This window comes from uncultured Vibrio sp., from assembly GCF_947488985.1.
Lineage (GTDB): Bacteria > Pseudomonadota > Gammaproteobacteria > Enterobacterales > Vibrionaceae > Vibrio.
On sequence record NZ_CANLBV010000002.1, the window covers coordinates 1 to 57,671 of the forward strand.

The 57,671-nt window shown below is 43.1% G+C and carries 56 protein-coding genes and 1 pseudogene (1 of these 57 running past the window's edge); 23 read left to right on the forward strand and 34 right to left on the reverse strand.

Annotated elements, in window-relative coordinates; genetic code table 11:
- Nucleotides 1–188: 188 nt before the first annotated feature.
- Together Q1A70_RS00545 and Q1A70_RS00550 are read right to left on the reverse strand one after the other, a co-directional pair.
- Nucleotides 189–797, reverse strand: a pseudogene (locus tag Q1A70_RS00545) (Arm DNA-binding domain-containing protein); the annotation flags it as partial.
- Nucleotides 798–998: 201 nt separating this feature from the next.
- Nucleotides 999–1,865, reverse strand: a complete 867-nt coding sequence (locus tag Q1A70_RS00550) for a YicC/YloC family endoribonuclease (RefSeq protein ID WP_299685830.1) — start codon at nt 1,863–1,865, stop codon at nt 999–1,001.
- Between the two features lie 281 nt (nt 1,866–2,146).
- Here Q1A70_RS00550 and rph point away from each other — a divergent pair, with 281 nt between their 5' ends.
- Both rph and pyrE read left to right on the forward strand, forming a co-directional pair.
- A complete protein-coding gene (gene rph, locus Q1A70_RS00555; RefSeq protein ID WP_019826449.1) occupies nt 2,147–2,863 on the forward strand; it encodes a ribonuclease PH in 717 nt (238 codons plus the stop codon).
- Between the two features lie 156 nt (nt 2,864–3,019).
- Nucleotides 3,020–3,661 (forward strand): orotate phosphoribosyltransferase, encoded by a 642-nt coding sequence (gene pyrE / locus Q1A70_RS00560; protein ID WP_026084102.1) that lies wholly within the window; start codon nt 3,020–3,022, stop codon nt 3,659–3,661.
- A 95-nt stretch (nt 3,662–3,756) separates the two neighbouring features.
- Here the strand turns inward: pyrE and lpxL are convergent, their stop codons facing one another.
- From lpxL to coaBC, 3 genes are all read right to left on the reverse strand, one after another.
- Nucleotides 3,757–4,740: an LpxL/LpxP family Kdo(2)-lipid IV(A) lauroyl/palmitoleoyl acyltransferase gene (lpxL, locus tag Q1A70_RS00565; RefSeq protein WP_299686078.1), complete on the reverse strand. Its 984-nt coding sequence runs from the start codon at nt 4,738–4,740 to the stop codon at nt 3,757–3,759.
- A 17-nt stretch (nt 4,741–4,757) separates the two neighbouring features.
- On the reverse strand, nt 4,758–5,348 hold the full coding sequence (gene slmA, locus Q1A70_RS00570; protein ID WP_299685843.1) for a nucleoid occlusion factor SlmA: 591 nt from the start codon (nt 5,346–5,348) through the stop codon (nt 4,758–4,760).
- Between the two features lie 138 nt (nt 5,349–5,486).
- Nucleotides 5,487–6,746, reverse strand: coding sequence for a bifunctional phosphopantothenoylcysteine decarboxylase/phosphopantothenate--cysteine ligase CoaBC (gene coaBC / locus Q1A70_RS00575; protein ID WP_299685846.1), 1,260 nt, complete (start codon nt 6,744–6,746; stop codon nt 5,487–5,489).
- A gap of 224 nt (nt 6,747–6,970) precedes the next feature.
- Between coaBC and radC the strand changes: the two genes are divergently transcribed.
- The 5 genes from radC to mutM all read left to right on the forward strand — a co-directional run bounded on the left by radC (nt 6,971) and on the right by mutM (nt 9,965).
- Entirely contained in the window at nt 6,971–7,645 is a 675-nt protein-coding gene (gene radC, locus Q1A70_RS00580) for a DNA repair protein RadC (protein WP_299685849.1), read from the forward strand.
- A 291-nt stretch (nt 7,646–7,936) separates the two neighbouring features.
- Nucleotides 7,937–8,173 (forward strand): 50S ribosomal protein L28, encoded by a 237-nt coding sequence (gene rpmB / locus Q1A70_RS00585; protein WP_004728407.1) that lies wholly within the window; start codon nt 7,937–7,939, stop codon nt 8,171–8,173.
- A 13-nt stretch (nt 8,174–8,186) separates the two neighbouring features.
- Nucleotides 8,187–8,354: a 50S ribosomal protein L33 gene (gene rpmG / locus Q1A70_RS00590; RefSeq protein WP_002535344.1), complete on the forward strand. Its 168-nt coding sequence runs from the start codon at nt 8,187–8,189 to the stop codon at nt 8,352–8,354.
- Nucleotides 8,355–8,537: 183 nt separating this feature from the next.
- Nucleotides 8,538–9,152 (forward strand): hypothetical protein, encoded by a 615-nt coding sequence (locus Q1A70_RS00595; protein WP_299685854.1) that lies wholly within the window; start codon nt 8,538–8,540, stop codon nt 9,150–9,152.
- Nucleotides 9,153–9,155: 3 nt separating this feature from the next.
- Nucleotides 9,156–9,965: a bifunctional DNA-formamidopyrimidine glycosylase/DNA-(apurinic or apyrimidinic site) lyase gene (gene mutM / locus Q1A70_RS00600; protein ID WP_299685857.1), complete on the forward strand. Its 810-nt coding sequence runs from the start codon at nt 9,156–9,158 to the stop codon at nt 9,963–9,965.
- 93 nt (nt 9,966–10,058) lie between these two features.
- Here mutM and Q1A70_RS00605 read toward each other — a convergent pair whose 3' ends face one another.
- From Q1A70_RS00605 to Q1A70_RS00625, 5 genes are read right to left on the reverse strand one after another with little or no spacing between them, the layout of a single operon-like run.
- Nucleotides 10,059–11,015, reverse strand: coding sequence for a glycosyl transferase family 90 (locus tag Q1A70_RS00605; protein WP_299685860.1), 957 nt, complete (start codon nt 11,013–11,015; stop codon nt 10,059–10,061).
- On the reverse strand, nt 11,002–11,493 hold the full coding sequence (gene coaD / locus Q1A70_RS00610; protein ID WP_299685863.1) for a pantetheine-phosphate adenylyltransferase: 492 nt from the start codon (nt 11,491–11,493) through the stop codon (nt 11,002–11,004). Before coaD ends, Q1A70_RS00605 begins: the two co-directional genes overlap by 14 nt.
- A complete protein-coding gene (locus Q1A70_RS00615) occupies nt 11,486–12,283 on the reverse strand; it encodes a glycosyltransferase family 2 protein (RefSeq protein ID WP_299685866.1) in 798 nt (265 codons plus the stop codon). The genes coaD and Q1A70_RS00615 overlap by 8 nt, the downstream gene beginning before the upstream one ends.
- Nucleotides 12,280–13,047: a glycosyltransferase family 2 protein gene (locus tag Q1A70_RS00620; RefSeq protein WP_299685869.1), complete on the reverse strand. Its 768-nt coding sequence runs from the start codon at nt 13,045–13,047 to the stop codon at nt 12,280–12,282. The genes Q1A70_RS00615 and Q1A70_RS00620 overlap by 4 nt, the downstream gene beginning before the upstream one ends.
- Nucleotides 13,048–13,100: 53 nt before the next feature.
- Nucleotides 13,101–14,156 carry a glycosyltransferase family 9 protein gene (locus Q1A70_RS00625; RefSeq protein ID WP_299686081.1) on the reverse strand — a complete coding sequence of 352 codons (1,056 nt, stop codon included), beginning with the start codon at nt 14,154–14,156 and terminating at the stop codon, nt 13,101–13,103.
- A gap of 97 nt (nt 14,157–14,253) precedes the next feature.
- Between Q1A70_RS00625 and Q1A70_RS00630 the strand changes: the two genes are divergently transcribed.
- Nucleotides 14,254–14,946, forward strand: a complete 693-nt coding sequence (locus Q1A70_RS00630; protein ID WP_299685872.1) for a 3-deoxy-D-manno-octulosonic acid kinase — start codon at nt 14,254–14,256, stop codon at nt 14,944–14,946.
- Here Q1A70_RS00630 and Q1A70_RS00635 read toward each other — a convergent pair.
- From Q1A70_RS00635 to rfaD, 7 genes are all read right to left on the reverse strand, one after another.
- Nucleotides 14,943–15,338 carry an adenylyltransferase/cytidyltransferase family protein gene (locus Q1A70_RS00635; RefSeq protein WP_299685875.1) on the reverse strand — a complete coding sequence of 132 codons (396 nt, stop codon included), beginning with the start codon at nt 15,336–15,338 and terminating at the stop codon, nt 14,943–14,945. The genes Q1A70_RS00630 and Q1A70_RS00635 overlap by 4 nt on opposite strands.
- The gene (locus Q1A70_RS00640) at nt 15,331–16,131 is read right to left on the reverse strand and encodes a LicD family protein (protein WP_299685878.1); all 801 of its coding nucleotides are present in this window, start codon (nt 16,129–16,131) and stop codon (nt 15,331–15,333) included. Before Q1A70_RS00640 ends, Q1A70_RS00635 begins: the two co-directional genes overlap by 8 nt.
- Nucleotides 16,131–17,396, reverse strand: coding sequence for a lipid IV(A) 3-deoxy-D-manno-octulosonic acid transferase (gene waaA / locus Q1A70_RS00645; RefSeq protein ID WP_299685881.1), 1,266 nt, complete (start codon nt 17,394–17,396; stop codon nt 16,131–16,133). Before waaA ends, Q1A70_RS00640 begins: the two co-directional genes overlap by 1 nt.
- On the reverse strand, nt 17,390–18,445 hold the full coding sequence (gene waaF, locus Q1A70_RS00650) for a lipopolysaccharide heptosyltransferase II (protein WP_299685884.1): 1,056 nt from the start codon (nt 18,443–18,445) through the stop codon (nt 17,390–17,392). Before waaF ends, waaA begins: the two co-directional genes overlap by 7 nt.
- On the reverse strand, nt 18,442–19,677 hold the full coding sequence (locus Q1A70_RS00655) for an O-antigen ligase (RefSeq protein WP_299696375.1): 1,236 nt from the start codon (nt 19,675–19,677) through the stop codon (nt 18,442–18,444). Before Q1A70_RS00655 ends, waaF begins: the two co-directional genes overlap by 4 nt.
- Nucleotides 19,678–19,699: 22 nt before the next feature.
- A complete protein-coding gene (gene lpxM / locus Q1A70_RS00660; protein WP_299685887.1) occupies nt 19,700–20,707 on the reverse strand; it encodes a lauroyl-Kdo(2)-lipid IV(A) myristoyltransferase in 1,008 nt (335 codons plus the stop codon).
- A gap of 330 nt (nt 20,708–21,037) precedes the next feature.
- Nucleotides 21,038–21,979 (reverse strand): ADP-glyceromanno-heptose 6-epimerase, encoded by a 942-nt coding sequence (rfaD, locus tag Q1A70_RS00665; RefSeq protein WP_299685890.1) that lies wholly within the window; start codon nt 21,977–21,979, stop codon nt 21,038–21,040.
- 230 nt (nt 21,980–22,209) lie between these two features.
- On the opposite strand from rfaD, the gene Q1A70_RS00670 reads away from it, so the two are divergent.
- A complete protein-coding gene (locus Q1A70_RS00670; RefSeq protein ID WP_299685893.1) occupies nt 22,210–22,848 on the forward strand; it encodes a TetR/AcrR family transcriptional regulator in 639 nt (212 codons plus the stop codon).
- Nucleotides 22,849–23,020: 172 nt separating this feature from the next.
- On the opposite strand, the gene Q1A70_RS00675 is transcribed toward Q1A70_RS00670, so the two are convergent.
- From Q1A70_RS00675 to Q1A70_RS00740, 14 genes are all read right to left on the reverse strand, one after another.
- Nucleotides 23,021–24,172, reverse strand: a complete 1,152-nt coding sequence (locus tag Q1A70_RS00675) for a peptidoglycan DD-metalloendopeptidase family protein (protein ID WP_299685896.1) — start codon at nt 24,170–24,172, stop codon at nt 23,021–23,023.
- Nucleotides 24,173–24,296: 124 nt separating this feature from the next.
- Complete coding sequence (gene cysE, locus Q1A70_RS00680; RefSeq protein ID WP_299685899.1) at nt 24,297–25,118, reverse strand: serine O-acetyltransferase; 822 nt, start codon at nt 25,116–25,118, stop codon at nt 24,297–24,299.
- Nucleotides 25,119–25,219: 101 nt separating this feature from the next.
- A complete protein-coding gene (gene gpsA, locus Q1A70_RS00685) occupies nt 25,220–26,302 on the reverse strand; it encodes an NAD(P)H-dependent glycerol-3-phosphate dehydrogenase (RefSeq protein ID WP_299685902.1) in 1,083 nt (360 codons plus the stop codon).
- A 216-nt stretch (nt 26,303–26,518) separates the two neighbouring features.
- The gene (secB, locus tag Q1A70_RS00690; protein WP_299685905.1) at nt 26,519–26,986 is read right to left on the reverse strand and encodes a protein-export chaperone SecB; all 468 of its coding nucleotides are present in this window, start codon (nt 26,984–26,986) and stop codon (nt 26,519–26,521) included.
- 116 nt (nt 26,987–27,102) lie between these two features.
- Nucleotides 27,103–27,537: a rhodanese-like domain-containing protein gene (locus Q1A70_RS00695; protein WP_299685908.1), complete on the reverse strand. Its 435-nt coding sequence runs from the start codon at nt 27,535–27,537 to the stop codon at nt 27,103–27,105.
- A gap of 150 nt (nt 27,538–27,687) precedes the next feature.
- Nucleotides 27,688–28,821, reverse strand: coding sequence for a glycosyltransferase family 4 protein (locus tag Q1A70_RS00700; protein ID WP_299685911.1), 1,134 nt, complete (start codon nt 28,819–28,821; stop codon nt 27,688–27,690).
- 3 nt (nt 28,822–28,824) lie between these two features.
- Nucleotides 28,825–30,801, reverse strand: coding sequence for a hypothetical protein (locus Q1A70_RS00705; RefSeq protein ID WP_299685914.1), 1,977 nt, complete (start codon nt 30,799–30,801; stop codon nt 28,825–28,827).
- Nucleotides 30,801–32,018: a glycosyltransferase gene (locus tag Q1A70_RS00710; RefSeq protein WP_299685917.1), complete on the reverse strand. Its 1,218-nt coding sequence runs from the start codon at nt 32,016–32,018 to the stop codon at nt 30,801–30,803. The genes Q1A70_RS00705 and Q1A70_RS00710 overlap by 1 nt, the downstream gene beginning before the upstream one ends.
- A gap of 19 nt (nt 32,019–32,037) precedes the next feature.
- The gene (locus tag Q1A70_RS00715) at nt 32,038–33,252 is read right to left on the reverse strand and encodes a glycosyltransferase (RefSeq protein ID WP_299685919.1); all 1,215 of its coding nucleotides are present in this window, start codon (nt 33,250–33,252) and stop codon (nt 32,038–32,040) included.
- Entirely contained in the window at nt 33,249–35,198 is a 1,950-nt protein-coding gene (locus Q1A70_RS00720; protein ID WP_299685921.1) for an HAD hydrolase-like protein, read from the reverse strand. The genes Q1A70_RS00715 and Q1A70_RS00720 overlap by 4 nt, the downstream gene beginning before the upstream one ends.
- Before the next feature lie 8 nt (nt 35,199–35,206).
- Complete coding sequence (locus tag Q1A70_RS00725) at nt 35,207–36,223, reverse strand: class I SAM-dependent methyltransferase (protein WP_299685924.1); 1,017 nt, start codon at nt 36,221–36,223, stop codon at nt 35,207–35,209.
- Nucleotides 36,223–37,425, reverse strand: a complete 1,203-nt coding sequence (locus tag Q1A70_RS00730) for an ABC transporter ATP-binding protein (protein WP_299685927.1) — start codon at nt 37,423–37,425, stop codon at nt 36,223–36,225. Before Q1A70_RS00730 ends, Q1A70_RS00725 begins: the two co-directional genes overlap by 1 nt.
- Complete coding sequence (locus Q1A70_RS00735) at nt 37,415–38,194, reverse strand: ABC transporter permease (protein WP_299685930.1); 780 nt, start codon at nt 38,192–38,194, stop codon at nt 37,415–37,417. Before Q1A70_RS00735 ends, Q1A70_RS00730 begins: the two co-directional genes overlap by 11 nt.
- A gap of 137 nt (nt 38,195–38,331) precedes the next feature.
- Nucleotides 38,332–40,248 carry a nucleoside-diphosphate sugar epimerase/dehydratase gene (locus Q1A70_RS00740; protein WP_299685933.1) on the reverse strand — a complete coding sequence of 639 codons (1,917 nt, stop codon included), beginning with the start codon at nt 40,246–40,248 and terminating at the stop codon, nt 38,332–38,334.
- Nucleotides 40,249–40,436: 188 nt separating this feature from the next.
- Here Q1A70_RS00740 and Q1A70_RS00745 point away from each other — a divergent pair, with 188 nt between their 5' ends.
- From Q1A70_RS00745 to Q1A70_RS00785, 9 genes are all read left to right on the forward strand, one after another.
- Entirely contained in the window at nt 40,437–41,456 is a 1,020-nt protein-coding gene (locus Q1A70_RS00745) for an SDR family oxidoreductase (RefSeq protein WP_299685936.1), read from the forward strand.
- 213 nt (nt 41,457–41,669) lie between these two features.
- On the forward strand, nt 41,670–42,215 hold the full coding sequence (locus tag Q1A70_RS00750; protein WP_299685939.1) for a sugar transferase: 546 nt from the start codon (nt 41,670–41,672) through the stop codon (nt 42,213–42,215).
- A gap of 354 nt (nt 42,216–42,569) precedes the next feature.
- Entirely contained in the window at nt 42,570–42,734 is a 165-nt protein-coding gene (locus Q1A70_RS00755) for a hypothetical protein (RefSeq protein WP_299685941.1), read from the forward strand.
- Between the two features lie 114 nt (nt 42,735–42,848).
- Nucleotides 42,849–43,553 (forward strand): YjbF family lipoprotein, encoded by a 705-nt coding sequence (locus Q1A70_RS00760; RefSeq protein WP_299685944.1) that lies wholly within the window; start codon nt 42,849–42,851, stop codon nt 43,551–43,553.
- Nucleotides 43,554–43,574: 21 nt separating this feature from the next.
- Nucleotides 43,575–44,534, forward strand: coding sequence for a capsule biosynthesis GfcC family protein (locus Q1A70_RS00765; protein WP_299685947.1), 960 nt, complete (start codon nt 43,575–43,577; stop codon nt 44,532–44,534).
- Nucleotides 44,534–46,861, forward strand: coding sequence for a YjbH domain-containing protein (locus Q1A70_RS00770; protein ID WP_299685950.1), 2,328 nt, complete (start codon nt 44,534–44,536; stop codon nt 46,859–46,861). Before Q1A70_RS00765 ends, Q1A70_RS00770 begins: the two co-directional genes overlap by 1 nt.
- 449 nt (nt 46,862–47,310) lie before the next feature.
- The gene (locus Q1A70_RS00775; RefSeq protein WP_299685952.1) at nt 47,311–48,444 is read left to right on the forward strand and encodes a polysaccharide export protein; all 1,134 of its coding nucleotides are present in this window, start codon (nt 47,311–47,313) and stop codon (nt 48,442–48,444) included.
- Between the two features lie 197 nt (nt 48,445–48,641).
- Nucleotides 48,642–49,082 (forward strand): low molecular weight protein-tyrosine-phosphatase, encoded by a 441-nt coding sequence (locus Q1A70_RS00780; RefSeq protein ID WP_299685955.1) that lies wholly within the window; start codon nt 48,642–48,644, stop codon nt 49,080–49,082.
- A gap of 166 nt (nt 49,083–49,248) precedes the next feature.
- The gene (locus tag Q1A70_RS00785) at nt 49,249–51,414 is read left to right on the forward strand and encodes a polysaccharide biosynthesis tyrosine autokinase (RefSeq protein WP_299685958.1); all 2,166 of its coding nucleotides are present in this window, start codon (nt 49,249–49,251) and stop codon (nt 51,412–51,414) included.
- 178 nt (nt 51,415–51,592) lie between these two features.
- Here the strand turns inward: Q1A70_RS00785 and Q1A70_RS00790 are convergent, their stop codons facing one another.
- From Q1A70_RS00790 to Q1A70_RS00800, 3 genes are all read right to left on the reverse strand, one after another.
- Nucleotides 51,593–51,928, reverse strand: a complete 336-nt coding sequence (locus tag Q1A70_RS00790) for a hypothetical protein (protein ID WP_016784030.1) — start codon at nt 51,926–51,928, stop codon at nt 51,593–51,595.
- Between the two features lie 162 nt (nt 51,929–52,090).
- Nucleotides 52,091–52,708 (reverse strand): N-acetylmuramoyl-L-alanine amidase, encoded by a 618-nt coding sequence (locus Q1A70_RS00795; RefSeq protein ID WP_299686087.1) that lies wholly within the window; start codon nt 52,706–52,708, stop codon nt 52,091–52,093.
- An 11-nt stretch (nt 52,709–52,719) separates the two neighbouring features.
- Nucleotides 52,720–53,223 carry a hypothetical protein gene (locus Q1A70_RS00800; RefSeq protein ID WP_299685966.1) on the reverse strand — a complete coding sequence of 168 codons (504 nt, stop codon included), beginning with the start codon at nt 53,221–53,223 and terminating at the stop codon, nt 52,720–52,722.
- Between the two features lie 318 nt (nt 53,224–53,541).
- Here Q1A70_RS00800 and Q1A70_RS00805 point away from each other — a divergent pair, with 318 nt between their 5' ends.
- The 5 genes from Q1A70_RS00805 to rfbD form a co-directional block, all read left to right on the forward strand.
- Nucleotides 53,542–54,765: a helix-turn-helix domain-containing protein gene (locus Q1A70_RS00805; protein WP_299685969.1), complete on the forward strand. Its 1,224-nt coding sequence runs from the start codon at nt 53,542–53,544 to the stop codon at nt 54,763–54,765.
- A 66-nt stretch (nt 54,766–54,831) separates the two neighbouring features.
- Nucleotides 54,832–55,152: a hypothetical protein gene (locus Q1A70_RS00810; protein ID WP_299685972.1), complete on the forward strand. Its 321-nt coding sequence runs from the start codon at nt 54,832–54,834 to the stop codon at nt 55,150–55,152.
- A 448-nt stretch (nt 55,153–55,600) separates the two neighbouring features.
- On the forward strand, nt 55,601–56,698 hold the full coding sequence (gene rfbB, locus Q1A70_RS00815) for a dTDP-glucose 4,6-dehydratase (protein ID WP_299685975.1): 1,098 nt from the start codon (nt 55,601–55,603) through the stop codon (nt 56,696–56,698).
- Entirely contained in the window at nt 56,698–57,585 is an 888-nt protein-coding gene (rfbA, locus tag Q1A70_RS00820; RefSeq protein ID WP_299685978.1) for a glucose-1-phosphate thymidylyltransferase RfbA, read from the forward strand. Before rfbB ends, rfbA begins: the two co-directional genes overlap by 1 nt.
- A protein-coding gene (gene rfbD / locus Q1A70_RS00825; RefSeq protein WP_299686090.1) for a dTDP-4-dehydrorhamnose reductase crosses the window boundary here: on the forward strand, nt 57,585–57,671 show its 5' portion. The gene runs 798 nt beyond the window's last position; 87 of the gene's 885 nt are visible here — the first part of the coding sequence; its start codon is at nt 57,585–57,587; its stop codon lies beyond the right edge, outside the window. The genes rfbA and rfbD overlap by 1 nt, the downstream gene beginning before the upstream one ends.

Below are 57,671 nucleotides of genomic sequence, written 5' to 3' on the forward strand. Positions count from 1 at the left end.
TTGGATGAAGATTGTGCTCTAAACAAAACTGAGCGGCAGACTGCTCACTATTGTAATACTTCTGCACAAGGCGTAGCCATTCTTGTTGAGATCTATGCTGAGACATTTTCGAGTACCTTTAACGATCAAAGTTAAAGGTTACGACGTTTATTGAAAGGATTGAATGAGTCGATTTAAAGACGCTTACAGCGATCTTTACTTTTCTCTATGCCGCCAGCGTCTCTCACGGTAAATGCAGAGGCTGGGTTACCTTGCAGAAGGTCCAACTTCATTCCGTGGTTAAAAAGCTGCTTACAGTGTCCTAGTGCGTCATTGGCGATGGTCGGGCGGCCGGAATCATTAATCGCTGTGATTGCAGTGCGAATATCACGGGCAGTAATTCTATCGAGAGGGATGTCACCGATGTGTGGGGCGATATCTTTGGTGTAAACACGTTTGGGGATATTAGGGTGTTTAAGACGTTTAACTAAGGTTGGGTACCAATCTTCAAATAAGTCATTAACGGTTTTAATGCTTTCTTGTTCGGCACGCTTGCGTTGTAAGAGGGGATCAAAGCCTTCACGGACTTGCTTCATTTTAGTTGCGGCTTCGAGGCGGGCATTTGATAAGGAGAGATCTTTAACCTTACCAAGCGTCATTTCACGGCGCTTTTTATTGGAGGTAAAACGTAACATCCAACTTGCGGTGCCGGACGCTGGAACCACTAGGTATAAGCCCTCACCATCAGCATGGCGTTGTGTTTTCTCACCACCAGCCTTAATGAGCGCTTCTACTTTCTTAACTGACAACTTAGCCATAACCCACCTCTAATAGTGCATGATCTTGGTGGATATTGTTTTACCCACCACTTACCTTTGTGGTAAGTCTATCATACCCACCGCATTAACCACCAGTTAGTGGTGGTTAATGGCGTATTAAATAATACGGTAATGGAAAGTTTTACAGTTTAAGTTGTTGTATTTTAATTGTTTGAATGCGGGTTAATACAGTTATAACCATTATTCAATATTCTGGATCTGCTCACGCATCTGTTCGATCAGCACCTTAAGCTCTACGCCTGATGCGGTGATGTCGGTGCTGATAGACTTAGACGCTAGCGTGTTTGACTCACGGTTGAATTCTTGCATCATGAAGTCTAGTTTACGGCCACAAGCGCCACCTTTCTTCAGTACTGCATTGGCTTCTTTCACATGAGAGTCTAGGCGGTCTAGCTCTTCTGCGACGTCTGATTTTTGTGCTAGCAGGATAAGCTCTTGCTCAACACGAGAACCTTCCAGTTCAATTTTCGCATCTTCAAATTTGTTCAGTAGACGCTCACGTTGCCACTCTAGGATCTCAGGCATGCGTGCACGCACTTTCACGACTTCGTCAGTAATCGCATTTAAACGCTGTACGATGAGCGCCTTCATGTTTTCGCCTTCACTTGCACGCGCCTCAATGAACTCTGCGATGGCATCGTTGAACGCTTCCAGTAGGTCTTTGTTGATGGCATCCATGTCTTGCTCCGGTGTTTCCATCACGCCAGGCCAGTTCATCACTTGGAATGGGTTCAAACGGCTCTTTTCGCCAGTCATCGTCATCACTTGGTTAGCCGCGTTGATCACTTGCTGAGCCAAACCTTCGTTGATGCTCAGTTCGCCTTTTGCAGCAGGGTTTGCTTCAAAACGTAGGTTACATTCCACCTTACCGCGCGCTAGACGCTTACGAAAACGCTCACGCAGGATTGGCTCTAAACCACGGAACTGCTCTGGCATACGGAAGTACGTTTCTAGGTAACGTTGGTTTACACTGCGGATTTCCCATACAGCTGTGCCCCAATCGCCTTTAACTTCTTTGCGCGCGTACGCGGTCATACTATAAATCATCGAATTTTCCTGTCTTTTATCATTCTGAAAATAACGCGCACGCATAGTATCACGTTACGGAGTGCACCCGAAGCCCATCGCTTTTTACGACAATCGCCTTTGACGATAGTTTGTCCTTTCAAAGAAGGCGCTTTGAATGGTCAACAGATTTGAATGGCAAATAGATTTGCACGATAAACTGCTATATAATCTTGCCCCAATCAAAACTGTCTCACCCCTTTCTTAGGTGATGCACTCTTTCGATAGTTAATCACTTCAGACTGTTAATAAGGTAGATACCAATGCGTCCAAATGACCGCGCTGTAGATCAAATTCGTCCAATTAAAATCACTCGTAACTACACAGCTTATGCTGAAGGTTCGGTATTAGTTGAGTTCGGCAACACTAAAGTTCTATGTAATGCGACGGTAGAAGAAAACGTACCGCGTTGGTTAAAAGGCCAAGGAAAGGGTTGGGTAACTGCTGAATATGGCATGTTGCCACGTGCAACGCACACGCGTAACCGTCGTGAAGCAGCGAGCGGTAAGCAGGGTGGTCGTACGATGGAAATCCAACGTCTGATCGCGCGAAGCCTACGTGCTGTCGTTGACCTAAAAGTCATGGGTGAAATCATGATCACGGTTGATTGTGATGTTATTCAAGCAGATGGCGGTACTCGTACGGCTTCTATCTCAGGTGCAAGCGTTGCCATGGCGGATGCGATCAACAGCTTACTCGCGAGCGGTAAACTGAAAAAGAACCCAATGAAAGGCCACGTCGCGGCAGTATCAGTGGGCATCGTTGGTGCACAAGCACTGTGTGATCTTGAGTACGTTGAAGACTCAGCAGCCGATACCGATATGAACGTTGTAATGACGGAAGACGGTAAGATGATCGAGATCCAAGGCACCGCAGAAGGCGAACCGTTCAGCCACGAAGAGCTGATGCAGCTTCTAGCCCTTGCAAATAAGGGTATTGCCGATATTGTTGAAGCGCAGAAGTCAGCGTTAGCAGAATAGTTTTTAATAGCTCCCATTTGGGGGCTATTTTTTTATTTTCGTCATAGATAACTCTACACCTGTGTTAGAGCTATCTATTTAGAAAATACATCATCGTTAGCTTTCGAAGTGATCGAAAGTTAGGAATTGGAAAGTAAATTAATTTAGAGGATGAGCATGAAAGCATATCAACGTGAATTTATTGAATTTGCACTAGAGAAAGAAGTACTTAAATTTGGTGAGTTTACTTTAAAGTCTGGCCGTAAGAGCCCTTACTTCTTCAATGCTGGATTGTTTAATACAGGTCGTGACCTAGCGCGTTTAGGTCGCTTCTACGCAGCGGCATTGGCTGATTCAGGTATTGAATTCGATGTACTATTTGGCCCTGCATACAAAGGTATCCCAATCGCGACGACAACAGCTGTAGCACTGGCCGATCACCACGATGTGGACACGCCTTACTGCTTTAACCGTAAAGAAGCGAAAGACCACGGTGAAGGTGGCAACCTAGTTGGTAGCGCTCTTGAAGGCCGTATCATGCTAGTGGACGACGTGATCACTGCGGGTACCGCTATTCGTGAGTCGATGGAAATCATCCAAGCAAACGGCGCAGACTTAGCGGGCGTTCTGGTTGCGATTGACCGTCAAGAGAAAGGCAAAGGCGAGCTGTCTGCGATTCAAGAAGTAGAGCGTGACTTCGGTTGTGCGATTATCTCTATCGTGAGCCTGACTGATCTGGTGACTTTCCTAGAAGAGAAAGGTACAGACGCAGCACATCTAGACGCAGTAAAAGCGTACCGCGCTCAATACGGAATCTAATACTACTCGTAATTAGACTATAGAATGCACAAGGGGCTGATGATTCATCAGCCCCTTTTCTTTTGGTTCAGAAGTCTTTACTTGTAGTGGCGACTCTATTTATAACGAATGCCGCGCTCCACTTCTGGGTCTTCCATAGTCTTAAAGCGTTTGTGTAGCCACATCCACTGTTCTGGTGCTCTTAAAATGATTTTCTCAACGTAGCGGTTCATGTAGGCAGCAGCGGCTTTCTCATCTTTCTGCGGATAGTTTTCTTCGATTGACTCATCGGCCATGATCTCATATTTACCATCGGCATTTCTAAAGCCAGAGCCCGGAACAATGGCACATCGACTGGTGTAAGCCAGCAGACTGGTTCCGGTGGTTGTACACGCATCTGGTACGGCAAAGAAAGGCACAAATACCGATTTGTTACGACCGTAATCATGATCCGGCAAATAGAAAAGGGCTTCTCCCTGACGCAATATGCGGATCATACGCTTCACATCTTTACGGTGAATCAGGCGATTGCCATTTTGAGTTCGGCCACGGTATTGAATGAACTCATACGCTTGGTTGTTGTGTGGGCGATAAACACCTAAGCCCGAAACGCCAAGCACGGCCATTGCTCGCGCGGTGATCTCTAAGTTTAGCGCATGCACACAGCACAGCAGAATGCCTTTGCCGTTGGCTTTGTGAGTGCGTAGAGCTTGGATATCTTTATCGATTAGGATGCGCTTGAAGCGCCATGTTGGCCAAAACCAGGTAATGCCAGTTTCAATCAGCGCCATCCCGGTATTCTTAAAGTTCTCACTGACCATGGCAGCCACTTCATCAGCAGGCATGTCTGGGAAGGCGAGTTCCAAGTTACGGCTGGCAACAGCCACGCGCTTTTTGCCAAAGCGAGCGCCTAACGAGCCTAATGAGCGCCCGAGCAATAATAAGATTCGGTAAGGCAAAACGTTAACGATAAGCGCCAGCAACCCAAAGCCGAACCACACCCCCCAATACTTGGGATGGAGTAACGCCAGAGTAAAAGGCGGTTTAGTAATAACGTGTTGCGTTGTGCTGCTTGCTGAAGATGTTGTCGTCATAACCATCACTTAAGATTTGATTGCTACTTAATCTGAGCGCTGAGCAGTGCCCAATAAGCATCAAAATTTTCTGTCGGTTGATATTTGAAGTCCGAACGAACGAATCGATTCAGGCTGCCTTCAACCTGGCCGAGCAGCTGTGCGGCTAAGATCCTTTCATCAACCGGGAATGATTTGCCTTCACGCAGTTTTCTTTCACGCAGGATCTGGCGAAGTTGCGTCTCTATGCGTTCGAAAAGCTGATTGATGCGTTCACGCAGGCGCTCATTCTCAAACATTAGGGCATGACCTGACAAAATACGAGTTAATCCAGGGTTGCGCTCAGAAAAGACCAAAATAAGCTGCATGACTAAGCGTATGCGCTCTAGCGTGTCTTTCTCTTCGTCGAGAATGCGGTTGATTCGAGACATCAAGGCGTCCTCAATAAACTCGATTAAGCCTTCAAACATACGCGCTTTACTTGGGAAGTGGCGGTATAACGCGGCTTCAGATACCCCGACTTGCTTAGCCAACTTTACCGTTGTGATACGAGAAGCCCCTTCGGTCGATTCCAACATTTGTGCGAGCGCCTGCAGGATTTCTTCACGACGGTTTGATTTTCGGGTACCAGCCATCTATTTACTTCCTTTCCTAAATATGAGGATTGAGTGAAGAAGGATTATAAACACCATTCAATTCTGTTCCTAGTTCTGTAAGCCCTAGGTCAACAGAATCGAGAGGTGTCAGCAGATTGTCAGAGCAAATTTGCGTGTTTATGCATCAATAAGCTGTTGGATCTGATCGAGGATCTGAAAACCGAGCGCGCCTTTGCTATCCAGTGGTAGTGATTTATCGCCGCCTTTCCAATAAAGGTGCAGCTCATTGCTACTGCTATTGAAGCCTTGGCCTTCGACAGACACATCATTAGCGCAGATCATGTCGAGATTTTTTCTTTCCAATTTGCCGCGCGCGTACTTCTCAACATCTTGAGTTTCGGCAGCAAAGCCGACGGTGAATGGACGACCTTCGGTCATTGAGGCAACAGAAGCGACAATGTCTGGGTTCTTAACCATTTTAATGGTCATGTCATCTTTACCATCCACTTTTTTAAGCTTCTGGTCTGCAATGGTCTCAGGGCGGTAATCGGCAACCGCAGCGCAGCTGATGAAAATGTCGTGTTGAGCCGCGTTTGCGGTCACCGCATCAAACATCTGTTGTGCACTGTCGACATCAATGCGAGTCACCTTGTTTGGCGTAGGGAGTGATACTGGGCCACTGACTAATGTCACACTCGCGCCTTGTTTAGCCGCCGCTTCCGCCAACGCATAGCCCATTTTGCCGGAACTGTGGTTAGTAATGTAACGCACAGGATCGATGGCTTCACGAGTTGGGCCTGCGGTGATTAACATAGAGCGGGCAGCAAGCGGCTTAGGCTGGAAGAAGTCTTCACAACGGTGTACCAGCTGCATCGGCTCTAACATGCGGCCCATACCGACATCACCACACGCTTGCTCACCAGCTGCAGGGCCCCAAATTTCACAGCCACGACGTTTTAGTGTCGCGATATTCTCTTGAGTCGCCGGGTGGCTATACATTTGTTGGTTCATGGCCGGAGATACCGCAACTGGCGCATCGGTTGCCAACACTAAGGTGGTCAGGAGATCGTTACCCATACCCGCAGTCATACGAGCGATAAGGTCAGCGGTTGCAGGCGCTAATAATACTAAGTCTGCCCACTTGGCTAGCTCAATGTGACCCATTGAAGCCTCAGCCGCAGGATCAAGCAAACTATCAGACACCGGCCTGCCAGAGACGGCTTGCATGGTGAGCGGAGTGATGAACTCCTTGGCAGCATTCGTCATCACGACTTGTACCTGCGCGCCTCGCTCAATTAAGCGTCGAGTCAGCTCGGCACATTTGTACGCCGCGATACCGCCGCTAATGCCAAGAAGAATTTTTTTCCCTGCTAAGGTTTTTTTTCCAACTAAGCCTTGTTGGTCAGCGCTGCTCTGTTGATTAACCTGTGTTTGCATGATTCTGTTCCTTAATTTTTCTGCGACTTACGATATCAGAACAAAGGATGAGTGCCTAGAAGCAGAGTGAGACCATATTTGACGCTCATCAAGTTGGCGTTATCAAACTTATCAATTACATGTTTTTGTTAGCGACTCGCTGCCTTTTGCCTTTATCAAAGGATCTCTCTTAATAAGCTCATTAAGCTGATACGTTGTGTTTTTGACTAACGAATTAGCGTTATATGCCTATAAGTAAAATACCGGCTGAATCTATGCCGAGAGAAAAGTTACTTAATAGAGGCCCGGATTCTTTGACGGATGCAGAGTTGCTCGCGATATTCCTTCGAACGGGCACACAAGGAATGAATGTTCTAGAGCTATCTGACAAGTTGCTCAAAGAGTTTGGCTCGCTGCGTCATCTTTTTTCTGCGACCGAGGCTGAGTTCTGTGTACATAAAGGCATGGGGCAGGCGAAGTATGTGCAACTGCAGGCCGTATTAGAGATGACGCAGCGCTACCTTGCGGAGACTCTGTCGCGTGGGGATGCGCTAACCAGCCCAAGCCATACCAAGCTCTATCTATCGAGTATGTTGCGTGATCGCCAGCGAGAAGCCTTCTATATACTGTTCCTCGATAACCAAAATCGGGTCATCAAAGATGAAGTGATGTTTGAAGGCACTCTTGATGCCGCATCGGTTTATCCGAGAGAAGTCGTTAAACGGGCACTTCATCATAATGCGGCGGCATTAATCTTAGCGCATAACCACCCTTCAGGTGTCGCAGAGCCGAGCCAAGCGGATAGGCGGATCACCCGCCGATTAAGCGATGCATTAGCGCTGGTGGATATCCGAGTTCTCGACCATTTTGTGGTTGGAGATGGCGAAGTTGTCTCTTTTGCGGAGCGCGGATGGATTTGAATCACATTTTAGGTTGTTAGTTGCGTTAAATCTGCTATCATTCCGCCCACATTTTTAGACCTAAAATCAGCTCTGATTACTCAAGCAAGCTGCGCTGCACAAAAAAAGATCACGAAATCCGTAAAAAGGATCTGTTCGGGTCTTGAGCAATGCGTGTCAAGTTAGTATAATGCGCGACCTTTGATAGCCTTGTATGGATTTTCCATAACGGTTTTTACCTTCTATTTTTTACTGATAGAGAGGTTCGGCCACAAGGTTGATATCGAGCTGAAACGATTGGAGAAGACATTCATGTCCCGAGTATGCCAAGTAACTGGTAAGCGTCCAGTAACGGGTAACAACCGTTCACACGCACGCAATGCTACTAAGCGCCGTTTTCTGCCGAACCTACAAACTCATCGTTTCTGGGTAGAGAGCGAAAAACGTTTTGTTAAACTACGTCTAACTGCTAAAGGCATGCGTATTATTGATAAGAAAGGCATCGATGCTGTTCTTGTTGATATCCGTGCACGCGGCGAAAACGTTTAAGAGGAATTAAGCAATGGCTAAAGGCATTCGTGAGAAAATTCGTCTAGTATCTTCTGCAGGTACTGGTCACTTCTACACAACTGACAAGAACAAGCGTAACATGCCTGGCAAATTTGAGATCAAAAAGTTTGATCCTGTAGTTCGCCAACACGTTATGTACAAAGAAGCGAAAATCAAGTAATTGATGCTTTTTTGGCTGTTCTTCAGTAGAAGACAGAATTGAAAAACCCAGCTTAATCGCTGGGTTTTTTTATATCTAAAATTTGAGTAACTCTATTGTTTAGGTAGAAAAATGAGCAGCATAGAAAGTATGGCCACTTTCACGATATACTGATTACTCAATAGGTTAGATGAGTAGGATCGGATGAGATATCGTGGACGCCGCTGGAACAACATCTTGATGTTAAGCGTGATCGCTTTTATTGGCGTGTTAAACCTTCCAACATTGATCAAAGCGTACCTTATCGAACCTGAGCCTCAGGTTGATAGCCCTTATCCCTACCTCCTGAATCCAGCAGCCGAGCTTCAAGCGTTGCACTTTGCTAGCGGGTCTATCATTCAACAAGACAATCAATGGGTTTACCAGTTTAAAGGTGCCGACTCCTCTCAAGTCGCCAGTACACCAGTCTCTAATACACCAGTGCCCAGTACACAAGTCGTTAATACACAAGTGACCAGTACACAAGGAACCAGCGTACAAGATACCAGTGCAAAAAAGCTATCACAGCGTTGGAAAGAGCTTGTGGGCACGGAAGTCGACGCTCAGACCTATACAGATCTGACACCTAGACTCAATACTCCGCACACGATTGAGGTGTGGTACCAAGACCAAGAAGAACCCCAGCGTATTACCTATTACCGACTGCCTGAGTTTTGGTTACTTAAAAACTGGAATGATCAGTGGCTGGCAGTGTCTATTGAAGAGAGCTATCTATTTCCAAGCTTTAACGCTAACCACTCATCTAAATCGGACGACTAGATTATGCCTGAATTACCTGAAGTTGAAGTCAGTCGCATGGGGATCTCGCCTCATTTAGTCGGCGAGACCATTCAAACCCTTACTTTTCGCACGCCTAAGCTGCGTTGGGCTATCCCACAAGAGCTTAAAGCATTAGAAGGGCAAGTGATTCGCTCTATTGCACGCCGCGCCAAGTACCTATTGATTGAAACCGATACTGGCACTGCCATTGTGCACCTTGGAATGTCGGGCTCACTGCGCGTGTTAGATGCTGACTTCCCAGCAGCTAAGCACGATCATGTGGATCTAAAACTCACCAATGGTAAGGTATTACGTTATAACGACCCACGTCGCTTTGGAGCATGGCTGTGGTCAGCACCTGATACAACGCATCCAGTACTACTGGGATCGGGCCCAGAGCCGCTGACCGATGATTTCAGCGCTGAATATATCGCAGGCAAAGCCGCAAAACGTAAAGTCGCCGTTAAGCAGTTCATCATGGACAACAAGGTGGTGGTCGGGGTTGGGAACATCTATGCCAATGAAGCGCTATTTGCTTCCCGTATTCATCCGCAGCGTCCGGCTAACAAGGTCACCCAAACAGAGTGGAACTTGTTGACCGAAGAAATCAAACAAGTACTTGCCACTGCCATCAAGCAAGGCGGTACCACGCTCAAAGACTTCGCGCAAGCCGATGGCAAGCCAGGATACTTCGCTCAAGAACTGCAAGTGTACGGTAAGGCTGGTGAAAAATGCCCTCATTGTGACACCCTGATTCAAGAGCTCAAAATAGGGCAGCGAAACACGTTTTTTTGCGAAGAGTGTCAAGTATAAAAATTGAGCATATGTTCCAATTTTTACGATATTAGGTCGGTGGGCTGGTAGCTACAATCGGATCAATTATTTTGGAGCAGGCAAAGGACAAAGTTACATTTGCCCAGATTTCTCAAAGTACTTTTTTGCGACCAAAAGTGAGATTAGCCTCTCTCGCTTAGGGTCTTTAAATTGCTCTACCCACTGGTTGGCGTTATTGATGATCGCTTGTGCTTGATCAGGATGTTCTAGGTAGTAGTCCATTTTCTGGATAAGGTCAGAGAAATCATCCTTAACCTCAACGAAATGGATACCAGCTTTGAGTTTCCCTTCCATAAACCATGTTTCGTATTTGAGTTTGGGAGTAAAACACAACGAGTTGGAAGACATGATCCATTTCAAGTTGGTTGCTACATCCTTCCCTTCTAAGCTAAGAATAAATTTATATTGTAACTGCTCTTCAATGCTCATTTTCGGCAGAATATAGTGCAGTTGATCTCTATCTTGGCTATCAATTCGGCCGATATTGCAGCGGGGATGATCAAATAGCGTTTCGAGCAGAGTTCGACGGTTGGGGCGAAATCCAGTGCCTCGCCACACGATATGGTCTTTTTTTTCGGCGTATGGAATGTTGTCATCGACAAAAAGGTAGTGTCGAACAGCATTTAATTTGAGTAATACGGAGTTTTGATTATCGCCTTCGATTGGACGGCTTTTTAAAAAGCTGGGGGTACAAGGTACATCAACGACATCCCCGTTGATGTAATTGAATGTTAGAGAAGGTGAAAACCCTTTAATCACTTTGAGTAAATCAAAATAATAAGCAGATCCGCCAGTCTTCTTAAAACCTCTGACGCTTGAAAAGTGCGAACGGACATCAGGAGTAAATGCTTGCATCAGCTTATTGTAGTAACTGACTCGCTCTTGGATGTAGTTCCACTCATCTTGATTGGGAGCTTTTTTGCTGTGTTTCTGGGAGCATTTTAACTTTGATTTCGTGACTTCCCTTAGAATGAACGAGGGCGTTAAACGCCATAATAAACTGGATAGGTAATAGTTAAGCTTTTTCATGGCCAAGCTTCTCTGCTATCGCACGGGATACAGTCAATGGGACAAAATTAGTGATATCTCCACCATGAATCGCAACTTCCCTAACTATGGTGGAAGACAAAAAAGCATACTCTTCTGAAGGCGTTAAAAATAAGCTTTCTAGCTCAGGCATTAACTTACGATACATGTTCGTAAGTCCGAATTCATACTCGAAGTCAACGGTGGTTCTTAACCCGCGAATTAAAATACTGGCTTGCTGCGCTTTTGCAAAATCGACTAATAACCCACTAAAACCACTGACGGTAACATTGCTCAATTCAGAGACGGCTTTTTGAGTGAGTGCGACTCTCTCTTCTAGCGTAAACATGGTTTTTTTTGACGGGCTTTCAGCAACCCCGATAACGATATGATCGAATAGGCTTGCAGCGCGTTTGATTAAATCAAGGTGCCCATTGGTAATGGGATCGAAAGTGCCAGGGTAGATAACTTTTTTAGTCACGGTTTTTACCTGTAAATTGATTAATGCCATTGTCGCAGCGAGTCAGCTTTTTGTTTATGGTCTTTTCAAGAATCGCGTCATTCTCAGGTAAAGAGCCTCGAGAGTTCTCATTGTGGTAAAGGTGATAACCGACACCGGAAAACTTCAGGTACAGACGAGAGTATCCTGAGTTTAGCATTCGATGAACAAACTCACTGTCTTCTCTGCCCCAGCCGACAAAGTCTTGGTTGAAACCGTTCACAGCAACGACATCTTGCTTCCAAAAGGCCATGTTACAGCCACGAGTGGCCTTGTCATTATTACGCTCATAGGAGAACCATTTAGACAGTAGCGAGTTGGTAATGCAGTTCTTACGATTACGAATGCCCTTGCTAAAAACAGACGGGATCAATCCATTCTCCATGATCTCTCGGCTGCATGCTGCGTCAGTCAATACTCGCCCACCTTGAACAAACCAATTGGGTTTGGCCACACGTTTGTGGGACTCTATAAATGTTTGAGATAGCACCATGTCGCCATCAATCATGATCAGGTAATCCCCTGACGCCTTAGCAATGGCTCGATTTCGGCTCATGGATAATTGAAAGCCGTTGTCTTCATGCCAACTGTGCTTTAGGGGGACCGGAAAGTCTTTGCGCAGTTGGTCAATCATCGCTTTAGTGTCTTCTCGAGACCCATCATCTGCCACAATAACTTCATCAGGCAAAACCGTCTGGCGCTTTACACTTTGTAACACGGAGTTTAAGGCGTCTTTCCAGTTATAAGTGGTAATAATCAAAGTCGTTTTCATTGTTTTTTTGCCTGCTCACGTAAGTATAAATCGACGTATTTAACGAATGTAGAATGCATGCTCAGCCACGCCAGAATGAAGCCATGCTTACCGTCTAGAAAGCCCCGTTTAAGGACGTACATCTTCAGAAAACTAGCGAGTGCATGGAGAATTGCTGTGCTTAACCCAGACTTCTTTTTCCCTTCGCGTTCATCGGTCCAAGCCTTCAGGTAACCCGTGGTTTTGTTGATGTAATGATGCATATGTTCGTAAGTGTAATGGTGCAAGCGTCCCTCAAGTTTCTTGATCTTGAAACCTTTATCTTCCACTTTCTCATGAACTAAAGCGTCGTTGTAATGGGTATCATTTGTTCGATAAAGGCGAACGATCCAATCAGGAGACCACCCTGAGTGGTAGATAAACTTTCCAAATGCCGCACTTAAACGGTTTATTTTGTATAGTGTGTTTGGTTCATCACGCTCAACGGCTTTTAGAATGTTGGTTTTAAGCTCTGGCGTCACTTGCTCATCGGCATCGAGCCAAAGCACATAATCGGATTCAACGTATTGCTGAGCAAGCTGACGTTGCTTACCAAACCCCGGCCACTCCAAGTTGCTATAGAACTTGTCGGTAAACTGCCTTGCGATCTCTTCAGTGCGGTCGGTACTGCCTGAATCAAGAAGGACAATCTCATCGACCCAACCTTTGACGGTTTCTAGACAAGTCTGAAGGTGCTTCTCTTCATTTTTTACGATTAAAGCAACGGCTAAAGTGGGTTTAGACAAGGTAGTTTCCTTTTTAAGCAAGGTTCTAAAATAAAGATGACTAAAAGTAAAGCTTACTGGTACTGCGGGTATAAATCTTCTACAACTTGGTCAAACATGTTGATGACACTGTCGCTTGAAATCCGGTCCATCGCTTTTTCACCTTTTGCTCGTGTTCGCCAGCTCAGTTGTTGGCTCGTTTTACCCGTTTCGGCAAGAATGACGTCCTCATACACAGAAACCGCATACTTCAAATAGTGGTAGGGACCAACGCGGACAGGATTATGGTGAGCGTATAAGCCGATGGTTGGCGTTTGCATTGCGCTTGCCATGTGAGCGGGTCCTGTATCCGGGGCGATGACCATGTCAACCTGATCGATTAGCGCCAGCATTTGCATGATCGAGCTACTGCCAACCAAGTTCAAGCAAGGATCCGTGAGTAACGCCTGGATACGCTCAGCTAGATCAACTTCCACCTTGGCAGGACTCCCTGCTAGGATGACATGCCAACCTTGGTGTCGAGCGTGTTCTATAACCTCGACATAACCTTCGGCATTCCAATTTTTGTAGGCTTTGCTAGCACCTGGCACCAATAGTAGATTGGGTTTGTTAGGGTTAATGTGTGGTTTCGCCCAAGCGTGATCGCTATCTGAATAAGATAAAGACCAGGTTAATTCAGATTGAGGTACGCCAATTCGATGAGCGAACGCCATTAAACCATCGGCGACATGAAGAGAGCTTGGTGAAGGAACCTTGATATTGGTGAACACCGTCTGAAAATCTTGACTACGATCAGCAGAGAAGCCGAGTTTATATTTTGCTTTAATGCCTAATGTGGCCACGCTCGCTCGAATCGCATATTGCATGTGGAGCAGGGCATCAAATTCTCGGCCTTTAAGCTGTTTCCACAAGGCTTTATAGCCTTCAACGCCACCTTTCTTATCAAAAACAATCACCTCAATATCATCAATGGCTTCGAGCAGTTGAGCTTCGAGTTTACCTGTGATCCAAGTTATGCGAGTTTCTGGCCACTGCCGTTGTATGGCTTGCACTGTAGCTATGGTATTGCACACATCACCAATCGCGGAAAGTCTTAAAATACAAAGTGACGTAGGGGCTGATTCGAACAAGGGCATGCGATGAACTCTATCAAAGTGATTAATAAGAATTATGCAGTTGGGCTCGAGGAATGTAAAATAAAACTAAGCAATTAGGTAGGTGGATAGGATGCAAACGCTTAACTTCGACAATCAAGTCATTTGGTTTGAAGAGTCGTTAATATCACAACAGCAGGCAAAATGTGCCTTTGACGCTGAATATTGGCAGCAGAAAAATAGAATCATAGGCAGTGCGACGGGGCGCGGCACCACTTGGTTTATTGAACTTGAGTCGATGCAGGCGGCATTGCGTCATTACCGTCGTGGTGGCCTGTTTGGTCAGTTGATTAAAGACAGCTACATCTACACCGGGGATAAAAAAACTCGAAGCTATCAAGAGTTTGAGTTGCTGAAGCTGTTGAAGCGTTCAGGCGTGAATGTTCCTAGGCCCATTGCTGCGCGGGTTATGAAAAGTGGTCTGAGCTACAAAGCGGATTTGCTGAGTGAAAAAATACCGAATGCAAGAGACTTAGTCGCGATTCTGATGGAGCGTCCGCTCTCTAAGGCTATGTATCAAAAGATTGGTTCTGAGATTCATAAAATGCATGCGGCACAAGTTAACCATACCGATCTCAATATCCACAATATTCTTGTTGATGATAACGACAATATCTGGATCATTGATTTTGACAAGTGCTTCCAGCAGCAAGGTGACAACTGGAAGCAAGGCAATTGGCAAAGGCTAAAGCGTTCCTTTGAGAAGGAGCGAACGAAGCGCAATATACATTGGGAAGAATCCCATTGGCACTGGCTAGAAAGCTAAATTTGCTTAGTGATCTCTATGATCTCAGTTGTTGAAATTGAAGGCGTTCTAGGAAAATAGACGACTTCGCATATATCATTGAACTCGTCAAACTTACCTTTCCAGTCATCTCCCATCGCTAATATGTCGGCTTTGAAAAACTCAATATATTCACGTTTTTTTTCTAGTGAATGCTCGACGAAAATTTCGTCTACAAATTTTAGCGATTGAATGATTTTCACTCTGCTTTCTTGGTCATAGATTGGATTACGACTTTTTTTAGAAAAGTTTAATGCGTCGCTTGATACACCGACAATTAATGTATCTCCTAAACTGGCGCATCGTTCCAGTATATTGACATGGCCAACATGAAAAACATCAAATGTTCCAAATGTGATAATTCGTTTAGACATGGTTAACTTCACCCTTTAGATTAAAACGTACTTCAACGGGATTGTGACAAATTCTATCTTCTTCTTTGGGAAGTTGCATATAATCGCCGTATTTGTCTTGGAGATATTTTTCAATGTTGTTAGGGCACGCGATCGTTATATCTTCAAAAGGAAGCTGCTTAAGAGGGTAGAGGTCATCCAAATCTATGGCGTCTTTGAATGGGGCATTGCCCAACAGGCCCGTGTTTTTACCATTGTGTAGCTTATGCGCTTTATCAAGCTCCTCAAATTGAGAGCTTGATGATTTCAGCCCATAGATAAGCTTGTAAAACATTAGCTTGACCAGTTTAGAAGCGCTCTTCTTTTCTGCTGTTAGTAAGCAGCGGCGAAACTTACGAGCCAGTGTATCGATGGTCGATTTTTGCGATACGAGGTCTACAGTGACCTCATCCCATGGAAAAATATCAATGAAGATACCGTGGTTAATATTAAAATCACTCATACGGTCTTCGACAAAAAGTGTATTAGTGTCCCTCACTTTACTGATGTATAGCGAGTACTCTTGCTCAGTATTATGATTTTGAATAAAAAGAGTGTCGGGAAGTTTATCTTGCATCGTCAGGAACTTTTCGTAGTCTTCCCGCGGCATACCAATATCGATATCATCATCCCATGGTATAAAACCTTGGTGTCTAACGGCTCCTAATGCAGTACCACCAATGGCAAAATAGGTCAGCCCTTCTTTGTCAAAAAGAGTAATGAGCTGTTTCATGATCTTAACTTGATGCAATTGGACTTGGCGTGTGATATCCATTATTTACCTATGGTATGTTTAAGGGTGCAAGCCACAGCACCACAATTACTCTTTATAAAATTAAGGGCGGTCTCTTTGGTTGTATTAGAATCTAATCGCCAATAATTGAGTATCGTATCAACTATTTCGTTGTCATTATTAATGATGGAGGTGATTTTTTCATCGACTAGGGTGTGAGTGATTTCCTGGAAATTAAAATAGCTTGGCCCAATCAATGAAGGGATTCCAACCGCTGTCGGCTCAAGTAAGTTATGCCCCCCAACTTTATCTCCGATTAAACTCCCCCCCATGAAACAGATATCTGAAGCACTAAGCAACAGGAGCATATCCCCCATTGTATCGCCTAAATACACGTTTGTTTCCGGCGTTATTTTGTTCTCAGGTTTAGAGCGTCGTATAACATGAAAGTTTTCATTTTGTGCGAGTTGATAAACGGCTTCAAACCTCTCTGGATGGCGAGGGACTAGGATCAGGAGCGCATTTTCTTGCGACTCTAGAATCGTTTTATGGGCGGAGAGAATGATTTCATCCTCACCGCTATGAGTACTCGCAGCGATCCAAACCGGTTTATTGTGGCCAATTATCGCTCGCAGGTGTGCGCCTTTCTCTTTGATATCGTCATCAATATGAATATCAAACTTCATCGAGCCGGTAATCGCTAGCTTTTCTGGGGGGACCCCTAAACGCTGAAAGCGATCACTATCTTGCTTGGTTTGGCACAAGATAGTGTCAATATTTGCACTGATTTCGGTAAATAATGGTTTTATTTTCGAGTAATTTAGGTATGACTTTTCCGATAATCGAGCATTGACAACGGTGATTGGGATGTTGAATTTATTAACGCAATGGAGTGTGTTCGGCCAAAGTTCTGTTTCTATGATCAGCATTTGTCTTGGCTGTATGACCTTGAGAAAGGCTTTAACGGCAAAAGTAAAATCAATAGGCATGTAGCGGTGCTCAACGAGATCGCCGAGTTTAGCTATTTGTTCTGCTCCGGTGCTGGTTGTGGTTGTCACCAAAATAGCCTGATTGGGATCGTGTTCTTTTAAGGCTTTGATTAATGGGATAGCAGCAATGCTTTCCCCCACAGAGACAGCATGAATCCAGATCGGGCTTAGACCGGATTTTAATGGAGGTGTGACGCCAAAATGCTCTTTCCAGCGCGGGCCGAACTTGGGTTTGTTTGGTTTGCTTTTGTATAACCCAAGTAGCAAAAGTGGCGCGGCAAGCGTCAATAATAGGGTATAGACAAAGCGAATTAGCATGAACTCACCGTGATCGCCTCAAGCTTTTGAATTTGCTCAAGTACGCTCTTGGCAGATAACTCGGTTAAGCATTTTAAGTGCTTAAATTCGCACTCTCTTTTGAAGCAAGGTCGGCAATCAATATCGGTATGTACGATAGCGACTTTCTCCGCTAAAGGAGGTGTGTATTTTGGAGATGTGGATCCATATACCGCCACCACATTACAGCCAACAGCGGCTGCCACATGCATTAAACCTGAGTCATTGGCGACGACGGTTTGGCAAGCTCCAAGCAAATCAACCGCTTCAATCAAGCTTGTTTGACCGGCTAATACGTGAATGTTGTGGCGCAGCTCTTCGGGTACTAGCTTCTTAATGTTATTACAAGTGTCGAGATCTTTTTGCGAACCAAATAGCCAAACTTGCTTGTTCAGCTTGCTCATTGCTGTCGCCACTTCAGCATAGTGAGCCTCAGGCCATTTTTTTGCAGGACCAAATTCTGCGCCCGGGCAAAGGCCAATGGTGTCATCGCTGAGCGTCAGTTCGAATTTTTGAGCCGTTGCGAGTTGTTCTTGGTGGTTGATCGTGAGTGCTGGTCTTGGCAAGTTTTCTAGCCCACCCAGTGAGCGAGAATCAAGCATGCTGTCTTTTGGGTGCGCTAAAGCCACATAGCGCTCGACCATATATTGGAATGACTTTTTATTGGTACGAATATCGTTGAGTAATCCGTAACGCATCTCTCCCTTCCAACTCGTTCGTTTCGGAATATTGGCAAACCAAGGAATGAGTGCAGACTTTGCCGAGTTAGGGCAGATGAAGGCTTGATCATACTGCGTCTCTCGCAATGTTTTACCAATAGCACGGCGACCAAGTAAATTAAATTCACCATGGCCGATAGGCATATCAATGGCTTGGTTTATCTCAGGCATGCGTTGCAAGATAGGCTTACACCAGTTGGGCGCGATCACATCGATGATCGCCTCTGGATATTGCTGCTTTAACGTTGTGTACAGTGATTGAGACATCACCATATCGCCGACCCATGATGGCCCAATGATGAGAATTTTCATGATGGCTTAGCCTCTGAATTGTCGGTTGTTGAATAAGCGGCAGCGAAGAATATGGCTGTGCCTATCGAGTAAAAAATAATACCGGAATGGTGCGCTAGGTAGTGCTGAGTTAAGCTAAAACCAATTACCGAGGTGATATGGACTATGCCAGCTACCGCAATAAAGTATTGGTCGTCTCTCGCCGTTGAGGATTGGACTTTCTTCCACAGTAGGTAAAGTGGTACCCCAAAGAAGCTAAGCATGATTGCGAGTCCAACGAGGCCTTTTGTTTGAAGCTCTTCAAAAAACTGGTTATGAGCACGTTTGAAATTTAAAACACTTTTGTCCACTAACCCTTTCTCTATTTGCTCTTGTTGAGCTTCTTTTACGCCATTAAAGCCTTGACCTAATATCGGTTTGTCTATTGCGGAATATACGGCAGACTTCCACATTTCTAAACGATAGCCGGAAGAGGTTCTTGAATCGTTGTTTTGGTAATCCTGAATGTCTGAAACCATAGCGCTGATTCTAGGCTCAATCGTTGGATAAGATAAGGCAATGACGGCCATCGCTGAAACGATAGCGATGGTTTTAGATCGCAAAGAGAAATAACTTCTGTATGTGTATAGCAGACCAGCCAGGATGAAAGGAAGTAAGACCCAGCCCCCGCGCGCGCCCGAAAGCAAAGTCGCTGCTAGTCCCAATGTGATACTTACGGTAGCGGTGATAATCAATACGCGGTCTTGTACATGCTTCGCATAAATGAGTGCGACGGTGGACAATAGAGCAAGTGATGAGGCGATGCCTCCCGCTTGAATCACCATATAGCCATTCCCGAAAAATGCTCGGCCGCCAATGGTCATATAATGATGGATTGCGAGGACTCCAGCGATGCTTGCCCCAATACAAACAGCGTAAAAAATGGCCTTAATAGAAGGCGGTGTCATGCTCACAAAGCGCATGATTATCGCGGCGAAAATGACACGAGTGGGCATATCTAGCTGCCCTAAATCACCACCATGAACGACGAGCGAGAGCCCCGTAACCAAGAAATAACCCAGTAGCGCGCAGGTCGCAGCCTTTATTTGTGGGCTAGCTTTATGACGTAGGGTCCATGGTAACGAAAACAAGGCCACCAATAGCAGTGGGACAGCAGCAAACTTATAACTCGAGCCTGTAATAAGTAAGCATGAAAAAAACACCCCAGTAACAAGGGAACTGATGATATAGCGATTATGGGGGGATATGGTCATCTTAAATACTATTCTTTATTGGCTATGATGGAGTGTCATTATTAGAGCTGCTGCTCCAGTCACTCTTATAACGAGGTTTAAACAAGTTATAGAAGTTCTTACCATCTTTCTGGCTTTGGAGAAGCTGCAGGATCCACATATATTGCTCAGGCTTAGGTTCAACGAAGGTTTCAATCGCAATGTTCATAGAGCGAGCATCGGCTTGATCGTCACTTTGTAACTCAAGAGCTGGCAGGACTTCCAATGAGTACTTACCCGTTTCAGGGTTGATTGAAGCGAACAGTGGGACTATTTTTGCACGTGATAACCTTGCGAGCTTATTCAGCCCTGGCAGCGTGGCTTTAGTCGTAGCAAAAAAGTCGACAAATTCACTCAAATCGGCACCGTGGTCTTGATCGGGTAGGTAATAACCCAAATACCCTTCTTTAACGGATTTGATGAATGGCTTTATGCCGCCAGAACGCTCATACACTCGGCCGCCATACTGCACTCTTTGGCGATGCATTAGCCAGTCCAACACCGGGTTTTTCTGTTTTTTTGCCATTGCTGACACTGGGAGTCCCATAGAGGCAAGCATGACAGCAGGAATATCGATGGCCCATGAGTGCGGAACCAGTAATATAACGTTTTCACCTTGGTCTGTATGTTTAGTTAGGTTTTGTTTGTCAACGAACTCACATTGTTCTTGCAACCAAGATTTGGATTTTATGCTCAACAAACTAAAGCGAAGTATGAATACCCCGGCAGTATAGAGCGTTTTATAAATTAATTGTTCACGCTCTGCAAAGCTGAGGTGAGGAAAGCATAACTCAAAGTTAACTCTGGCTCTATGTGCCGGACCTTTGTGGGATTTCGATAGTTTTGACGCGATAATATGTGCCAGCCATTGATGAAAACGCAACGGCAGTAAAGCGATGGGCAACCCCAGTAGAACCGCTAACCATGTCCCCCAAAGCTTGGGTGCAAGGAAGGACCATTGAAAGCTTGGGTTGTAAGCCTTCGGGTCAAAGTCATCTCGTAGATTTGTCATTTTTAAATCACTAACCTTACATTTTTACTTGGCTTTATCGATATCATCCAATGGACATTAGCTGGAGTTGGCGGAGTGCGCATTGGCTTGCCGCCATTATCGAATTTTCTGAGTGGTTATTACTGTCTGTCTGAGTGGTTATTACTGTCTGTCTGAGTGGTTATTACTGTCTGTCTGAGTGGTTATTACTGTCTGTATAAATGGTTACCACTGTCTTTCTGAATGATTATCACTATTGTTCTGAGTTGTCGTGACAGTCTGTCTGAGTGGCTATGACAGAAAGCAGGATCGCTAGGGGATGGTGATACACCCCCTAGGTCTCACTTGATGCTATTTATTTATCATCTGCATATATTCAGCGACGCCATCGGCAACCGTTTTAAACTCGATGTCGCAACCGGTACTGCGAAGCTTGGTTAGGTCTGCTTGAGTAAACTCTTGATAAGCGCCTTTTAGGTGCTCAGGGAATGGAATCGTTTCGATTTCGCCTTTACCATGGTGCTTGATCACCGCTTTCGCCACTTCTTGGAATGACTCAGCATTACCCGTACCCAGATTAAAGATACCAGACACACCACTGTTTAAGAACCACAAGTTTACCGCGGCTACATCACCCACATACACAAAGTCACGCTTGAAGGTTTCGCTGCCAGCAAATAATTTTGGATTCTCACCCGCGTTCATCTGGTTGTTTAAGTGAAACGCAACCGACGCCATGCTGCCTTTGTGCTGTTCACGCGGCCCATAAACGTTGAAATAACGGAACCCGGTAATCTGTGAAAGGGTTTCGTTGTGCGCGGCTGCATCGGCCGTTAGGCGACGAACGTAGTTATCAAACTGTTGTTTAGAGTAGCCGTAGACATTCAATGCGCCTTCGTACTCTTTCTCTTCGATGAAGGTATCCGTTTCGCCGTAAGTGGCGGCAGAAGAGGCGTATAGGAATGGGATTTCGCGCTCAATACAGTAATGAAGTAGCTCTTTTGAGTATTCATAGTTGTTGAGCATCATGTATTTGCCGTCCCACTCAGTGGTCGCTGAACAAGCACCTTCGTGGAAAATCGCTTCAATATGACCGAAATCATCACCCGCCATAACTTGAGTGAGGAAGTCATCACGATCCATATAATCCGTGATGTCTAGGTCTACAAGGTTCTTGAACTTTTTACCATCTTTCAGGTTGTCGACCACGAGAATATCGTTGTGTCCAGCATCATTGAGTGCCTTAACGATATTGCTGCCGATCATACCAGCACCACCAGTTACGATAATCATACTTTGTCTACTCTTTTGAATACAAAACTACCGCGAGTATAGCAAGGAATAACAAAGGCGAGCTAGTGGTATCATTCCCCAACCACAGCACGATACGGCAATCTAAGTTATAAAATTTGTTGGGTTAATGACTAAAAAATATAGGTACTATCATGATACGAACGCTGCTCGATCTATCCGTATGATGGCGATATACTGAACAGCTCAACGAGTAGGGATACGAATGACCAATGAAAACACGTGACAAGATTGTTGCCGCAGCCTTAGAGCTTTTTAATGAGCATGGCGAGCGTAGTATTACGACTAATCATATTGCTGAACACATTGAGATCAGCCCAGGTAACCTTTACTACCACTTCCGTAATAAACAAGAAATTGTCCGTGATATCTTTACTTTCTATTCGACCGAGTTGCTGGACAGGTTCACTCCTATCCAAGGGCAGCAAGAGAGCCTCACGCTATTAAAGCATTACCTTGATTCGACTTTCACGCTGATGTGGAAGTACCGATTCTTCTATGCCAATTTGCCAGAAATACTGTCACGAGATGAAAAACTGCATCTGGACTACATGGGCGTACAAGAAAAGCTGCAAACCAACCTTGTGGGCATCATGAAGGCCTTCGCAGACTTGAACCTACTTAAAGCTACGGATGAAGAAATGAAGTCGATGGTGACGTCGCTTCACTTGATCGCATCAGGCTGGCTAGCCTATCAATCTGCGATGTCTCCAAAAACTCAAATTACCGAGCAAGTGGTTCATCAAGGAATGCTGCAGATGATTACGGTGGTGAAGCCGATTGCAACAGCTCAAGGTTTTGAGCAACTGACATTATTGGAAGATGGCGTCAGGGCGTTGAACTCAAAGTAGTTTTAAAAGCTAAGTCAATCTATGAGATTCCAGATATCTCGTTCCTCAATTCTGGAATGACGTGTGGCTCTTCGTTGTTTGGGGGCTACTTAAGTCGTCATTCCGTACAGCGAGGTACGAGCGTGATACGGAATCTGCATTTTCTCGATGACTCGCATCCCGTATCGGCTCTTTACCTAACCAACCAACTCTTCGGGTTTTGAGCTTGGCTGTTTCTGCGAATCTCAAAATACAGCGAAGGACGGGTTTGACCACCAGTGTCACCGGCAAGCGCAATCGCTTCACCTGCTTTCACCTTATCTCCTTCTTTTTTCAATAGCGCTTGGTTAAAGCCATAGAGCGTCATATCACCCTTACCATGGTCAAGTAGTACCACTAAACCATAGCCTCGCAGATACTCGGCAAATACCACAGTTCCAGAATAAACCGACTTAACTTGCTGGCCATACTTCGCATTGATCACCATGCCTTTCCAGTTAATCTGCCCCGTTTGACGTGAGCCGTAACTGTGCAGCACCTTATCTTTGATCGGCCAAGGTAGCTTACCTTTACGCTTCGCTAAACCATCCATAGGGACCGCATTACGTCTTTCGCGAGCGGCTTTTTCTGCTTTCGCTATTTCAGCTTTCAGGCGCGTTTCATTACGCTGCAATTCCGCCAAGTAACTTTTATCACCAGAGATACTCTTTGTAATATTGTCGACGGTTTTCTTACGTTGAGCTTGGGTTTGCGACAGTTTATCGCGTTCGGCGGTTTGCTGTTCTAGTAGCGTTTCAATCTGTTGCTGTTCAAGTCGGCGCTGTTGATTGCTGTCTTCTAACTCTTGCTGTGTCAGTTCAATGGTTTTGATGGCGGCAGAGCGTGCTTTGGCAAGGTGCTGATAATAGTGGCTAATACGATCTTCTTCGACACCGGTATTGAGAATATTGAGCGCAGCCTTGGCTCGACTGGTCATGTAGTAGGTTTGAATCAGTTGCTCTAACTGGTCAGTATGGATCTTTTTCTGTTCGGTGAGTGTTTGGATATTTGCATCTAAGGTGACCACATTCGCATTGGCAGCCTTAAGTTGTTTCTTGCTCTCTAGAATGGCCTTTTCAATGGCAGCGATAGCCAGCTCTTGCTGCTTGAGGTTAGCTTGTAAGTCGTCGAGTTTTTTTTGCTGTGAAGTGAGGGCTTTTTGCTGACGAGATATTTCGCTCGACACCCCTTTTAATTCACCTTGCGATGCAGCAAATGATGATGTAGATAATAGAGCAACACTAAGGCTGGCAGATATCAGAAGAGTCCGGCTAATGGCTCGAATATTTTTCATCATTATCGTCATTTAGTTGTATTCATCTGCTCTAATTTGTCGAATTTCGCTGAATCGAATCCGCATTGACTTTTAAGCTCTTCGCATCTCGCATCTCGCATCTCGCATCTCGATTACGCGAATCTCGTCTCTGCTCTTAAATCCCATCACCATCGATGAAGCTCTGTGAGCGACCGTTAAAGCCTTGGTCCATGTCTAATGAAGGTTTGTCCGTTTTCGGCTTGCCAACAATTTTTGCAGGAACACCAGCGACAGTCGTATGAGGCGGTACGGCTTGCAGAACCACAGAACAAGAACCAATTTTCGCCCCTTCACCGACCTCGATGTTGCCAAGTATTTTCGCGCCGGCACCGATCATCACGCCTTCTCGGATTTTAGGGTGACGATCGCCACCTTCTTTACCCGTACCACCTAAAGTCACGTCTTGAAGGATCGATACATCATTTTCGACGACGGCCGTTTCACCAATCACGATACCGGTGGCGTGATCGAGCATGATCGCTTTACCGATACGAGCGGCTGGATGAATATCCACATGGCAAGCAACTGAAATTTGGTTCTGTAGATAAGTAGCGAGTGCGATACGCCCTTGCTTCCATAGCCAGTTAGCCACTCGGTAGCCCTGTAAGGCATGATAACCTTTCAGGTAAAGCAAAGGCATCGAATACATCTCTACTGCAGGGTCTCGGTTTACCGTTGCACAAATATCACAAGCAGCCGCATCAATAATCGATTGATCTTGCTTAAATGCTTGTTCAACTACCTCACGCACCGCCATTGCGGGCATGGAGGCCGTCTTGAGCTTATTAGCTAGGATATAACTTAATGCAGCGCCTAGGCTTTCGTGGTTGATAATGGTGGCATGGTAAAAACTCGCAAGCATAGGTTCTTGCTCTGACTGCTGTCGAGCTTCCTTCACAATGCATTGCCAAACCTTTTGTTGTTCACAGTGTTTCATTTTTCCATCCATTTTTTAAGGGGCAGATGCGAGTAACCGAGAATAGTATCCGCTTTTACTCTTTTCGCATCTCGTTTACTCGAATCTCGTATCTGCTCTTACTATCTTTCTGACTTCTTGTCTCGAGCAAGCAGATCTTGCGCTGCTAAGTGGGCATCTTTCCCTTGATACAACACTTGATAGATTTGTTCAACAATTGGCATCTCAACACCCATACGTTCGGAGAGTAGCCAAACCTCTTTCGTGTTGCGATAGCCTTCAACGATTTGGCCGATCTCTTCTTGTGCGGTGTCGACGTCTTTACCCGTTCCCAACGCCAAACCAAAGCGGCGGTTGCGTGATTGGTTATCAGTACAGGTTAGTACTAGGTCACCCAGTCCAGCCATACCCATGAAGGTTTCTGGCTGCGCACCCAGAGCAGCACCCAGTCGGCTCATCTCAGCTAGCCCACGCGTGATCAGTGCAGTGCGTGCATTAGCACCAAAGCCAATACCATCCGACATGCCTGCGCCAATGGCGATAACATTTTTCACTGCGCTGCCAAGCTGCATGCCGATGAAATCTGAGTTTGCGTACACGCGGAATGTTTTGCTGCAGTGAATCTTCTCTTGTAGCTCTTTTAGGTAAATGTCATCAGGTGAAGCGACCGAAATGGCGGTTGGCATGCCCATCGCCAGTTCTTTGGCAAAAGTAGGGCCAGATAGCACTGCCAGTGAGTAACCATCACCAAGCACATCATGCGCGACATCTTTCAGTAAACGACCGGTTTCTGGCTCTAAGCCTTTGGTTGCCCAGCAGATACGAGAATCCGTACCTAAGTAGGGTTTCAGGCTATTTAGAACAATACCAAACACGTGGCTAGGCACAACGACCAAAAGGTCACGACTGGCTGTTACTGCTTTCTCAAGATCGGATTCGATAATTAGGCTTTCTGGGAAGTTGATATTCGGCAGAAACTCATTATTCGCACGCTCAGACTCAAGGCGAGCCATATGGATGGGGTCACGCCCCCAAAGAACAACGTTAGCACCGTTACGCGCTAGAGAGATCGCTAAAGAGGTTCCATAAGAACCCGCGCCAATTACCGTCATGGTGATTTCTTTACCGTAAGCGCTGTCTTTATCGCAAGCGCTGTCTTTATCGCAAGCGCCTACCGTGTGAGTCGGACGAGTTGTTTCTGTCATGCTTCCACCTAAAAATAATGAGGGAAATCGAAGAGTTCTGGAGAAACTCTCTATTAAGAAGAAAGAGCTCTACTAAGATGAAAAAGCTTTCTACTCAATTAGAAGGTTTTTGAACTTACTACAGTGTAAAGAAAAAATGCACATCGCAGAAGTTGCGATGTGCATTTAAAAGCGAACTAGCGCTTGAATCGTTAGAATTAAGTTCTACTTTGAGACTTAAGCCTGCTCGCCTTCAGCTTGCTGAGCTTGGCTCTGTAGGTAGTTCATGAACAAAGCATCGAAGTTTACAGGTGCTAGGTTCAGTTGTGGGAACGTACCTTTAACCACTAGGCTAGAAATCGTTTCACGAGCGTATGGGAACAGAATGTTCGGGCAGAAAGCACCTAGGCAATGCGCCAGTTGGCCAGCTTCCATTTCGCTTGCAGAGAAGATACCACCTTGTTGAACTTCACAAAGGAATGCTGTGTCTTCTGCGTTCTTAACTGTCACAGTTAAGCGTAGGATCACTTCGTAAACGCCTTGGCCAAGTTCACGGCTTTGAGTGTCTAGATCCAGTTTTACATCTGGGTTCCACTCTTTTTGAAACATGTCTGGAGAGTTTGGCGCTTCGAAAGAGACGTCTTTTAGGAAGATACGTTGGATTGCGAAGTTTTGTTGTGCGTCTTGTTGTGCTGCTTCAGCCATTTTCTTGTCCTTAAAAATTTAAATTAGGCTTTGTTCATTATATTGGTTGAACAAAGCCCGAAAGTTAGTTTATTAGGTCAGCTATTTCTTGCCTTTAACCTATTTTTTACCTTTAACTACTTCTTACCTTTAACCAAAGGTAGGTTAGCTTCGCTCCAAGCCACTAAGCCGCTTTTCAGCACGCTTACGTTTTCGAAACCAGCTTTAGCCAGCAAGTTAGCGCTTTCTTGAGCGGTTTGACCTGTCTTGCATACTACGATGATTGGGTCTGCTTTGTGACTTTCAAGGCTACCAAAGTTATTTGCTTTGATATCTGACGGTAAAATGTGAACTGCGTCAGTAATATGGCCTTTTTTGAACTCGTCCTTCGTGCGAATATCAACCACAACGCCGTTTTCACGGTTGATCAGTTGTGTGGTTTGCGCTGCCGTGATCTCTTTATAAGCTGCGTTTGATTTTTTGATTATGTTCGCAATGATGGCTACAACCAAGCCGACCCATACGATGGCTAAAATCATATTCTCTTGAACAAATGGCACTAACTCTTGCATGTCTTGAACTCTTATTCGTTATTGGGCGAAAAATTATAAGGTGGGAGTATAGCGAGTTTTGGGGTTTTGTGTACATATGTAAATCATTGACCTTGAGTGAGTTCTATCTAGGTTAGATATGATCTCACGTGCGCACTAACAACTGTAAGGTTACGAACCATGTAGGTTGTTATAAACCTCTAGCGTTTTTCTAAAAACTATTTCTTGTGAGAACTCAACTTCTACTTTTTTCCGTGCATTGTAAGCTATGGAGTAAGCCTTCTCATCATTTAAAATTATTGTTCTGATGCAGTTTTTTAAGCTTTCTAAATCGCCAGGTTTGGATAGCAACCCGGTAATATTATGTTCAACTAACTCTCTGCACCCTGGAACATCTGTGGTGACTATGGGGCGTTGGCAAGACGCAGCTTCGATTAATATTCTCGGAACACCCTCACCGTACATGGTAGGTAAGCAAATGATGTGGCTAGATTTGATCAACTTAGGCATATCTTTGATATTTCCCAACCATTCAATATCACCATTGTCATTCCATTGGTTGATTTCCTTCATAGGTATAGCAGATGTGACATCTAAATCTATGATACCTGCAACTTGTAATCTTATAGGTATGCCTTCTTTTCTTAATTGCTGACATGCTTTTATAAGAATACGAAGACCTTTATCTTCAAGCAGGCGAGCGGCAAACAAAATACTAAGACAAGGGGTATGTCGACTCTTTTCGAAAAGAGATAGATCAATCCCTGCACCTTTAATAACAACGCCATTAGAGTACTTTAAGATGTTATTATTCTTGAACAGATCATAATCTTCACTATTCTCAAAAATAAACTTACTATGGTTTATTGAAACAAACCGATATAGTGAGATGACAAATTTTTTGATAATCTTGAACTTGTTTTTATTAGAGCTAAATACTGATCCAAGTCCAGTGATACTATATACAATTTTTTTCTTTAAGATGAGCCTATTAATTACTCCCACATAAATGTTGGGTTTAATTGTGATACAATGAATTATGTCCGGTTTAATTTCAGACAATACATTCTTGATTTTCATTGTTGTTCTAAATTCTCTTACTATATTTAAACTCTTCCGACTAAGGTCTATTTTATAGCAATTGATACCTTCAGATGAAAGTTCATTAAGTATTTTGTCATCTGTAAATGAGGTGATAATGTGAATGTCATATCCTAAGCTTTGGAAGTACTTAGCACGATCAAGCCAATGAAGTTTGAAATACCAATCAACATTAATTACAAAAACAAGCTTTTTATTATTCATTTTCTATCTCAAAAAAAGTCGGGTTTTGATACGGAAAATTAATCTTACAACTCTCAGTATGACAATAAGAATCTTTTTCTTTAACTGTGAACAATCTTCTAGGATTTCAATACTCTGAACCCATTTATGTGCCCTAAAGAAAGTGACCATTTTTTTCCTATTTTTCTTAATCAATAAAGATGTAAATATTGTATAGTAATTTGGAGTTTGAGTGTGATAAGTGAACTCACCTAGACCAAACATTTCGTTATGGTGAAGGTTGGAACGAGCAATAATTAAACTTTTTTCTGGATTGCTAGTTATATTTTTAAGTGTATTTCTTGCTGTAGCCCGAAAATCTCTCGCATCCAATACATACTTCTCTATATTACTTGACCAAAAACCAAGATGTTCAATAATTCCATTTTGTAAATTTAAGGAAAAATCAAAGTAGGTTCTATTTTCATAATCAGAAATCATTTTTTCTGCAAGAACTGTACATTCGCTCTCTTTGTAACCAATCACCGAGCCGTTTGGTGAATTAAATATCATCTCATAAATACTAGCATCTTCAAGTAGTTTAAAATCTGAATGATCTATGTTGAGATCAAAGCAATAGCCATTCTTTTTAGAGTTAGATTCTTGTTTGTTAATAAATTCGTGAAGTCCTAAGTAAAAGCCAAAAAATTCAATATCTGAAAATAGTCGACAAATGTTATCTTGTATGGTCCCTCTCCAACCAATATCGACAATAGCAACTTTCTTACTATTTTTAAACTTTGAGTTAAGATAGCCCTTTATCAAAAACCTTTGTTTTGAACAGTGTGATTCAATTATGTTGCAAAACTCTCGGTCTTCAAATAATCTAGATATGATTTTATTATTCTTTAAATCGCTATATTCGGAAAGGGCATTAATTTTATGCCTTTCTAAAATATGTTCGACAAGTTCGACTTGAATATTTAGTGAGTTAAGCATTGAGCTTACAGATTGTGTTTTAAATAACGACCACATTCTCTGCATTTGTTCTGTGGTTGCTGTGGTAATTGTTGGCGCGAATGTTGCCATTCGACTTACTTCAATTACCTCAACTGTAGGTAGTTTTTTACCGAAAAGAAAACCTGTTGGGAACAGGCGTTTCCATGATTTATAAAAAAATTCTCCTTCCCTAGTACAAAAGCCTATGAAGTCTATATCATTTTCAAGCGCTTGTTCCGCAATGTTTAACAGAAACCCAACTATTAACGGAGTAAGGGGTTCTGCTAGACTATTCCCCGGACTAGTTTGTGATAATAAGTATTTGAGTAAAGAGTCGCGATAATGCCAATGGTGTTCGTTGACCATTCGCTTTCTCGATTCCTTATCTGGCCAAAAGTGAATAGAATTAATACCAAGAGATTTAGGAGCTTCAAAATCGGATAATTCATGATCACCAATATGCGTATGGTTGTCGCTTGTAACGTTTAATTTATTTTGAACTACCTTAAATAGTTTTTTTGACCTTTTGTTAGCTCCAAATTCGCAAGAGCTAAAACCATTATCAATAAATGTATCGACATGATTACTAGACAATATTTCCCAAATATATTTAGAGTCCATGTAGAAGTCTGAAATAAATACGGTCGAATCACGTTCGATTTTTGATATTTCCTCATATATTGTCGGATCTGGATAAGTATATTTTTTCTCGTAACTCACTTCTGTGCAAATGAGTTCCTCTACTAATTTATCTACATCGTCTAGTTTCGTAACATCTCTTAGTAATTGTTTAAATACTTCTTGGATAGTATACTCGCCATCATGCTTTGAATTATCCTCCGAATACTGAGCTTCTATAGAGATACGCTTTTTATAAAGCTTGTTTTTGCATTTGAACTCTTCAGCAATTAGAGAGCGGAACTTATATAGAAATACGTTCATAGTATATAGTTTGGGATATTCTGGAGATACTTCGCGGCGAATCAAAGTATCCCAAACATCTAATGAAAGTAGTTTAGTCATTATTTAACATCTCTTCTTTTAGAAAAAACCTCAAAAATCGCTTGAAGTTGTTTAATAGCAGACTTTATAGGCATTGGCATGTGATGTAACAACTTTCTCATAAAAAGAATAAATGTTGTGTTTTTTGTTTGCAATAAACTGGCACTTTTTGAATTTATATAATTATTCAGACATAATTCATTCATTGATTTGATATCATGACTAGCAGAGGTATTACAAGGTTGCATTAATACTTTTTCTATCCATTCTGAGAAATTTTGTGATGAAGAGTCCCAGTTAGGCCAAGAGTTAGCAGTAGTCAAAGCTCCATCTTTTAGCGTGTTTAACTTATCAGTATCTTCTTTCAATTCTCGAATTAAACGTACAACGTCTTCAACATTATTATCCTTGACTATGCATGCATTGTAATTATCTATAATATACTCGTCGTGACCTGAAACATTGAACACTATCGCTGTACCGCCGCAGTGAAACATTTCTAATGGCGGACCAAACATACCTTCGACTGTACTTAATTTAATAATCAAGTCGCATTTCTTATATATATTAGCCGTTTCAGACATTGGAATTTGAGAAAATACCTTACTGACTCCAGGTAACCATTTGATAGGGCTTCCTGTTAATACCCATATATCACTAACATTAGCTTGTTTTGCCAGTTTTATAGCTAGTGCTGTATTTTTAAACGGAACACCAAAGTGGCCTTCAACTAATACTCGAAAGCCTGTTCTTTTCTCTTGGTTAAGAGTATTATAAATATCCTTTCTAATGCCATTTCTTACTAATGATGCATTTTGACCGAATTGTTTTTTTAGAAATTCTTTAATCCAACTTGCTTCTGTAACCATATGTACAGGAAGCTTGTAAGTTGCATCAACATATTGTCTTAATGCCGCTTGATCAGAAGGATAAAACTTAGATTCTATAGATTGTATAAAATAGCCAAAGTGTTGGGACTTAAATTCATGAAGGTGAATAGCTGTTTTCCACCAAGTCGCAATTACCAGATCATATTCTTCTAACTTGGCCTCATCAAATGGAACACAATTTAACTGGTTTGCTTTATCGTGCCACTTTAAGGTTTGTCCATTGAAGGGAGATTGAACGGCTATGAATACTTCATACCCTTGCTCTTTGAGATAAGAGGCATGTTGAATTATTACATAGGTCCCTCCACTTATATCCATAGAGCCGACTAGAAAACAAATCTTTTGCAAAATAATTCCTTAGATTTAATTACCTATTAAGCATTGGGTGTAGGTAATTCCTTACCTTAGTTAATAATTTGAATAACCTCGGTGTACTTAGGCGTATTCTTTGTATCAAGGCCCCTTTTATCCCCAGAGTAATTACCTGGCCTTGAGGTATTGCGATATGGGCTTCATATGTTGAAAACATTAAATCCGCTTTTACGGAAATCTGAGAAATATTTTGTTTTAACTTAGTATTAGCTAATATTTGTTGACAAGATTTTTCAAACTGTTGAGAGCTTTCTTGCCAATTAGGCCAATTCTTAGCTGTTTCAAGTGCATTATTTTGTAACGAAGTTAACAATGAACGATCTTCTACCAATTGATTTATCTTTTTTACAATATCGTCATTATTTCTATTGTAACTTACTAATCCATTTACGCCATTTTCAATATATTCGTCATAGCCAGTTACATCATATGATATTGAAGTACCACCACAGTGGTAGCATTCAAGTGGGGGGCCAAACATCCCTTCTACTGTCGATAATTTAACAATAACATCACATGAAGAATAGATCTCACCGACTTGGGACATCGGTACTTTACTGAATAATCTATCAACCCCCTCATATGCGCCTATTGGTGACGATGTAAGGAGCCAAATTTCATCTGCATTTGACTGATTTGCTAAAGTAACTGCTAGCTCTGTATTTTTAAATGATACATTTAGGGGGCCTTCAACAAGAACTCTAAACTTATTCACATCTCTTTTTTCTACAGGTTCAATTTGAGTGTTAAAGAACTCTTTTCTTATTCCATTTTTTACAAGTTGCACATCGCGGCCATACTGATTTGATAAATAATCAGCAATCCAAGTCGCTTCAGTAATAATATCTAGCTCTAAAGAGTATGTTTGTTCTATTAGGTTACGTAGAACAACATCTCCCTCCGGATAGAATTTAGATTCAATAGATTGAACAAAATATGCATATCGTGATGAGGTTATTCGCTTTAAGTAAAATACAGTACGCCACCAAGTGGCAAAAGTTAAGTCAAAATACTCATTAGCCACCTCGTCATATGTTCTCCAGTTGAGTGAACTTGCACCATCAAACCAGGCTATATCCTTTTCTGTTACACTCGACTCCGTTACAATTGTAACGTCATTACCGTATTCTCCTAATCGTACAGCGTGCTCTAGGATAACATTGGTACCACCGCTTATGTCCGGGCTCCATACTAAGAAACAAATTTTCATATTTTACTCACCATCAATTTTTTAAACAAAAAATAAGGATACTTTAAAAATCCACAACGGTTATTTTTAAAACCTAAGGGTTTCCACCATTCACGTCCGATTGTATGTTTAGGATTAGAAATAAGAGATTTAATATAAGTTAGTCGTTTGGATGAGTTGCCATCAAAAGCCGAAAACTCAAATACCCCAAAGTTTTCATAATGCTCTAGCTTAGAAAAGCTGTTCATTTCAGAATTCTTAGGTAAAAATACTGATTTCTCATAAACAGGCTTTAAAATAGCTTCTATTTCAGAAAGGGATAGCGCATTATTATTTTTAACATCAAGTAGTTCTTTAAATAGTGTTCTTAAATTAAGCTGTAAAGGTCTAATATGATTAGAGAATAATTTAATTTCAGCTTCGTTATTTTCTAAAACACCAAACTCAGGAGCTGAGGTATACTTGATTAAACTACCGTGTGAAGCAGAACAAAATACTTCATAAGATGCCCTAAATTCGTTGTATACTGAATCTAGTCGTTGTTCGTTTGCCATTTCATGAAATAATAAGCCATGCTTGTTATTGTCACTCGCACTGTGAGCTCCTCTCAATATACCACAATAGTAACCTGTTATCGGTCTATTTAAAGAGGATTGAATATTATCCTGAATACTTCCCTTCCAACCAACATCAACTAGGTATAGTTCTTCTTTTCCTACAAGCTTATCGACGTAAGATGCTAGGTACTCTTTACGGCTTGCTCTTTCTTCCTCATATACTCGCCTAAATGTTTTGCTTTCAAGTAATTGAAATAATGCGGAGCTATTTTTAAAATTTGGTTGCATAGTATTAAAATCTATACAATCTAGTTCACCCTCTAATTCAGGGAGAAAGTCAGCTAGCCCTAAACTGTCAATAAAAACTTTTAGTGACATGTCAGAATATTGATTTAGAAGCTTACTAAAGTCTTCCTCTTCTAAAGGGCGTAAAGATGGTAGATATGTACCTCTACGTGATGCAAACATGTAATGGGATTTGATCCCGAAAACAGAACTGTTTTCATTGTAAATATCAAAAAGTTCTTTTAAAAACTCCCCCTCTCTAGCCAAAAAAACTACGTTTTTAGCTTGGTCTTGAATTAAACGATTATGTAATTTAGCAATGAAAATAAATAATGGTATGGACATCCAATCAAAATCAAATTGTTTTGCTTTCAAAGTGTTAAGGAAGCACTGTTTAACCTTCGAACTATTATTGGCAAGTTTCAATGAGTTTTTATAAAAAGAAAAGTCTCTTGGAATGTGCAAAGCGTACATATCACGTTGTATTGACATGTCAACATCACTATGGTGGTTATCACCGATCATATAAGCTGATGTTGGGTTTATATTTTTTTCGTTCAGAATCGTATCGTAAAGATTCCCGCTTCTTTTGGTTTTTAAACTATCTGCAGATGTAAAATACTCGTCGATCAAATGAGATATTTCGTGGTGTTCTGCTAGCTCTTTAATAAAGTTTGCGTCCATATAAAAATCAGAGATAATATATATTTTTTTATTCTGAATTTTAGCTTTTTCAAAAAAACGCACAACATCTTTATTAAGGTATTGCACTTTTTTTTCAATATTAAGTTCAATTTGTTGTGAGATACTTAAGAATAGCTCTTTAGACAGGTTAAGAGATTGATTGGTTCGTAGTATATTAAAGATTAGTGCTAATAAATCTTTATATTTAAATTCTAGCTCACCTGATTTTTCAAAGTTAGATTGACAAATTGCTGCTTCACACTTGATTCTTATATCATAAAAGTGTTGTGTATCAATGTTCAAACTGAAAACATCAATAATTTTTGCACACCAACGCATTTTTACTTCTTCTGGGTGACAACTTCGTGAAACTACTGTGTCAAAAAAGTCTGATAGCAAATATTCAACGCTATCAGATAAGGTTATATTATCAATATTCATCGTTTGAATCACTTTGTTCTATTGAATAAAAAAGCAACTAAACTTTGGAGCAGTGCTCTACTCTTAGGTTGTGTTATTTTGGTGTATTGTTGCTCTAACTCAGATTTTAAATTGTATATTTCTTCATTCTGTTCTAGGTATCTCGACTCTATCTCGTGATTTTTTTTCTCAAGTTCATTAACTTCATTTTTCAAATTAATTACTTCTTTTGAGTATGCTAATTCCACTTCATCGATAATCGAAGCTCGTTCTAATGCAAGATTTTCAGCAAATTTCATGGAATTAACGAAGGGTATAAGTTGCTCTTCATCATATTCAACTAGGGATTGAGACAGGTAAAATTTCTTGCTAAGAGTTAAATCATGATTTTGATTAGAACATAAAAATAAAAATGAACCATGCTCGGTTGAATGCTCCAAATTTAACATTTCGATGTCAGTGTTCTTTAAAGGTTCAGTAGTCATTGGGCTGAAATATGAAACCAATTCACGTGTCATCTTTCCTATATAAACATGCTTAAACTCTGACTTAAGAAGATCATTTAATTTCTCAAAGTCGAAACATGTTATGTGGTATGGATTTTCACCATAAACAGATTTACACTTCTCGTCATATTCTGAGATAGGTACGCTACCAATAAAAAAACCATCGTCCTTTAGAACTCTCTTAATTTCACTCAATGCTAAACTAGGCTCTTTTAGGTGTTCAAAAGTTTCCATTGAGATAAATGTATCGATACTATTATCTGGTTCAGATAGATTTAATATACTACCTAACTTAAATGTAACTTTGTTATCTTTTGTAGAGAAGTGTAACTTGGCAGTTTCTATTGCATCTTGAGATATGTCCATTCCAATATATGCATCAACATTATTGTTTGATATGATCAACTTCGATGCATAACCAATACCACATGCACAGTCTAATACTCTTCCTGAAATAAATGAAGAAAAATGATTATATCTTGCAATATGTTCGTCAAAAAGAAAGTTCTTTTGAATAAGTTCTGAGCTCATTCGTTCCATTATTTTATTTCCTCTAGGCTCCAAGTATGCTTTATATCATACAGGCCAACTGTCTTAAAAGTGTCCTTCACGCTGAATTCACATACAGGTATGAGTTCTGAAATTATCTGTATTCCATCACTATCATTTACCGCAACTCTCCAGTTATATATTCCAGCTAATAATTCTAGGCTAGGAAATGTAACTCGAACTCTGCCTGTTGCGACATTTTTCCGGATATTTGCGTTTTGCATTTCGGTGGTTGTTCCACAAACATAAACATTATCTTTTCGATACAAGTTAAAAACAAAACAAAGTTCGCCTATGGTATGAATCTCAGAACATGTATAGTCGAACTGTAATGTAACAGAGTCTCCTGTTGCAATTTCATTAACTGAAACGTTATTTGTGTCGAGCAGTAAAGGATTTGTTATATTTACTAACTTGTTAGTATTAACTTCAATATCAGCCTGCATCAAGTTATGGCTATCCATGTTTTGTAAGTCCTGCAGGTAATATGCGACACCTTCGTCAGAATCACCAAAAAATACTTGTTTTCCTTGCTTTAGATAAAGAACTTTGTCGCAGATATTTCTAACTTGATAATCATCATGTGATACAAATAGGATAGTACACCCTGTGCCTCGGATCTCTTTGAACTTATCTAAGCATTTACGTTGAAAACGTGAATCTCCGACTGCTAGGATTTCATCCACTATTAATATTTCTGGCTCTACATGAATAGCAGTCGAAAAAGCTAGTCTAGCGAACATTCCGCTAGAATAGGTCTTTACTGGTTGATTAATAAAATCACCGATGTCAGCAAAATCAATAATATCTTGTAAAATATTATCGATTTCTTTTTTCGACAGCCCCATTAAAGTTGCATTTAAATAAATGTTCTCTAGCCCTGTAAACTCGGGGTTAAACCCAGCCCCAAGCTCCAACAAGGCTGAGATTCGACCATCGACAATAACTGAGCCTTTAGTCGGGGTTAAAGTTCCACAAATTAGTTGCAGTAAAGTTGACTTTCCCGAGCCATTCACGCCTATAATACCAACAGTTTCACCTTTGTGGATTTCAATATTTATGTTTTCAAGTGCAGTATGCTGGTCGTAATTTTTCTTTATTCCTAGCAGTTGTTTAAGGCGCTCAAGAGGGTTACTGAACATAAGGAATTGTTTGTTTAACCCTTGAGTTTTTATTACTGTTTTATAAGACATCAGAGAACCCTTTTTTGGTTAACTTGAACCACTTATTAGATACAATGTATAGCATAATACTGGTAGATAAATATAAAAGGTATCCTTTCACCTCAAAAAACGTTCCGTGCAGGATTACATTTCTGAGATTTTCTATGACATAAGTTATTGGATTTAAATACATTATCCACTGATAACTTTCCGGTACCGCATCAATTGAATAAAACACTGGTGACATAAAAAGCATTACAGATATGACTATTGACATCATATGAGCCACATCTTTTATATAAACAGATAAAGATGACAAGAAAATAATTAGTGCGTATGAAAGAATTATAAATGGTAAGAATACTATTGGAGCCAAAATAGTTGTAGCTTGGAATGGAGTGTCAGAGAAAAATAGGAATACAAAAAAGACAATTAGGCCCATACAAAATTGGAATAAGGAGGATAGTAAAGCTACCCAACATAGAGACTCCAAAGGGAATACGACTTTTTTTACATAATTGGCATTACTTTGAATTAGTGATGTGGCTCTTCCAATACATTCCGCCATATATGCATGGACAATTAGTCCAAGAAACATAACTAAACTATAGTTAGTTTTGACCTCTCCTCCCCATTTAGCTTGAAATACGAAACCAAATACAAAAGTGTATATAAGAAGCATGAATATCGGAAATACAATCACCCAAACTAGCCCTAGTGTTGAATTTTTATATCTATTCTCAATGTCTCGTTTAGTTAGTGAAGCTATTAGCCTTAGGTTATCTTTAAGCACTTTCATCCAGTGGAGCCTTCTTACTTTAACATCAAATCAGAGAGGGTATAATACGAAGATTCTATCCTATGTGAAAAGCAAAATACAGGGATGTATAAAAGAGAAAGTGCAGGTAATACCATGTGATATCTACTTTTCACAATTCATTCTTTGTGAGGGAGGTAGGGCTCTGAGTTATTAGCAAAGCGTTGCTCTCGAAGTGCAGGCTTATACCCAGTAGGCGCCTCTAACAGTATCCTTCTAATACAATCCACATTAAAATCATGGCAGCATTCATCTAGCTCATTCAGCAGTGGCTGCATCTCCGTCCAGCTAAGTTTACTTTCTTGAGCTGTCATGATTTTTTCGTGGCTCGTACCTTCTACATTATCGCCAATCAAAAGCTCTTCATAGAGCTTTTCTCCTGGGCGTAATCCGGTGAATTTTATAGAAATATCGCCTTCATCCGAGCTTGAACCAATGTTTTCTTGCATTCCCATCAGGTGAATCATGCGTTTGGCTAAATCGAGAATTTTGACCGGTTCTCCCATATTAAGGACGAACACTTGACCATTGTTGCCCATCGCGCTTGCTTGAATAACAAGCTGAGCCGCTTCAGGAATCAGCATGAAATAGCGAATGATATCTGGGTGAGTAACGGTAACAGGCCCCCCCGCTTTAATCTGTTTCTTAAATAGCGGCACAACGGAGCCAGAAGACCCGAGTACATTACCAAATCTCACCATGGTAAACGTAGTACTGGTGTCTTTGTCGGCGAGCGCTTGCAGAACCAACTCAGCCATTCTCTTACTTGCTCCCATCACATTGGTAGGCCTTACGGCTTTGTCGGTAGAAATGAGAGTGAAATTTTTAACGCCACATTCTATTGCAGCTTGCGCACAGGATAATGTCCCAAAAACATTATTGCGGATCCCTTCAACCACATTGTCCTCGACTAACGGTACATGCTTATACGCAGCGGCGTGGTACAAGGTCTCTACACCATGGGTCGTCATTAATTTTTCAAGGCGGTTTTGCCTTTGCACCGAGCCCAATGCAGCAATGATTTGAGTTTGGCTTTTAAGATTTTTCTTGGTTGCGTTTATCTCTTGTTCTATTTTGTACAAGTTGTATTCGTTTAACTCGAACAAGATTAAAGTCTTCGGTTTTTGAGTGATGATTTGACGACACAGTTCTGAGCCTATCGAACCGCCAGCTCCGGTGACCATCACGCTTTTGTTTAAAATGTTTTTGGACAGCAGCTCATTATCTGGCGCAATGGGGGTTCGCCCCAACAGATCAGCGACATCGAGGTCCATCACTTCGGTTGCTGTCGCTTTGCCAGCCGCAATATCTTCTACCGAAGGTACGGATTGAATGGCGATAGGCCAGTTAGATAGTTTTTCGACTAATCTCAGCCTCTTCCCTTTGTTGATATTATTGATAGCAAGCAACAGTTTTACAGGCTGATAAAGGGACTGAAGGTGTTCAAATTCACTCGGGTGATGAACTTTTAAGCCAAATAAGATATTACCTCTTTTCGTCGGATCATCATCCAGTAGTACGACTGGGTTGTACTCATCACCATGGATTAACGCGTAAGCCAGCTCACGGCCCGTTGCGCCCGCACCATAAATGAAAACATTCGGTTTTTTACGCTTAAACACCTGGTCATAAACGGTGCGGATCATGATTCTCGGCCCGCCTAAGGTCAGAATTGCCAATCCGGCATAAATGAACGGCACGCTTCTTGGTATGAACGTTTGAAAAAAGAACCCGCTCATCACCAAGGTGAGTGTTGAGATAAATACCGCAAAGAAAATATTGCCAACCGCAGGGAACATCATGTAGCGGAGTACCGCACGATACATCCCAAGCTTGGTAAAGCTATATATAGTGACGGATATAGTCAGAAACAGAGTGACCCACTCATTTAGAGTGAGATCGAAAGTGTATGTCCCTAGCCTGAGGGATACCGCCATATATACGGACAGTGTGATCGCGAAGATGTCGTAACCAATGCTGATCAAGCGTTTGTTTTTCCGCTTTGTGTTGAGAATAAGGCGTATTGGCTTGAGCATTGTAATCCTTGGGTGTTTTATTTATCTGACCTGATGAGTGCAGAAAATGTTTTAATATCATGGATATTTTAATGTTGTTGAGTACGGTAAGCTAGCTGAAATTGACAGTCATGCACTATTCAACCGTTTTGATATTAAATCTGTTGGTTATTTGTTCGATATTCTTTCATTTTTAAGGCTTTTGTATTATGAAAATATTAGTCACAGGCAGTGCTGGCTTTGTTGGAGCTCGAGTTGTTGAATTGGCACAAGAGCGCCTGTGGGATGTCGTGCCTGTCGTGCGTAAAGCGTCGCAAATACAGCCTAGTAGCTCGTTTGTGAACAGCTCGGCCGTTAATAGCTCGGTCGTTAATAGCTCAGTCGTTAATAGCTTGCTTGTGAACAGCTTGGTGGTTTCCGCTATTGATTCAAGTACGGATTGGTCTGGCGCTTTTGAAGGCGTCGATTGCGTTGTCCATTGCGCAGCGCGAGTGCATCAAATGAATGAGAGCGAGCAAGACGCATTAAGCGCTTATCGAGAAACAAACAAGCTCGGAACCTTAAATCTTGCTAAGCAAGCCGTTGCTGCGGGTGTAAAAAGGTTCATCTTTGTTAGCTCAATCAAAGTTAATGGTGAGTTCACGGAAACCGATTATCCTTTTGAACCTAATCTCAACCACACTCCCATTGATCCCTATGGCTTGAGTAAATACCAAGCGGAAGTAGCATTGACTCAGCTTTCGAAAGAGACCGGGTTAGAGGTTGTCATCATTCGGCCTCCACTTGTCTACGGGCCGGGTGTTAAAGCTAACTTTTTATCTATGATGCGTTTGATTGATAAAGGGGTTCCGCTTCCTTTCGGTGCGATCAAAAATAAAAGAAGTTTGGTTTATCTGGACAACTTGTCGAGCTTAATACTCACTTGTTGCGAGCACCCTTTAGCTGCAGGCTATACATTTTTGGTGTCGGATGAGCATGATGTTTCAACCACAAAGTTGATGCAAACTATCGCTCAATCGATGGGTAAACCGGCGCGGTTGTTGCCTATTCCAATGTCCTGGATCCAAACTGGGGCGGCTGTATTTCGAAAGCAGCACATTGCACAAAGAATATGTGGCAGCCTGCAAGTTGATCCCCAATTAACCAATGAGGTTTTAGGCTGGACGCCTCCCGTTACCTTTCAAGAAGGGATCAAAAAAACCGTGCAAGCGTATTTAGATTCCAAATAACTCGTTCCTCGTTTCTTTAGCAACAGAGTGGCGGAATGACGGAGTCGCGAGTGAAGAGCAGATACGGGATACGAGTAAACGAGATACGAAAAGATGAAGAGCAGATGAGAGTAAACGATTATTGAAGAGCTTTGGAGTGTTAGTTAAGTCGTCATTCTGAACAGCGAGGCACGAGCGTGATTCAGAATCTGTGTTTTTAGAAAGGGGTTTAAGTTGATTCGTATATTAGATTTTATTTTTGCATTTTTTGGTCTGCTTTTTTTGTGGCCAATCTTCCTTGTTATCTGTGTCCTAGGTTACTTTGATACAGGCTCTCCGGTGTTTTTTCAAACGCGGGTTGGGCGCAACAAAAAACCATTCACCTTAGTTAAATTTCGCACCATGCCCGTTGAAACCCAATCTGTTGCCACTCATTTGGTCGGGGCGACTTCTGTGACTAAGCTCGGCAGCTTTTTGCGTAAAACAAAGTTGGATGAGCTTCCTCAGCTTTATAACGTTCTAAAAGGCGAAATGAGCTTAGTGGGCCCAAGACCTTGCCTGTTTAATCAGCAAGAGCTGATTGAAGAGAGAGAATCGAGAGGTGTGCTTGCGGTGAGACCCGGAGTCACAGGGTTAGCGCAAATTAACGAAATCGACATGTCGACACCGAAAAAGTTGGCGGAGTGGGATCAGCGCATGTTGAGCACGCTAAATACCAAACTTTACTTCCAGTACATCATACAAACCGTGCTAGGCAAAGGATCGGGCGATAGAGTGTAGTGAATAGTGAATAGTGAATAGTGAATAGCTAACAGTTGATGGCGTCTTATCTCTAAGCTCGGCCGTGGTTTATTTTCTGGCTTGACAGAGGTTTATCTTCTTAGCTTAACCGTCGGTTTATGTGCTTATCTTGCCTTACATAGGCATTAGCATAGGGATAGGTTTCTACTTTACGCTCATATTTGTGTGACGCTATTTTTCAAATGATTTATTAAAGGTATTGCTTATAATTTATTCGTTTACTTGATTGTGGTTATTACCTATGATGCTCAATTAGTTGTTTAGGTTAAGCGACTAATTGAGGGTGCAATGTATCACCTCTGTGTATGAATGTTTATATCAATGGAAATCATTATGAAAAAGATGGCTCTAGCAGCTGCATTAGCAGTTAGCTTCTCAGGTGCGGTATTCGCAGCAGAAGAAACAGCAGCAACGGGTTCAAGCACTGGTACAGCAGCGGCGGCAGTAGCCGTTGCTTCTAACGAAAGCGGCGCAACAACAACAACTACGACTAACTAATTTATTGTTAGGGTATGTTCAAAACCATTTTGTGTGAAAGCATAAAGTGGTTTTTTTATATCAGATTTTCATATTGGATATCAGCAACAACATTGCTAGGAAGCACAACTCGTCATGCTTAAATCTCTAATCATATCTCTTGGTCTTTTTCTTGCTGGTTGTTCTCAGCAGTTTCAAGACGTTAATTCCACGTTTGATGAAGCCTTTTTTGGGAGCTCCGATGTTGAGTTGTCGAGGGAATATATTCAAAACTTACCTTATTCCAGCATTTATGCCGAAGTGAATGACCAAGGTAAAATCTTCATGGTCTTAGCGTACGTTGGTGAAAACCCGCAAACGGGCGCAGAGCAGTTAAAGTGGATGTCTTCTGACAAAGCGATGATCGTTACTGAAAATGGACGTATCGTACAAACGCTATTGCTTCCTTACGAAAACCTTTCTGGTTTGGCATTCCAATCGTTAAATACGTTCTCTTCTGCAAATAGCTCGTCGCCAAACTCTTCTTCTGCGTTTGATGTGTCTGCCAACCCCGGTGCTCAAAAATGGCAAGCGGTTTACGACTGGCAACCTAACTATCGATTCGGCTATAAAGCGCACATCACCCGAACGTATGCAGGAAATGAAACGGTTGAAACTCCGTTAGCGTCTATCGATACCAAGAAGTTCCAAGAAAAAATTCAATTCCCAATGTTAGAACAAGACATCACCAACGAATATTGGGTCGACAGCAAAGGCAAAGTGCTAAAAACCATACAGTATTTAGGCCCTGATATGACAAGGCTTGAGTTAACCGTTCTTAAGCATTATCAAAGCAATTAACGAACAGGGTAGTGAACTAAAATGATGAATTATATGAGTCATATATCAAAAATGACGGGGCGTCGGTTGCCATTGGTGAGAGCTTTATTCGTGGTGAAAGCTTTATTAACGATGAGAGCTTTATTAACGATGAGTGCGCTGTTCTCTCTATGCACTTTTAGTTACGCTTCTGTGGCCTCTAATCTTGTTACGCCGGCTTCTCTTGATAAGCCTGGCAGCGCTTCTGTAGTTAAAACAATAATCGAGCTTCCTCTTCAAGGTGTGACGCTTGAATACAAAACACACGTTCGACTGCTTCGTGTATTAGACGACGCAAACGCGAATGCGAGCAACAGTATTGGTTACTTCCCCCTTTCGGCTCAACTGTTTGATAAAACCAACGCTGAAGCGGATGAGGTGACTGAATTTAAAGAAGATAACCATGATATCGAAGCCAAAAAGCGCAATGTATTTAACCAACTTGACGCTTTCTCGATAGAAGAGCCAGAAGCAAAACTGGTAAAGCAACAATTAGCCTCTTTCCAATATCTCAATCGAATTTTTATTGAGTTAGACCGCAATGCGGTTATTTCTCAATCAGATAAGAACCCGTTACTTGCTTCAAGATCTAATACTAACAAGGCGTTAGACAGTCAAACTCAAGCCTTTTCTCTGTACTTACCACAACGACCAACGTCCATTCAGTTAATGGGGGCAATGAAAGAGTCGGTAACAATGAATCTGATTGAGCATGGAACGCTGAATGATTATCTCGATGCATTACCAAACGGCTTTATTGGTGAATCTGCAGATAAAAGTGTGGCGTATGTTGTTCAGCCCGATGGCGTGGTGCAAACCATTCAATATGCTTATTGGAACGAACAGCCGGTGTATTTAGCGCCAGGTGCGATCGTATTTATGGCGTTTTACTCTCTGCCATCGGAATACTCAACGTTGAACCAAGATATTGTCGATTTGCTACGTCATAAGGTTAGCCTGTAATGCTGAAACAGAAATCATTCCCTCAATCGGCAGTGTGTACGTCGGTTACCTGTGCCTTGTTAATGACCCATAGTGCTTCTGTTTTTGCAGAGACGTTTTTTGCCGAGGCTGTTCGTGGTGAAACGCTTAATGCCGAAACGGGTCGTACTGAGACAATCATTGATTCCTCTTCGGTTCGAGCTGAAAAATCATCTTTCGAAGACACAGAGCACAAAACATCGCAAATGAACTTTGGTGGTGTCGGCTTAATGCAAATGCCGACAGGCCGAATGGCACCAGAAGGTGAGTTCAACGTTAGTGCTTCGTTTAACAATGAATACTACTTTTATAACGTGAGCCTACAGGTGATGCCTTGGCTTGAAACCACCATTCGTTATACGCAAGTTCAAGATCTTTTTTATAGCGGTGGAGGTAATCAAGACTGCTCTCAAAACTCATTCAGTGGCTGTACTAAATACACGGATAAAGGCATCGACTTTAAACTGCGTTTAGTTGAAGAAGGTTATTACTTACCGGAAATATCGGTCGGTGTGCGTGACTTTGGTGGTACGGGTTTATTTGATGGTGAATTTGTTGCGGCCACCAAACGCTTTGGCCCTGTTGATTTTACCTTGGGCATGGCATGGGGATACATGGGCACCAGTGGTAACTTCACTAACCCATTGTGTAAAGCCCGTGACAAGTATTGTGAGCGCCCGTCTGATTATAAAGGCAAAGGTGGCAGTGTTGACTTTGAACGTTGGTTCAAAGGCGATGCGGCAATCTATGGTGGTTTTGAATACCAAACCCCTTATCAGCCTTTAACTTTGAAGCTTGAATACGATGGCAACGATTACTCTCAAGACTTCCCTGTGGTGCGTGGTGGTGTCGACATGACACAACACACGCCATGGAACGTGGGTGTTGTGTACCGTTTCACCGATTGGGGCTCGGCTAAAGTGAGCTACGAGCGAGGTGATACGCTCACCCTTGGTTTTGATCTCTCTACCAACTTCAATGAAATCTATTCCGTGTGGCGAGATACCGAAACCGCAGAGTTGCGCCCGAGTGGTGTCGAAACGGTGGATGATATCGATACGGCAGCCCTTGCAAGCCAACTTGAAACGATTGCTGGCTATGAACAAGCGCAAATTTTGGTCGACGATAACAGCATTGTAATTAAGGGCACGCAGGTTAAATACCGAGACAGAGGTATCGCCGTTGAACGCGGTGCGACCGTGATCGCGAATGCGGTACCGAGTTACATTGATACCTACAAAATCATCGAAAACGATAAATCGATGGAACTCACCGAGACAACGGTCAATGCACAAGCGTTCAAAGCGGCGGCGAACAACCATTACCTTAACGCTCAAACCAGTGATGCTTCACACACTCATGAATTAGAACGCAAGAGATCCGTTATCTATCATGATGGGCGTGAACGATTCGATGTATCAATCACACCAAACCTCGCTCAATCGTTCGGTTCGGCTGAGAACTTCTACCTATACAGTCTGGGTTTATACACTAACGCTTCGTTTTGGGCGTTAAACAATGTTGAACTGTCAGGTTCTCTGTACGTTAACTTAGTTGATAACTACGACAAGTTTAATTATACCGTCCCATCCGATGGCACGGACCAAACGCCAAGAGTCAGAACCTTGTTCCGCTCTTACGTTGACGATCCGGTTCGCTTAGACCGCTTACAACTGACTTGGTTTGAAGATTACGGCAGTGGTGTCTACACCCAAGCTTACGGTGGTTACCTTGAGAGCATGTTTGCGGGGGTGGGGGGCGAAATCCTGTATCGACCATTCAACCAAAATTGGGCGATTGGCGCAGACATAACCGCAATAAGCCAGCGCGATCCTGAAAGTTGGTTCGGCACGTTTGATCAAGAGATCCAAGTCAACCCTGATAACAGTAGCCGAACGTACAAAGTGATTGATAAGGGCACGACGGGCTTTATTACCGGCTACTACACCCCACGATGGAACTTCTTGAGTGATACCTTGCTTAAAGTGGGCGTCGGTAAATTCCTTGCTGGTGATATCGGTACCCGTATCGACTTCTCTAAGCAGTTCAAGAGTGGCGTTATTGCTGGTGCGTTTGTCAGCTTAACCGATATGACAACCGAAGAGTACGGTGAAGGCAGTTATACCAAAGGTTTCTATGTCTCGATTCCGTTTGATCTTGTTACCGTGAAACCAAGCTCAAGCCGCGCAGGCTTTACCTGGTTACCGATCACTCGTGACGGCGGACAAGTGCTGAATAAGCAATACAACTTGTTCGATCAAACCGATGCTCGCTCACCTTGGCTCCAAAGGCCGAGTAGCGTTAAGTAAGAGCGGAAAGAGCAGTATCGAGATACGAGTAATCGAATAGCGTGATTCAGAATCTGTGTTGTGTTTCGTTGCTCAGTGGGCTTTAGATTTCAAATAACTCGTTACTGTTTTTCAAACCTTGTTACTGTTTTTCGAACCTCGTTACTTGCATCTCTCATCTGCTCTTAAACCATTCAACTCGGTTGATAATAAACACAAATCGTGGATAATGTTTACGGGTTAAAATGACCGGATGCAGGCACAGTTTTGCTGCGTTTGGTATTGACGACGCAGTGTGGTGTCGAATGGTGGTAACTTTTTGATTTTTAATGGCAAATGAGAGTTAGATCTTATTATTTGTCCACTTTAGCTCTATTTACAACTGCATAGCTGATAAAATGACTCACTTAACTTCTTTTGGGTGTCCTTTTGGGTATCACAACACATTCCGTTTTTATAACTTGGTTAACATGAAGATCAATAAAAATCGTCTCCTTTTAGCGCTTCTTCCTGCATTGCTTGCAGGGTGTACGACTCCGGGGTCTCACCTTTCTACTGACAACAAGAATGTGATTCAGCCTTCAGAGGAGCAGCAAGAATCGGATATCTCTGAGGTGGTTAACCTTTACCCACTGACAGCGCAAACGGTATTAAACTACCAAAATGGACCGGTCTCGGTTTCCCAAGCTAACCCGACATTAGATGTTGATATTGCAAAATACGAATATCAAGTGGGTGTCGGCGACATCTTAAATATCACCATTTGGGATCACCCTGAACTGACCATTCCTGCCGGTTCTTACCGAAGCAGTACCGAAGCGGGTAACTGGGTTCATGCCGACGGCACCATCTTCTATCCGTACATTGGTACCGTTGAAGTGGCAGGCAAAACCGTTCGTGAAATTCGTACGGATATAGCGACACGTTTGGCGAAATACATCGAAAGCCCTCAAGTGGATGTTAACATTGCGGCTTTCCGTTCTAAGAAAACCTACATTACCGGTGAGGTTTCAAACCCTGGCCAGCAAGCGATTACCAATATCCCTTTAACGTTACTCGATGCCGTGAACCGCTCTGGTGGTTTGTCTGAAAATGCCGACTGGCGCAATGTTTCATTAACGCGTAATGGCGTGGAAGAAAACATCTCGCTTTATGGTTTGATGCAACGTGGTGATTTAACCCAAAACCGCTTGCTGCAAGCCGGTGATATTATTCACGTGCCGCGTAACGACAACCAAAAAGTCTTCGTGATGGGTGAAGTGAATGACCCACAACTGCTGAAGATAGACCGTGTCGGCATGAGCCTAACCGAAGCACTCAGCACTGTTGGTGGCATTAACCAGCTCACTGCTGATGCAACCGGCGTGTTCGTTATTCGCACCTCAGATGACAAATCAGAACGCATGGCCGATATCTACCAATTGAACATGGAAGATGCGTCTGCGTTAGTGATTGGCACCGAGTTTGATTTGAAACCTTATGATATTGTGTACGTCACCGCCGCACCAATCAGCCGTTGGAACCGTGTGATTGGTCAGCTTGTACCAACCATTTCTGGCTTCAATGACCTGACGGAAGGTATGCTACGTGTCCATAACTGGTAATCAGTAAAGGTGAATAATCAGGTTGCATGTCATTTGGGCATGCAGCCAGTTTTTTTGTATTTAGAGATGGCTGTATTCAAAGGCGACTAGCTATTAAAGGCAGCCAGTAATTAAAGGTTGTCAGCTATTTAAGACGACTGACTATTCAAAACGGCCACTGATTCAATAGCAGTGGCCATTAAATGATAAAGTGTACTATGTTTAATAAAATCTTAGTGGTATGTGTAGGTAACATCTGCCGTTCTCCAACGGGAGAGCGCGTTCTTCAAAACCTGCTTCCAAACAAAGAAGTGGCTTCGGCTGGGATAGCCGCCGAGAAAAGCCGTTTAGTTGGCAAGCCAGCCGATGAAACGGCGATTTTAATTGCCGCAGAAAATGGCATTGATGTTGAAAACCATCACGCACAGCAAGTGACGCCACTGCTTTGTGCGCAGTATGACCTGATCTTAGTGATGGAGAAGGGCCACATGGAAGCGCTGACTCAAATATCACCCGAAGCACGGGGTAAAACCATGCTGTTTGGTCAGTGGATAGGTCAAAAAGACATTCCCGATCCACACCGTCAAAGCCGTGAAGCGTTCGAATACGCTTATCAGTTGATCGACGAAGCAGCACAAGCGTGGGCAAAGAAGCTTTAAATACAGCTCAAAGGTAAGACGCGTCTCTTTTCATTTCTTTTTCTTTCATTTCTTTTTCTTTCTTTTCTTTCATGGAAATAGGCACAGAAATAGCAATAGAAATAGAAATAGAAATAGAAATAGAAATAACAACAGAAATAGCAATAGTTTAGGAATTCGCAATCTGATGACAACACCACCATCTCAGCAATCACATACAGACAACTCTGATGAGATAGATTTAGGGAAACTGCTTGGCATCTTATTGGATGCGAAATGGTTAATTATATTCACGACCTTCGCCTTTGCGGTATTGGGTATCGCGTTTGCGCTGCTTTCAACGCCGATTTACAAAGCCGATGCGCTGATTCAAATTGAACAGAAAGGCTCTGGTGGCATTTCATCGATGGTCGGTGATATGGGGGATCTGTTCTCTCAGGAATCATCGACAACAACAGAAGTGGAGATCATCAAATCGCGTATGATCTTGGGCGAAACCGTTGATAAGTTTAACCTCACGACGGTGACATCACCGAGCTATGTACCGATTGTCGGTAAGGGGTTTGCCCGCTTAACCGGTGACATCAACCACATCGCAGTAAGCCGTTTTACCTTGCCAAATTATGCGAGCGATTACGGGCACACGATTCAGATTGTCGATGCCGAACAAGGCACTTACCAGCTGGTTCGTGACGATGAGCGCGTGATCTTGCAAGGCACAGTGGGTGAGCTGGCAACAGCAGACGATTACAGCGTGTTTGTGGCTGGCTTTGAATCCCATAACGGTTTTGAGTTTTCTATTGCTAAGCAAACTCGATTAGAAGCCATTGAATGGCTGAAATCGTCGTTGTCTCTGTCTGAGCAAGGCAAGCAAACCGGTATTTTGATGCTAAGTTTTGAGGGCGAAAATAAGCAACAGATCTCTGATATCCTCAATCACATTAGCCAGACCTACTTCTTACAAAACGTAAAGCGTAACTCAGCGGAAGCAGAAAAGAGCCTAGGGTTCCTAGAAAGCCACCTGCCAGACATTAAGTCGGAATTAACCACCTACGAAGACACGCTGAATAATTTTCGTCAAGAAAATGAATCGATTGACCTAGGTTTGGAAGCGCAATCGACCCTAAAGGTTATGGTTGAGCTTGAAGCGCAATTGAATGAATTGACCTTTAAAGAGAGCGACATTAGCCAGCGCTTTACGCCAGATCACCCAGCTTACAAATCGCTGCTTGATAAACGTAAAACGTTACTGGGTGAGAAAGAGCGTTTAAACCAGCAAGTACAGAAGCTACCGAAAACGCAGCGTGAAGTATTGCGTATGACGCGTGATGTAGAGGTAAACCAACAAATTTACATCCAACTGCTGAATAAAATTCAAGAGTTGAGCATTATCAAAGCGGGCACCGTGGGTAACGTTCGTATCCTAGATGACGCTCAAGCGTATGCTCAAGCAGTGAAACCGAAGAAGCCGTTGATTGTGGTGTTAGCCACGTTGCTGGGTGGCATGCTCAGTGTCGCGTTTGTGTTAGTAAAAGCAGCGTTCCACCGTGGTGTTGAAAGCCCAGATCAAATTGAACAGATTGGCCTGCCTGTTTACGCAGCGGTACCAAAATCTGATTTGCAGATAGATCTAACTAACCGCTTTAAATCGAAGAAGCAGCAAACCAAGGGAACTCAAGCACTGCTTGCAGAATCGAACCCTGCGGACCTTTCGATTGAAGCACTGCGTGGCCTGCGTACCAGCTTACACTTCGCGATGCTAGAAGCGAAAAACAACATCTTGATGATCTCTGGCCCTGCGCCAGGCATTGGTAAATCTTTTATCTCAACCAACTTTGCCGCAGTCGCAGCGAAAACAGGCCAAAAGGTATTGTTGATTGATGCCGATATGCGTAAAGGCTACCTACAAAAAAGCTTTGGTGTGAACTGGGATAATGGCCTTTCTGATGTATTAAGCAGCAAGCAAGAATTTGCTCAGTCCGTTAAAGCAACAGCGGTAGAGAACCTAGACGTTATTACGCGTGGCCAAGTGCCACCGAACCCATCGGAACTGCTGATGCACCCACGCTTTGCAGAGCTTATGGAGTGGGCATCAAAAGAGTATGATTTGGTGATTGTTGATACCCCGCCGATACTTGCGGTAACCGACCCAAGCATTGTGGGTGCCTTTGCGGGTACCACACTGATGGTTGCGCGTTTCGGCCAAAACACCATTAAAGAGATCGATGTGGCTCGTCACCGCTTCGAACAATCGGGCATCGAAGTGAAAGGCGTTATCTTCAACGCCATCGAGAAAAAAGCTTCAAGCTCATACGGTTACTACAACTACTCGTATTCAAGCGATAAGAAGTAGAAGCGGACACGGGACACGGGATGCGAGTGGCGAGTAACGAAAAGCGCGCTCTTCGCATCCCGTTTACTCGTCACTCGTATCTGTTTTTCAAGCTCTTCGCTCTTCGTTTCCGTCATTCCAGAAGTGAGGAACGAGGTATCTGGAATCTGCTCTTCAAGCTTTTCGCATCCCGAATCTTCTATTTCTTAACCACACCACCCGTTAAATACAAACCAATTGCCGCTAACACCGGATAGCCAAACGCCTCATTGGTCATTTCCCCCAACGGCTTCCAATCGTAGCCGTGCATACAACCCAAGATCACCATTACATGCAGTGCCACATAAGGGATGGTGAACAACAACACAATGTAGCGTTGGACTAACTTAAAAGGTTCATACGCTTTAAGCAGTGCCAGTTTGTGCTTCGCTTTTTCTTCATCAGTAAAAAACATCGCATCTCCTGTGTTGGTGAGTGCATCTAACCCTTTGTTAATGGAGGACTGGCTCCCGAATATTCTTCCGAACAATGTCATACTGCTCCTTGGTTTATTGATTGGTTTTGACTGTCTAACCTTATTTGCCTAACCCCTAGCTATCTAACCTTTAGTTGTCTTCCCTCCTTCGATACTCACCACTCGCGACTCCGTCATTCCAGAAGTGAGGAACGAGGTATCTGGAATCTGCTCTTCCCGCTCTTACTCTCTTAACTTCATCACCGGACACGCCTTATTCACGCCCCAATCTTTATGCCCCTTCACATTCTCATCTGAAATCAAGAACTGCTCTTGCAAGGCGGACACCAAACTAAACAGCGCCTTACGCTGTGCAAGTGTGAAGTTATCTTCTGGTTGCAGATCGGAATTACAGCCACCGACGATACAAACGCCAATATTGCCCTTGTTGTGCCCTTTCACATGCGCGCCGGTTTGCGACAGCGGCCTGCCAATGGCGACATCCCCATTGCGATGAATCACAAAGTGGTACCCCACATCGCGCCAGCCTCTCTCTTTATGCCATCGGCGAATCTCGGCGACGCCAATATCTTGGTCCGGCGGCGTGGCGCTGCAATGCACCGTAATAAAAGAGTATGGCGGGCAATGAGGTAAGCGGAGTAAAACCGAAACCAGGCTAAAGGAATAGGGCGCGAGCGAAAAACAAGGATCTAACGACGGGATAAACGTCAACTTGTCCGCTTGTTGTTTCGGTTTTGCCTGTTGTTGTGAAGAGTGTTGCTCTTCCGTGTCGACCTCCTCTTGCGAGTTAGCTTGCTCTTCCGTACAAGCCTGTTCTTCCGTATAAGCCTGCTCTGGCAAAGCAGACGCGTCTAATGGTTGCTGTGGAACTCGATCAGTTGCTGGTGGAGTGTTTGACAAAATAAATCCTCTTGTTGTTGTAACCAGGTGACGAAAAACGTTGATAACGCATCTTTTAAATCAGGGTGTAATGCGATCTGTTGTCGCAAACTCTCTCCGACGGCTTTTGCATAACCTGAGTGGTAACCGACATAACGTAAATACATCACGCAATAACCCAGTGGCTGACTACGCCGCGCTCGGCTGAGCATCCAGCAAATATCCTCATAGCTGGGGTCTTCAAAACGAGCACCTTCAAAGCCAGGCGCTTCGAAGGCTGGCTCATCACAAAACAGTGTTTGCTTATCACATACCCAGGGCTGCTCATCACAAAACAGTGTTTGCTTATCACATAACACTGGTTGCTCATCACATAACCACGGTCGGTGTGATTGATTGAGGGAGCGAGCATGGCACTCGATGCTCGCCATACCGGGTTGATACGCTGAAATAAAAAGAGAAACAATCGCCTTCATTCATCACCTTATTGCTGTATGGGGAGGGCAATGTACTTCGAGAATCTGGATTGGGGGTGGCGGTAATAACGTGAAAATGGAGGAACACAGAAAAGTGAGAGGTGCTTCGAAGGTTATCATCCTAATTAATACTCTTGTTGCATAACAGTGAGAACACATAGGAAAAACACTTCTTGTTACTTTTGATCTTGCCTCATCTTCGCCCCCAAAGTACCAAAAGGTGTTGTTAATGCTTTTTTATCAATGGTTATGCATATCTAAGCGATTTATAGCGAGAACCATGCAGATAGGCAGATCAATTAATAAGGAGCGTTATTCATGTGTGTTTCCCTCATTCTTTCTTTCATCCCATTAAAAACCGGTTCGCCAATCAGTAAGTTGGTGTTATTAAAATTGGCCGATAACGCAGACGCGCGTGGCGTGTGCTTTCCTTCCCTAAATTACTTAGCGCAATATTGTGAGGTGTCGGTAAGAACCGTTAAACGACACGTTAACGAGTTAGAAAGACAAGGGTTTGTGAAGCGGATAAAGCGGTTTGATGATTCAGGGCGTCAGCGCAGCAATCTGTATCAGCTACGCTTGCCCAATGGTTGCCACATTGAACAAAACGACCTAGATCAAACCGACTTACCGCCCGTTTTACCAAATTACGCCCCGAAAGCGAGTCATACTCAGAAAACAGGTCATACACAGAAAACCGAACATCCAGACACCCACCTAGGTGACACAGCGACCAACACGGAGAGTGATCACCTGTCACACATAATCTTTCATAAAGAACATAAAACAGGCATTCCTGTTGAAACCAACCCTGTCGTTGAAACAGAAAAGACACTTGAAGCCGTCCCATCTATTGAAGCAGAGCCGTCTCTTGAAGCTGAGCTGTCTCTTAAATCAGAGCGGTCTCTTGAAGCTGAACCACCTCTTGAAGTTGAGTCGCCTCTTGAAGCAGGCCGAACCGGTGAGAAAGCGCTTGCGACACCTCCTGCCAACGGTGCAAAACCAACAAGCCAACAGAACGAGGCCGTGATTCACCTGATCACCAAAGAAGGTAACGCGCCTATTTACCACGAGTTCTACAAAATCTTAGAACGCACCTACCCAAAGCTCGATGTGCTGCAAGAATTGCATGCCATGCAAACGTGGCTGTACATCAACCCCGACAAGCGCAAGCCTTTTGAGCACATTGGCCACTTTGTGAATGGTTGGCTAAGAAGAAGCGCCAAAGCCAAAACCCAAGCCCAAACCAAAGTCAACGCCCAAACCAAGACCAAGCAGGGGGCATCACCCGCCTTTAAACAAACAGGGACGAGTAAACCCGTCAGCGCTTCTGCATCCGCCAAATCTTCCAAGGCGGCCGAATCAAGAGCAACAGCGAACCCCAAACCGGTTACCAAGCCAGTGGAGTCACAGCAACCGACTCTGGTCGCTCAGGCCCTAGCGGACTACAAAGCCAAAAGCACCATTAACCCGTTTGAAGCGCGCATCAAGGCCCTAGTGCAAGCCAAATCAGATCACAAGCCAAAACAGATTAAAAGCTAAGGCAAACCAAAGCGAACACAGACAAAAAACGTCAAGAGACAAAAGTAGAATTAGGGAGAGGGCAACATGGACGATAACCGCCTAAAAAAACTAACAACGGAAGAAAAAGCCACCATTTTGGCAAAAGAGATAGCGCGAGTAGAAGGGCGGATTGGCGAGTTTTTGACTTTGCTGGTTAACCATTACCCACAAGGGCTAACACGCACAGAAATTAAAGAACTTTTGCTGGTAAACAACAACCCAAGCTTTGTCTCGTTATATCGAAACGGCAATATTTTCATTGATATAGAAAAGCGCTATTGCGAGACAGCACAAGAAAACCGTTACTTCATAGGCACCCAGTTCCTGCACGATGTACAATGCGTGCGGTGGGTCAACGCTTTGTAAAGTTCGAGTCACGCAGAGCAGTTTTCAAATTGGTTAATATGCACTTATTTTGCTAAAATATATCGCAAATTAGAAATCGTAAGCAAAACGCATAAAAGCGAACAACTTGTTACTATTGCCTTTAGGAGCCAAACCTAAGGGCGGTAGCGTACCCAAATGCGAGAGCGGCAAGTAAGTAGGCCGCAAGTGAGTCGTTAGCAAGTCAAAAGCGCTACAACTCACAAGCCACTGAAAGGCTGCTTTTGGCGGCCTATTGAGGCGGTTTTGAAAAAGTCAGCAAAATCTAGGTTTTATAAGGGATGGTTGAAAATAGACTGTCTCAAAATGAATAAAAAATGTCTCAGTGGCCTAATATTGACAGATAAATATTTGTGAAGTTAAGCCTCTAAAATTCTATACATATTCACGTTCGTGAGTTGTCCTAAACCGTATACTGAAAGAGAAAACTATGAAGATCCTCGTCACTGGTGGTGCTGGCTTTATCGGCTCTGCTGTCATTCGTCATATCATCAAGAACACATCTGACAGCGTGGTCAACGTTGATAAGCTCACTTACGCAGGTAATTTAGAATCTCTTATCGAAGTGGATTCGAGCGAACGTTACTCGTTTGAGCAAGTGGATATTTGCAATCGTTCAGAGCTTGACCGAGTGTTCGCAGAGCACAAACCAGATGCAGTCATGCACCTAGCGGCTGAATCTCATGTTGACCGTTCAATCACTGGCCCAGCGGCGTTTATTGAAACCAATATTGTTGGTACCTACACCCTACTTGAAGCAACTCGCGAGTATTGGAATACGCTTGAAGAAGGTGCAAAATCAGAGTTTCGTTTCCATCATATTTCGACTGATGAAGTGTATGGCGACCTTCCACATCCTGATGAAGTTCCAGAAGGCGCAGCGCTACCAATGTTCTTGGAAACAACCTCGTATGAGCCATCAAGCCCATACTCGGCATCAAAAGCATCGAGCGATCACCTAGTGCGTGCATGGCTGCGTACTTATGGTCTGCCAACTATGGTGACCAACTGCTCAAATAACTACGGCCCTTACCACTTTCCTGAAAAATTGATCCCATTAGTGATTCTTAATGCTTTAGAGGGTAAAGAGCTTCCTATCTACGGGAAAGGCGACCAAATCCGTGACTGGCTATTTGTCGAAGATCACGCTCGCGCACTCTACAAGGTAGTAACCGAAGGCAAAGTAGGTGAGACCTACAACATCGGTGGCCACAACGAGAAGAGAAACCTCGAAGTCGTCAATACGATTTGTGACATCCTAGATGCGCTAGTCCCGAAAGAGTCAGCGTATGCAGAGCAAATTACGTACGTTCAAGATCGCCCTGGTCACGATCGTCGTTACGCGATTGACTCAAGCAAAATGCAGCGAGAGCTAAATTGGACACCTGAAGAAACGTTTGAAACCGGCCTTCGTAAAACAGTGCAATGGTATTTAGATAACTCGATATGGTGCCAAAATGTGCAAGATGGTAGTTACCAACGTGAGCGTTTAGGTGTTGAGTCAACGGAAACTAAGGAAAGTGAATAATGAAAGGGATCGTTCTTGCTGGTGGCTCTGGCACACGTTTATACCCATTAACTCGTGGCGTATCTAAGCAGCTATTGCCGATTTACGATAAGCCGATGGTGTTTTACCCGATCTCGACATTAATGCTTGCGGGCATTAAAGATATTTTGATTATCACCACACCTGAAGATAATGCTGGATTTCAACGCCTACTAGGTGATGGCTCTGATTTTGGTATTAACCTTGAGTATGCGATTCAGCCAAGCCCAGATGGCTTAGCACAAGCGTTTATTATCGGTGAAGAGTTCATTGGTGATGACAGCGTGTGTTTGGTGCTGGGTGATAATATATTCTATGGTCAATCTTTTTCTAAAACACTACAAAGTGCTGCTTCAAAAGAGTCTGGCGCTACTGTTTTCGGTTATCAAGTCAAAGACCCAGAGCGTTTTGGTGTGGTTGAATTTGATAAAGACATGAAGGCCGTTTCAATTGAAGAAAAACCAGAAGTACCAAGGTCCAACTATGCAGTAACTGGCTTGTATTTCTATGATAACCGCGTGGTGGAAATGGCTAAGCAAGTGAAGCCATCTCATCGTGGAGAACTCGAAATTACCACACTCAATGAAATGTACCTCAATGATGGTTCTCTGAATGTGGAATTGTTAGGTCGTGGTTTCGCTTGGTTAGATACCGGTACGCATGAAAGTTTGCACGAAGCCTCTTCGTTTGTGCAAACGATTGAAAATGTTCAAGGCTTGAAAGTTGCTTGTTTAGAAGAAATCGCATGGCGTAACGGTTGGCTGAGCGATGAGCAAGTTCTAACTCTAGCTAAACCAATGACGAAGAACGAGTACGGCCAGTACTTGACTCGTTTAGTGACTGACGCTCAGAACAAGGCGATAAAATGATGCGAGTACTCATTACAGGTTACCATGGCCAAGTTGGTTCGAGTTTAACTGAGCAGTTAGCTAATAATGGAAATATTACAGTTCGA

Excerpts from the sequence above, each read along its gene's own strand:
- Q1A70_RS00550 (WP_299685830.1), bottom strand. The coding sequence starts at position 1,865 with ATGATTTATAGTATGACCGCGTACGCGCGCAAAGAAGTTAAAGGCGAT.
- rph (WP_019826449.1), top strand. The coding sequence starts at position 2,147 with ATGCGTCCAAATGACCGCGCTGTAGATCAAATTCGTCCAATTAAAATC.
- pyrE (WP_026084102.1), top strand. The coding sequence starts at position 3,020 with ATGAAAGCATATCAACGTGAATTTATTGAATTTGCACTAGAGAAAGAA.
- lpxL (WP_299686078.1), bottom strand. The coding sequence starts at position 4,740 with ATGGTTATGACGACAACATCTTCAGCAAGCAGCACAACGCAACACGTT.
- slmA (WP_299685843.1), bottom strand. The coding sequence starts at position 5,348 with ATGGCTGGTACCCGAAAATCAAACCGTCGTGAAGAAATCCTGCAGGCG.
- coaBC (WP_299685846.1), bottom strand. The coding sequence starts at position 6,746 with ATGCAAACACAGGTTAATCAACAGAGCAGCGCTGACCAACAAGGCTTA.
- radC (WP_299685849.1), top strand. The coding sequence starts at position 6,971 with ATGCCTATAAGTAAAATACCGGCTGAATCTATGCCGAGAGAAAAGTTA.
- rpmB (WP_004728407.1), top strand. The coding sequence starts at position 7,937 with ATGTCCCGAGTATGCCAAGTAACTGGTAAGCGTCCAGTAACGGGTAAC.
- rpmG (WP_002535344.1), top strand. The coding sequence starts at position 8,187 with ATGGCTAAAGGCATTCGTGAGAAAATTCGTCTAGTATCTTCTGCAGGT.
- Q1A70_RS00595 (WP_299685854.1), top strand. The coding sequence starts at position 8,538 with ATGAGATATCGTGGACGCCGCTGGAACAACATCTTGATGTTAAGCGTG.
- mutM (WP_299685857.1), top strand. The coding sequence starts at position 9,156 with ATGCCTGAATTACCTGAAGTTGAAGTCAGTCGCATGGGGATCTCGCCT.
- Q1A70_RS00605 (WP_299685860.1), bottom strand. The coding sequence starts at position 11,015 with ATGAAAAAGCTTAACTATTACCTATCCAGTTTATTATGGCGTTTAACG.
- Q1A70_RS00615 (WP_299685866.1), bottom strand. The coding sequence starts at position 12,283 with ATGAAAACGACTTTGATTATTACCACTTATAACTGGAAAGACGCCTTA.
- Q1A70_RS00630 (WP_299685872.1), top strand. The coding sequence starts at position 14,254 with ATGCAAACGCTTAACTTCGACAATCAAGTCATTTGGTTTGAAGAGTCG.
- Q1A70_RS00635 (WP_299685875.1), bottom strand. The coding sequence starts at position 15,338 with ATGTCTAAACGAATTATCACATTTGGAACATTTGATGTTTTTCATGTT.
- Q1A70_RS00640 (WP_299685878.1), bottom strand. The coding sequence starts at position 16,131 with ATGGATATCACACGCCAAGTCCAATTGCATCAAGTTAAGATCATGAAA.
- waaA (WP_299685881.1), bottom strand. The coding sequence starts at position 17,396 with ATGCTAATTCGCTTTGTCTATACCCTATTATTGACGCTTGCCGCGCCA.
- waaF (WP_299685884.1), bottom strand. The coding sequence starts at position 18,445 with ATGAAAATTCTCATCATTGGGCCATCATGGGTCGGCGATATGGTGATG.
- Q1A70_RS00655 (WP_299696375.1), bottom strand. The coding sequence starts at position 19,677 with ATGACCATATCCCCCCATAATCGCTATATCATCAGTTCCCTTGTTACT.
- lpxM (WP_299685887.1), bottom strand. The coding sequence starts at position 20,707 with ATGACAAATCTACGAGATGACTTTGACCCGAAGGCTTACAACCCAAGC.
- rfaD (WP_299685890.1), bottom strand. The coding sequence starts at position 21,979 with ATGATTATCGTAACTGGTGGTGCTGGTATGATCGGCAGCAATATCGTT.
- Q1A70_RS00670 (WP_299685893.1), top strand. The coding sequence starts at position 22,210 with ATGAAAACACGTGACAAGATTGTTGCCGCAGCCTTAGAGCTTTTTAAT.
- Q1A70_RS00675 (WP_299685896.1), bottom strand. The coding sequence starts at position 24,172 with ATGACGATAATGATGAAAAATATTCGAGCCATTAGCCGGACTCTTCTG.
- cysE (WP_299685899.1), bottom strand. The coding sequence starts at position 25,118 with ATGAAACACTGTGAACAACAAAAGGTTTGGCAATGCATTGTGAAGGAA.
- gpsA (WP_299685902.1), bottom strand. The coding sequence starts at position 26,302 with ATGACAGAAACAACTCGTCCGACTCACACGGTAGGCGCTTGCGATAAA.
- secB (WP_299685905.1), bottom strand. The coding sequence starts at position 26,986 with ATGGCTGAAGCAGCACAACAAGACGCACAACAAAACTTCGCAATCCAA.
- Q1A70_RS00695 (WP_299685908.1), bottom strand. The coding sequence starts at position 27,537 with ATGCAAGAGTTAGTGCCATTTGTTCAAGAGAATATGATTTTAGCCATC.
- Q1A70_RS00700 (WP_299685911.1), bottom strand. The coding sequence starts at position 28,821 with ATGAATAATAAAAAGCTTGTTTTTGTAATTAATGTTGATTGGTATTTC.
- Q1A70_RS00705 (WP_299685914.1), bottom strand. The coding sequence starts at position 30,801 with ATGACTAAACTACTTTCATTAGATGTTTGGGATACTTTGATTCGCCGC.
- Q1A70_RS00715 (WP_299685919.1), bottom strand. The coding sequence starts at position 33,252 with ATGAAAATTTGTTTCTTAGTATGGAGCCCGGACATAAGCGGTGGTACC.
- Q1A70_RS00720 (WP_299685921.1), bottom strand. The coding sequence starts at position 35,198 with ATGAATATTGATAATATAACCTTATCTGATAGCGTTGAATATTTGCTA.
- Q1A70_RS00725 (WP_299685924.1), bottom strand. The coding sequence starts at position 36,223 with ATGGAACGAATGAGCTCAGAACTTATTCAAAAGAACTTTCTTTTTGAC.
- Q1A70_RS00730 (WP_299685927.1), bottom strand. The coding sequence starts at position 37,425 with ATGTCTTATAAAACAGTAATAAAAACTCAAGGGTTAAACAAACAATTC.
- Q1A70_RS00735 (WP_299685930.1), bottom strand. The coding sequence starts at position 38,194 with ATGAAAGTGCTTAAAGATAACCTAAGGCTAATAGCTTCACTAACTAAA.
- Q1A70_RS00740 (WP_299685933.1), bottom strand. The coding sequence starts at position 40,248 with ATGCTCAAGCCAATACGCCTTATTCTCAACACAAAGCGGAAAAACAAA.
- Q1A70_RS00745 (WP_299685936.1), top strand. The coding sequence starts at position 40,437 with ATGAAAATATTAGTCACAGGCAGTGCTGGCTTTGTTGGAGCTCGAGTT.
- Q1A70_RS00755 (WP_299685941.1), top strand. The coding sequence starts at position 42,570 with ATGAAAAAGATGGCTCTAGCAGCTGCATTAGCAGTTAGCTTCTCAGGT.
- Q1A70_RS00760 (WP_299685944.1), top strand. The coding sequence starts at position 42,849 with ATGCTTAAATCTCTAATCATATCTCTTGGTCTTTTTCTTGCTGGTTGT.
- Q1A70_RS00765 (WP_299685947.1), top strand. The coding sequence starts at position 43,575 with ATGATGAATTATATGAGTCATATATCAAAAATGACGGGGCGTCGGTTG.
- Q1A70_RS00770 (WP_299685950.1), top strand. The coding sequence starts at position 44,534 with ATGCTGAAACAGAAATCATTCCCTCAATCGGCAGTGTGTACGTCGGTT.
- Q1A70_RS00775 (WP_299685952.1), top strand. The coding sequence starts at position 47,311 with ATGAAGATCAATAAAAATCGTCTCCTTTTAGCGCTTCTTCCTGCATTG.
- Q1A70_RS00780 (WP_299685955.1), top strand. The coding sequence starts at position 48,642 with ATGTTTAATAAAATCTTAGTGGTATGTGTAGGTAACATCTGCCGTTCT.
- Q1A70_RS00785 (WP_299685958.1), top strand. The coding sequence starts at position 49,249 with ATGACAACACCACCATCTCAGCAATCACATACAGACAACTCTGATGAG.
- Q1A70_RS00790 (WP_016784030.1), bottom strand. The coding sequence starts at position 51,928 with ATGACATTGTTCGGAAGAATATTCGGGAGCCAGTCCTCCATTAACAAA.
- Q1A70_RS00800 (WP_299685966.1), bottom strand. The coding sequence starts at position 53,223 with ATGAAGGCGATTGTTTCTCTTTTTATTTCAGCGTATCAACCCGGTATG.
- Q1A70_RS00805 (WP_299685969.1), top strand. The coding sequence starts at position 53,542 with ATGTGTGTTTCCCTCATTCTTTCTTTCATCCCATTAAAAACCGGTTCG.
- Q1A70_RS00810 (WP_299685972.1), top strand. The coding sequence starts at position 54,832 with ATGGACGATAACCGCCTAAAAAAACTAACAACGGAAGAAAAAGCCACC.
- rfbB (WP_299685975.1), top strand. The coding sequence starts at position 55,601 with ATGAAGATCCTCGTCACTGGTGGTGCTGGCTTTATCGGCTCTGCTGTC.
- rfbA (WP_299685978.1), top strand. The coding sequence starts at position 56,698 with ATGAAAGGGATCGTTCTTGCTGGTGGCTCTGGCACACGTTTATACCCA.